Genomic DNA, 57,671 nt, shown 5'->3' on the forward strand with positions numbered 1-57,671 from the left:
CCCTACGGGAAGCAAGCTACAGAATGACACTTTTAACCCGTTTTTAGTATATATCTCTGCTGCCATCTAACAAACAGTAAAATTTCTGAATAGCTTCACGGACACTTGAGAGTATCATAGGCATCTGTAACTGAATATCCAAAATTCGAGACAAAAAATGTCAGCTAAAAACATCATTTTTGCAATTTTGTTACTGTTTATACCAATCTCTGTAACCGCTCACTTTCTGGAATGGGGAGACTTAATAGTTTTCATTACTGCTGGACTAGCAATTCTCCCCCTCGCAGCTTGGATGGGTACAGCCACAGAAGAAATTGCCGTGGTTGTGGGTCCCTCCTTGGGAGGGTTATTAAATGCCACCTTTGGTAACGCTACAGAACTGATTATTGCTTTAGTTGCCCTCAACGCTGGGCTAATAGATGTTGTTAAAGCTAGTATCACCGGTTCGATTATCAGTAATTTACTCTTAGTCATGGGTTTTTCCATGCTTTTGGGTGGACTACGCTACAAAGAACAAACATTCCAGTCGGTTGTTGCACGGGTAAATGCTTCATCAATGAATTTGGCAGTGATTGCCATTTTATTACCAACAGCGATGAACTACACCTCCATTGGTATTAGTGAAAGAACAGTACAGAATCTTTCCCTTGCAGTTGCTGTCGTCTTAATTCTGGTTTATGGCTTAACACTGCTATTTTCCATGAAAACCCATGCCTATCTATATGACGTGGGTGTAGCAGAGATACAAGGAGCAGAAACAGAAGTCAAAATAGAAGAAATCGCTGAAGAAAAACCCAATCTTTGGCTTTGGACTGGTGTATTGCTAGTATGTACTTTGCTAGTAGCCTTAGAGTCAGAATTGCTGGTTGATACTTTAGAAGTAGCCACATCCAAGTTAGGTTTGACATCACTATTTACAGGGGTGATTTTGCTACCCATTGTTGGTAACGCCGCAGAACACGCTACAGCCGTCACCGTAGCAATGAAAGATAAGATGGATCTTTCTCTATCTGTAGCTGTAGGATCTAGTATGCAGATTGCCCTATTCGTAGCCCCTGTTTTAGTAATTGCCGGACGGCTATTAGGTCAGCCGATGGATTTAGATTTCAATCCCTTTGAATTAGTTGCGGTGGCGGTATCGGTGTTAATTGCCAATAGCATTAGTTCTGATGGTAAGTCTAATTGGTTGGAAGGAACTTTACTTTTAGCTGCCTATACGGTTTTGGGTTTCGCTTTCTATTTTCATCCAGTTGTTGACTCTATGGGTTAGATCAATCCAGTGTCCAGAGCGATGTCTACTATTGCTTTGGACCAAACATAAAATAATTAATTATTAATTATTAATTCGGAATAACGCTACATTACTGAAGTGACGACTGAATATTACTGGAAATAATTTTTTTAGTAGGAGTCATAGTTTTACCTTATTGTTTGTCTACTCCTGGTTTATCCTTATAGGTGCAAGATATCAGATGAACTACGATGACTGAAATTGGCCTGCTAATGACGGGCGTTTTAAGTACAACTCAACCAAATTTGCCCCATTTGCCGGAGCAACGACCATTTCAGAGCGAAAATGGCGTGCAGAAGTCAAGCATTAGTCAATTATCTCAGTTAGCTTCTACTGCTCAAATTACACCGCCTGAATTTATAGAAATAGATAGCAGAGAGAAATCTAAAGTTTCAGCGATCGCTATCAAGCGGGATAAAATATTAAAGCAAATCCGACAAAAGCACCTGTCCTCAATATCTTTGAACTTAGCCGATGCCAAGGATCTCCCCACCAAAGAGCAGATATTAGCACGATATCAAGGATACAATAGACAACCTATGCCAACTTTACGTTTTGGTAGCTCAGGGATATCTGTAAGAATTATGCAGCGCTTATTAGTATCCAACGGCTATGGGATTCGAGTCGATGGTATATTTGGTCCCCTGACAGAAGCAGCCGTCAAAGCCTTTCAAAATCAGCGCAGTTTATTAGTAGATGGTATAGTCGGTCAAAGAACTTGGTGGGAGTTGTCAATTTAAGGACTGGGACGGGCAAGATACCTGTCCCACCAGAACTTAGCGATGTTTATGTTGTTCTAATAAGTGCTGCGCCCTGGGTTTGTAAATTAGATAGAATAAAGCCTCTAGATAGCGCAGTAAATCTTCACGATTTTCCTTAGAGCTAAAATTCCAGAAACCATAAATCCGAGCTAACGATAGCAGCTTGGTAGTGTGAATCTTCCAAGTATAGGTACTGTAAACGCGCTCTATAGCTTGCTGAGAAATTTCCGACCAATAATTAGGATTCTGATCACACTTAGCTACAAACTCTAGAATTTTAGTGGCTGTATCTTCTAAATTTGTAGGGTTAATATAAAAACCATTCACCTGATCCTGAATAATTTCCTGTGGTCCACCAAATTGGGTAGCGAATGTTGGTAATCCCGAAATCATTGCTTCCAAGATTGTCAAACCAAAAGCTTCAAATAAAGCTGGTTGTACAAATATTCCTTGATGTTGAGCAATAACGCGGTAAATTTCCCCAGAATCACTTTTGGTTAAACGCACACCTAACCAACGAATCTTGCCGTGGAGATTATATTCATCAATGATGCTATATAGTCTAATAATTTCATCTCGTTCTTCATTATCACCTGATTCTTCTACACGCAACTTACCAGCTACTAAAATTAAGTTGCAATGCTCCTGCAATTCTGGACTTTTACCAAAGCATTCTGCTAAACCAGTTAAATTTTTAATTCTGTCAAGACGTGCCATTGAAAATAGTGGCCGCTTGGTAGGATCGTCGAGTTTACCAAAGATTTGGGAAGGATCTTCCAGAGTAAAGAGAATGTCTTCCAACCGGAGACTATCACTTTCTACTCTATCTTGAGTTCTGGTATAGGGGAAGTAGTAATTCTCGTTAACTCCAGGTGGAACAACATTGAATTTAGGACTAAATAATTCCATGCCATTGACTACATGATATAAGTCTGGCATGGTGAAACATTTGTAAGATTCGTACTGTCCTACGCTATCAGTTGTACCGACAATTTCTTGATAGGTGCTGCTGACAACAAAATTAGCCGCGTTCATGGCAATTAAGTCAGCAGTGAATTGCAAGGAGAAATGATATTTATCATCCAAATCTTGCCAGTAGAGGTTACTAAACAGGTATTTAGATTTTTCCAAGGCATGGGCAATATTACATTGGGTGACTTTCATTCGTCGCGCTAGTAAAAATGCGACTAAGTTACCATCGGAGTAATTACCCACAATTAAGTCTGGTCTACCTTGCAATTCTGCTAGTAGTTCTGTTTCTGAGTCAATGGCAAAGGTTTCTAAATATGGCCAAAATTCAAACCGGGAAATCCAATTTTGAGTCATGTTGGGATTAAATTCCCGCAGGGGGACACGCAAAATCCAGGCGTTTTCTGAACCATGAACTTTTTCTAGTCTTTGGTTACACAGAGTCCCGTCGCTATTGGGAATTAAGCGGGTGAGAATAATTACTTTTGGTTGGACATTTAAGCCTTCTAGACCAGCTAACATGGCATCTTCTTGCAGCTGCTTTTCTAGACTTTTTGCTTGGTCAAGGACATAAACTACCTGTCCTCCAGTATCGGGACGGCCTAAAACTCCTTCTTGTCCAAACCAACCATGTGCAGAAACTAAAACAATTCTAAAGATAATCGGCAGACGAGAGATGAATCCTTCCAGAGTTTGAGGATCAGGAGAATCAATTAGTTCATCCAGAATGTTGAGAGTTTCCTGTACACGTCTGGCTGTGTTCCCCCAACCAGGTTCAAAACCGATCATTTGCAATTCAAATCGGAATTGCTCGTAGGGTTCATCTTTAGGACGATCGCTTACCAATCCGATGGCTTTCTTAACTTGCACAGAAAGTTGTTGTCGCGATTGAATGCGATCGTTGATTAACAACTGTACGCCGTTATAACAGTGCAAGCGTAAGAAATTAAATAGGCTTTCTAACCATTCTGTCGGATCTTGGAATATCTTGCTAGATAGATAGCGGTTGAGGAATTGTACCCCTTTACCAATGTTTTTCGGGTCGCGGATAGTTGGGGTGTAATCATAGAATGGACCAAAATCCAGTTCTAACATATCACCGTCTTGGGGATGAAATCTGTTGACGAAGCGATCGCGCAAGTCCAACAATTCCTGTACCGTCATGGAGATAATATCCAGTTCTTCTGTCAGCCGATAAACTTCCTGACTCGCAATCGTCGGCCGGATGATAAAACAGAAGCTTGAGTCTTCTTGAATAATTTCCTGTGTATAGTAAATTAGTTTACCTAAATTTGACGCAGTGCAGAACTTCTCAGATTTATTGTATTTAGAACAATACTCACTATAAACATTAATGATATCGTTCCTCAGCCAATACTTCTTTTCTTGCTGGCGTAATTCACTAATGAATGAACGTAAATCAACTTTTTCTTCACTGTCTAGTAATGTTTGGAGTAATTCAGACATGACAAATACAAAATAATATTTTTTTGCAAAGCAGATCAACACGCCTCAATATATTTTCTGAGCGTTGTAAGGTTTCGCAAATTAAAGAGAACGTGTTGGTATTGACCTAAATTAGGTATATCACAATATTTTGGTATCTAACGACAGGAGTACATTTTCTCTAACTTTTGATAGATGTATGGTAGCAATTTCAAATAATACGAATCAGATTCCTAACTCGCATGATTTCTAGATTTTAGTTGTGCTTAAGCAAATATTAACTTAATGATAAAACTCTCATAATTACCTTTTTCTTAAATCCCATAATACATCATGAGTCAGAATGCATAAGTAGGTCGGTATTAAAAATTGTCGTTATGACAAGGCAGGGGGTAGAAGGCAGGAGGGAAGAGGTTTTGAGGCAACTTTACGTTTCGTTATATACTTCTGTTTTTTTGCGCCTTTCTACTTAATTCAGGAATAAAACTACATAAAGTTTTATTTTTGTCAGAATCAGAATTTCCAGGATGAAGTCCGGGATTTTATCGCCAATTAACAGCCTCAACTAGATAACTAGCAACTTGGGTTAGAAATAACAGCTATAAAGTTTAACTTAAATAAATTAAAATTAATTTTTGATATTTTCTGCTAAATTTTTAATTTCTCTTAGTTACAATTCTCAGTATCAAGTCATTAACATCTGGTCGATAAATTATGGCTGACAATACACAAAATTTAACATCTTCTAGCCACAGTATAGGCAACATGATGATTATCACGTTCCTTGTTTTCTGTGGGCTAAGTTGTATCTTTCTTTTAGGAATTTTCTAAGGCTTAATGTGCGTTCAATAACAGCAAAAATGGAAGCTGATCAGAATTGTATCAGCTTCCATTTTCAAGTAATAAACCTATCTGTTGTAGAACATTTCAGATATTTAAGGGCGAACGACGGGACTTGAACCCGCGGAATGGTGGTACCACAAACCACTGCCTTAACCACTTGGCTACGCTCGCCATTCACTACTTGAGTATAGCACGCCTTCGGAAAAAGGGTCAATATTTTTTTGCCAGAAATTGAGTTGATTTGTTTGTAATCTTTAATAGTATAAAGACCACATCACAATCGAGAGTATATGAAAGTCTGGACTATTATTACATCTGTAGGAGCGGCAGGAATCGCCGTCTTGGGAGTGACGATGGCCAAGACAAATCCTCAACAGGCTGAATACGAAGAGTATGCAGTGCAACGGCTGACAACCTACTTAAAAACGGATGTTTGCAAAAAAACACCGAATTTTTTGCAAAATCTCATACAATTTAATTGCGATAAGTTAATTGAGTCAGTTAATCCACAAATGCGAGATATTATTGCCAGTACGACAAAACGGCAAAATTATATTGTTTTTAGTGTTTATAGTACTGAACTCAAGCTTGATAATTTATTACCTAACTATAAGTTTGAAACTGTAGGGGCGTTGGACAACTTTTATACTTATAAAGTCGAGCAGCGATGAAGTGACAGGGAACAGGTGAAGGAAGAGTTTTGCACAGTGAACAATGACTAATGATTTGTAATGAGTTTTTGTACTGCTTGTCTATATCCGCACAATCTAGATACTAATCGATTTTGTCTCAAATGTGGTAAGCGATTATTGCTAAAAGAACGCTATCGGGCGCTTTATCCTATTGGTAGCGGTGGATTTGGCAGAACATTTTTGGCTGTAGATGAACATTTGCCGTCAAAACCCAGGTGTGTAATCAAACAACTTTATTTTTCAGATACAAATAGAGCAACTTTTACAAAAGTTGTGGAATTATTTCATCAGGAAGCAGTACGTTTAGATGAATTGCAGCATTCCCAAATTCCCCAATTATTGGCACACTTTGAACAAGAAAGTCAGTTGTATTTGGTGCAGGAATTAATTGTGGGGCGTACTTTAGCTCAGGAATTGCAAGAACAAGGTGTATTTAGTGAAGCGCATATTTGGCAATTGCTGAAAGATTTATTACCTGTGCTGCAATTTATCCATGCTCGACGGGTTATTCATCGGGATATTAAACCAGCAAATATCATGCGGAGATATATTCCGATAGCTGGGAATGAATTTGAAGATCCTCCACCAATTACTAATGCGGCATTATTAAATAAAGGTTCTACCATGACTATTGGTGGACTGGAATCTTTGTCTCTTCAACAACAGCAAAGGAAAATCTTACCAGCTAATAAAATCAAGGCAGCAAATCGCACCGACAACTCTGCAACTGGAGATATGGTGTTAATTGACTTTGGGGTTGCCAAACAAATCACCGCTACAGCTTTGGTAAATACGGGGACAACAGTGGGTAGTGCCGAATATATGGCTCCTGAACAAATGCGGGGTAAAGCCTTGCCAGCAAGTGATCTTTACAGTTTGGGTGTGACTTGCATTTACTTATTAACTGGTGTTTCTCCCTTTGAGTTATTTGATGTGACAAGCGATCGCTGGATATGGCAAGATTATTTACCTAATGGCGATCGTATTTCCGACCGTTTGAGCGCAATTCTTGATAAACTCCTCCAAAATGCCCTTTCCCAACGTTATCAATCGGCTACAGAAGTTTTAGCTGCAATCAACGTAGAAGTAAAACTAGTTAAAAAACAGCTAGTTAATACTCTATATTCAGCCGCAGGAGTTGATTATAAACGTTTACGTGACTTACTAATGGCCAAGCAATGGCAACAAGCAGATGAAGAGACTTGGGTGGTAATGTGTAAATCTTTATCTAAGCGTGCTAGAAGCTATTTGTTTAAAAGTGATTTAGAAAACTTGCCTGATCAAGATTTACAGATAATTGACCAATTATGGACAAAATATAGTCAAGGCCATTTTGGTTTCACTGTGCAGATGCAAATTTATGAAGATTGTGGCAGAGATTATAGTCAGTTTTGTGGTGCTGTGGGTTGGAATTTAATTGAGTCTAACTCTCCTACCCATAATTTATTTTTTATGTCGTCAGCACCTAAAGGACGTTTACCTTCACATAATTGGGTTGGTGGTACTCAATTGTGGAAACACATGAATACTTTAGCTACAAAGCTTTTGGGTAATTGATAATTGGTATTAAGATTAACTATTGTCAGTTGGGCTAGGTTCTTACCGCCGTAACCGTTCACAGGGGGGGTAGAATATTTCATAAATGTCTACAGTGCTTGTTTTATAAAGATTAGGGCAATTTATGTGATACTTGAATTTTATCCAAAAATGCCCTAAACAACAATTTGAAACCCAACATAGTGGAACTATTAATTATACTGCAAACGGTTGAAAATTGGACTTATGTCATACTGTTCGCAAAGCATGGCGTTAGCCATACATAACGTAGTGCAGCGTTCGCGGAGCGTCTCGTAGAGAAGTATCTCGGAGATTCTTCACTTCGTTCAGAATGACACTTTTAACCCGTTTTTAGTATATTCTCACCTATAGGCGCAGAATGTGAAAATTTTTGTATCCTTAATTTGTGCCAGCCAGTCTATCTAAAAAAGATATATTCACAGCTAGATTAATAATACCTTCATTGGTGTTAACATCCTTAATTTCAGCATTATTCAAGGCTACAATGTAAGGCTGATTATTAATCCAACCAATAATCGGACCACCAGAAGAACCTCCGGTTGTGTCGCAATCATGAAACAGTATATCTCTCTCTTCCTTCACAATACTGCATCCCTCTTGAAAACCAGCAGTCCAACCAGCACCAGCACTTAAAAACTCATAACCTCTTTTACTGGAATTAGGATAATCACCAGAATAACCAACAAAAGAGAATTTTTTGGGATTATTAATCATCGTTGAAACTGGTAAATTTCTCCAGCCTAAATAACCATATTTTCTACCAATTGGTTTATTTAATCTGACTACTGCCCAATCTTGAGTTTGATTAGTGATTGTATCTGCTGTAAAATCAGTACCATAAATTACTCTTTCTGCAAAAGCAATATCTTCTCTATCAGCAACTTGACCGTTAATTACATTAGGTAAAAAAGCAATTTCTCTACTGAGTTGATGAGTTTTTGAATCAATCACACAATGGGCATTTGTTAACACTAAATTTTCAGCGATTAAAGCACCTGTACAATGATAATTTTTTGCGTCTGTGGTAGTTCCTTGAATCCGTCCAACAGCAGACCAAGGATATTCTCTACTTAACATTGGTTCACGGTTATCATCACCAATAATACCCCGATCTCCAGCATAAGGTTTTTTAGACTGTTTAACATTACCAGGTTTAAAAGGATTACCAGCAGAAGATAAATTTAATTTACCTGCATTTTCCAATTTTACAAAACTAGGGGCATTTGTTGGTTTATCTTTAGGTTTACTTTGTGCTTCTACAGATAAACCAGCAGCAGCTACAATTACCGCACTTGCTGTTAATAAAGCAAATAGTCTTTTAGACATGGTAAACACTCCTCATTCAAAATTATGTAATGTGTGGATTTTCTTAGTAATTTGTATGATGTGTTAGCGCAGGGTAACGCACCATTAATGAGAAAACGAATCTTTGACTTTTCAATTATAAAATGCCAAGGAATAAATCCTGGTGTAGTTACAATTTTTGTAACACATAATAATGATTGAGATTTGTAGGTTGGGTAGAACGCAGTGAAACCCAACAATTATTAATGTTAACAAGAAATGTTGGGTTGCGCTATCGCTTAACCCAACCTACAATTATTAATTATTAACTATTAATTATTTCTGCCATTCACCTTGAATAGTAAAAGCAGCCCAAAAACGCGGGTCTTGAGTTTTTTGTTGTTGCCATAATTTTAACTGGGCATTTCTTAAAGCCACAATGGGAGATTTACCTTCTTTCAATACTTGACCAGAAAATTCAGTCATTAATTCTGCTGTTGCGTCATCATTAACTTTCCATAAAGATACCACAACCTTAGCCGCACCTGCATACATGAAACCCCTGGTTAAACCTATTAAACCTTCTCCTTTAACTTCCCCAGCTAAACCTGTTTCACAAGCACTTAATACCACTAATTCCGCAGGTAAATCTAAGTTGAAAATATCATTCAATCTTAAAAATCCTTTTTTCGGGTTTCCTTGTTTATCGAACAATGATAAAACTATGCCAGATAAATCTGGGTTTTCCATGTCAATTAGTCCATGAGTGGCAAAAAGTACCATCTGATATTGATTTAATTTTTCTCTTATGACCCATTCATAATTAGCATCAAAATCAAAGGCTTGGATACTTTCATTATTGGGAACAAGTTTTAAAACTTCCTCTCCTTCTTTACGAGTTCCTGGTAGTCGAGATAATGAACCTCTATTAGCACTAGAACGGCTTAAAGCAGAACGTTCTAAATCTAAATCTGTGGATAAAGCAACTTCTGTTTTACCTGTGATCCGACTATCATTATTACTAAAAACTGGGTCAGCTAATACAGCTAATTTTTTCGGTGCAGTTTTGCGGTTTTTGAGTTTTTCCCGGTGGGTAGCTAAACTGGTGACGGATGGTAAGTTAATGATTTCATGATTGACTAATAAGGGTTGATATTTAGTTTTTTCGGTTAGGTCAGATAATGCAGCAAAGGGGATTTGATGTAAGATACCATCAGCCACAATTACTAACCGTTTTTTCCCTAATTTATCAGCCACAGGTTTAAGAATTATTTGACTGAGTTCATTAGCTGCCTTAGCTGTTTCTGCTACATCTTTGGCGGTTTCCTGGGGTGATGCACCAGCAATGACGGGTGCTTTTAATTTGCTAATTAATGTTTGGGCAATTTTGTTAATATCTGCTTCTTTGGGTAGTTGATAGGTGGTGAAACTGTTATGAGTGACTAACCATAAATAACTATTTTCTGCACCTAATGAATATTGTAATAGGACTGTATCGGGGTCTAGTTGTTGTTGAATTTGGGGTAATGTTAGAGGTTCGGGATATTTTAAGTCTGCATATTCTTTGTTAGTAGCGCGGAGTTGATTTTTTAGTTCCTTTTGTTGTTGGATGATATTTTGAATTTCTTGCTTAGTGGTTTGGATAATTTCTTCGGGAGGTTTTGGTTTACTCATCAGTTCTGAGAGGAGTTTTTCTTTACCATCTCTCAGGGACAGTAAGCGGGTTTCTTCTGCTAAGAGTTGGGGGTTAATGTCTTTACGGATGTTGATGTTAGCTTCGGTAAGAAGTTCAACTAAAACCCTAGCGCGGGAACGTTCACTAATGTGTAGTGCTTGTGCGTCGTAGCCTTTGTTGGGGTTTTGTTTGTGTAGCTGCATTAACAGGTCTATGTAGAATTTGTAGTAGTCCTGTTTGGTGGCGAAGTAGGATGTACGTAGTTCTGTGCTGGCTATTTTGGTGCGTAGTTCTTCGATGATGTTGATGGCAGCTTGAATGATGGTAAGGGCTTCTTGGAGGTTGTTTTGGCTGCGTTGTATTATGGCAGTATTGTATAGAGTGTTGGCTTCTCCATCCTTATTGCCCACTGCACGAAATAAGGGAAGTGCTTGGTTATATTTTTCCAGTGCTTTCTGTTTTTCTCCCAGGTAGTGGTAGACTAAGCCAATATTATTGAGAGTAGCAGCTTCACCACCCCTATCCCCTACTGCACGTATGAGGGGAAATGCTTGGTTATAGTATTCCAGTGCTTTCTGCTTTTCTCTCAGGTCGGAGTAGACTTTGCCAATATTATTGAGAGTAGTAGCTTCACCACCCCTATCCGACACTGCACGTCTGAGGGGAAGTGCTTGGTTATAGTATTCCAGTGCTTTCTCCTGTTCTCCCAGTTCGGAGTAGACACTGCCAATATTAGTGAGAGTAGTGGCTGCACCACCCCTATCCGACACTGCAAGATACAGGGGAAGTGCTTGGTTATATTTTTCCAGTGCTTTCTGTTTTTCTCCCAGGTCGGAGTAGACCAAGCCAATATTATTGAGAGTGCGGGCTTCACCACGCTTATCCGACACTGCACGTGCTATGGGAAGTGCTTGGTTATAGTATTCCAGTGCTTTCTGGTTTTCTCCCAGGGAGTTGTAGACAAAGCCAATATTATTGAGAGTAGTAGCTTCACCACCCTTATCCTCCACTGCACGTACTATGGGAAGTGCTTGGTTATAGTATTCCAGTGCTTTCTGGTTTTCTCCCAGGTCGGTGTAGACTTTGCCAATATTATTGAGAGTGCGGGCTTCACCACCCCTATCCTCCACTGCACGAAATAAGGGAAGTGCTTGGTTATAGTATTCTAGTGCTTTCTGTTTTTTTCCCAGGTCGGAGTAGACACTGCCAATATTATTGAGAGTAACGGCTTCACCACCCCTATCCCTCACTGCACGTAATAAGGGAAGTGCTTGGTTATAGTATGCCAGTGCTTTCTGCTTTTCTCCCAGGTCGGAGTAGACACGGCCAATACCAATGAGAGTAGCAGTTTCACCATCCCTTTCCCTCACTGCACGCATCAGGGGAAGTGCTTGTTCCCATTTATTAATTGCTTGTAATAAAGATTCCTTTGTACCCTGCTGATAAAGCTGTATTCCTTCTTGCAACAACCTTTCAGCCTTAGCACGTATAGCTTCCTGTTGCGTTCCTTGCTGTTGTGCTATCTGTAACCCTGTACCTCTGGGCATTGCTGCCACTGAGTCCACCAGTAACACCGCAGTTAGCAACATTGTTAACCCACAACGGCTAAATATCGGTAGCAAACCCCGGTCATTTCCCTGGTATTTCATGATTTTGCCTCTATTACTCCTCACTACTTGGATTGTACGAGGGGTAATTTATGATCTGGGGTGCTGTTGCGTTTTTTGTAACAATTTCAGTTAGAGAACTCCACAAAAAGAAATGCCCGATGTCATTCTGAACGAAACAAAGTGTAGTGTTCGCGTAGCGTTCTGAAGGAAAGAATCCTCCGAGATGCTTCGTTTCGCTTTGCTACACTCAGCATGACAACACAGGATCATTTATTTTGTGGCTTACTCTTAAGGGTGTAGGGTAGGTAAGCAACACTGTGATAAACCATGATCACATATTTGATGTATTATAGCGGTTATCGGTTATGTGAGATACTTTAAGCCTACTTAACTCAAGTTGATAGTACAGCATGGCGTAAGATCATGTTTGAAAAGTTTAGGGACGTATAATTTGTCATTCTGTTCGCGTTCACGTAGTGTGCCGTAGGCATAGCGTGGCGTTAGCCATGTGGAGTCTTACGCAACGAAGAATCTGGAGTTTAGCCCACATACTGAGATGCTTCGTTCCTCAGCATGACATGGAAGGAGACTTTTCAAACAACCTCTAAATAAACCAACCATTCTCAATCGCTAAAAAGCTGACTCCATATTATTTTTGACTTTTGACTTCCGCGAAGCGGTACTAGTTATCTAGTTGAGGCTGGTACTTCGACTTCGCTCAGTAACCAATGGGTAATTGGTCATTGGCGAGTAATTTTCTGTTTTAATCCTGTAAATCCTTTAATCCTGGATATCCTGATTCAGACATTTTCTCTAACTAGCAACTTACGTTATTTACACTTAAATTGAGCAATTCAGATATCAACGTTGATATTTTCGATCTGTTTAGCAGCTTTATCCCACAACTTGGCAGATTCTTCATCGTTCCAATGAGTTCTCAGATTTTCCGCTTTTTTGTGGCATATTCGTTCTAGCATCTCTAGAATTGCACCTAGTGTTAGTTGATCTACTAACCCTTCTAAAACATTCATGAATTCTTTCATATAAATATCCTATGCCATCTGCCTATCTTTTATTGTCTCACGGTAGTCGTGACCCGCGTCCAGAGATTGCTATGCGGCAACTAGCAAAGCTTTTAAGTCAGAAATTACCAAATGGTGAAAATTTGGTAGGTATAGCGACATTGGAACTAAATATCCAACCTTTACATCAACAGATTCAACAGTTTGCTGAAACTGCTTTGGCTTGGGGGTGTAAATGCTTAAAAATTCTCCCTTTATTTTTAGTACCGGGAGTTCATGTGATGACAGATATTCCCGCAGAAATCGCACTGGCGCAAAAAGCACTTGGTCAAGATATGATTATTGACCTGAAACCGTATTTAGGTAATCACCCAGATTTAGGAAAATTGTTAACTCAAGCGATCGCTACTATAAAAGTAGAGGCAGCGATTTTGTTGGCGCATGGTAGCCGTCGTGCTGGTTCTCAACAGCCTGTAGAAACTCTAGCCAAAAGTTTGGGTGCAGTAGCTGCTTATTGGTCTATAGCTCCTAGTTTAGAATCAAGGGTAAAAGAATTAGTCGCTGCTGGTTATCAGCAGATTGCCATTTATCCATATTTTTTATTCACCGGTGGGATAACAGATGCGATCGCTCGTGCAGTAGAAGAGTTAAAATTACAATTCCCTGGAGTCACCCTCAAATTGGCACAGCCTCTAGGAGTAAGTACAGAACTAGCTAATTTAATTTGGGATTTAGCAACAGAAGGGGAAAAAGTTTTTGGGTAAAGTTTATTTAATAGGTGCAGGTCCCGGAGATCCCGGACTCATGACCCTCAAAGGCAAAGGTCTGTTGGAATGTGCAGATGTAGTTATATATGATGCCTTAGTGAGTCCGGCAGTTCTGGCGATGATTAATCCCCAAGCAGAGCAAATTAACGCCGGGAAGCGGATGGGGAGACATTCACTGTTGCAAGAAGAAACCACCTATTTACTCATTGAAAAAGCTCAGGATCATGAGATTGTCGTGCGCTTGAAAGGTGGAGATCCCTTTATATTTGGGCGTGGTGGCGAAGAAATGGCAGAATTGCTAGAAGCGAAAATAGATGTGGAGGTTGTGCCAGGGATCACAGCCGGAATTGCGGCGGCGGCTTATGCTGGTATCCCGCTTACTCATCGTCTGTATAGTTCATCAGTGACATTTGTAACGGGTCACGAGTCTGCGGGTAAATATCGACCGAAAGTTAACTGGCAAGCGATCGCTCAAGGCTCAGAAACAATCGTCATTTATATGGGTATCCACAATCTACCTTATATCGTGGAACAACTTAGCATGGCTGGATTAAGTGCAGAGACTCCAATTGGTTTGGTACGATGGGGTACTCGTCCAGAACAAGAAGAATTAATTGGTCAGTTAGGGACAATCGTCGAGCAAGTAGAAGAGACTGGATTTAGCGCCCCAGCGATCGCAGTAATTGGATCGGTCGTGAAGATGCACAGTATACTGTCTGGGTGTCGTCCACAGTAGTCTCAATCGAGCAGATTTTACACCATGTGCTGAAAAATGATTCTGAGCAAATCACCTTGATTAACAGGCTTAGTCATACAACCAGAAGCTCTCACTAGCTTCGCTTTAGCTCTATCTACTAAGCTGGGTTTTTCTGTCACCATAATCACAGGTGTATTTCTAAAAGATGCCTGTTTCCGCAATAAAGCACAGATTTCATACCCATCTAAATTAGGCATTGTCGCATCCAGTAAAATCATATCTGGTTTGACACGGAAAATTTCTACTAAAGCTTTTAAAGAATCTGTAACACCCATTACAGAAAATATTTGTTCATCTAAAAAACCTCTAATAGCATTTAAAACTATCGGATTATCATCTACACAAAAAATAGTGTAATTCTTTTTGCCAGCAGGTCGTGGATAACTTGGCTTATATCTGTCCTCACTTACTAGTCTATTTCCAATAGGGGGTAACTTTACTTCAATTGTTGCACTCTGTTTCGGCTGATTGGGCTGATTGTACCGCCAAAACTGCTCTGGAGAGACTTTTACACCCGCTTCACACTTTTCGACTAATAAGCGCAAATTCAAATGACAAAACTTGGGTAAATCATCTAAAAAACTCTCAGGGATAAACTCATAACTCCCTTCTTCTATTTTCAGAAATGAGTCTAAAAACTCTAAAGACAATTGCTCAATCAGCATTGCTGCTTGTAAAGGGCTAAGATATTTCTCATTAACTAGCCAGCAAATAGCCAAATAATCTGGATTCGGTATGGTCTGATTTTCAACACCCTTTTCAAATATTGTCTGCAACTGCTCGTTAATCTCTCTAGGAAGAGTGGAATTATTTTGGCTTAACCGCTGCAAGTTTCTATATAGCGGCTCAAACATTTGCTCTGAATAGCAGGCATAAATCAGCTTACCCTCTTGTACATATATTGACCAAGCCCCTGAAGTGCTAAATACTTGTAGACAACCAGTAACAGACTTACTGGTGATTTTTTTCAAGAGGGATAGGGGCTGTAGCTTTTGGAAAAATCTGTATCTACTTATAGGAAGCGTTTTCATTAGCACGGCTTTAACATCAAATAAAAATTTGCAAATTAGAATTTGTGAATCACCCGTTGGGGATTCACACCGGTCTTTTTGGACGTACTGCCAGATCAAGATAGCGGTTTACATTGTGGTGAGTATAGCAAGCCTCTACTCTAAATACACAATACCCAACACCCCACACCCCGCTCCCAAATCTCAAAGGCTAAGTAAGAAACTCAGAAAAGAGTATGCCAAAAATCAGGCTGACTTTCTGTATTTTTCGCTAATCTGGCTCATCTGAGATTTGAAATCTCTTGCTTTCTCGCAGTTGTTGAAAATCGCACAGCATTTCTTGCTGATCTAGGGGAGAGAATTTTCTACAACATAAATAACTGCTACAGTTACATAGACACAAAAAATCTTGGCGGTTCTAGAGTTACGGTTTGAGGCTTTTTTGCAGCTAGGTTTGAGGAGGATGATCAATATCTAAAAAATAGCCATTTTTAGATAAATTGTAGATGCTGAGTAATTACTTACTAAATTCAGGTTACTATAGATTTGTCAGAGAAATAAAAAAGTATTTTAAACCTATTATAAAAAATTGAAGTTAATAGTGAAAACAAATATTTTCTGATGAATATATTTTACCAGTGAGTACTCGTGATGTGAGATTTTATCTACTTAGAATTTCTAGTAATATACCAATTTTAAAAATGATGGCAAAAAATGAAAACTCAAAATTTATGACGACCAAATATTTCACTATCTAAAATTTAAAATGAAATTAGACGTTATTACAGTTAATTACTACAGTAAAAAGTACGTAAGGATTAGGTATACAGAATATTTGATATAGCAGGTAACAGAAAAGAAAAATATTCTTCTTCCTCCTGACTCCTAAATTCTTACAAAAGTACTGTAAAAATTACACGTACTATTTTTTCAACAACTGATTCCGACTAATCCAGTGTTTGTTTTATTCTTTTCAGCTTTAATAAGGAAGTATCAGGATATTTATGGGTAATGTAATAATTTCACAATTACAAAATTCAGCTAGGGGAAGCATGAGGAGTATTTATCTTTTTCCTGCTGTCTCCTAAATTCTCACACCTAATTGTTTAAAATGAACAAATTGTGATCAATAATTTCTTGATGCTACAAGCCCCCGGATTTAACCGTGGGTCAATCCAAAATCCAAAATCCAAAATCCAAAATCGGATGACCGCCATTAATCTCCTAGTCGAAGAAAAAAGTGAACGCCTCGATCGCTATTTGTCTGAAGAATTACCAGATGTATCACGTTCCCGTGTTCAACAGTTAATTGAACAAGGTCATGTCCAACTCAATGATCAAGTCTGCACTTCCAAAAAGATTCATCTCAAAGCAGGCGATCGCATTTCCTTAGAAATTCCCGCAGTGCAACCTTTACAATTGGTCGCAGAAGATATCCCTTTAGACATTCTCTACGAAGACGACCAGTTAATAATTCTCAATAAACCCTCAGGTTTGGTAGTTCATCCTGCACCCGGTCATCCTGATGGGACTCTAGTAAATGCTTTATTAGCACACTGTCCTAATTTACCGGGAATCGGTGGTGTGCAACGTCCAGGAATTGTTCACAGATTGGATAAAGATACAACAGGTGCGATCGCGATCGCTAAAACAGATATCGCTTATCAAAGCCTACAAGCACAACTCCAAGCAAAAACTGCCAAGAGAGAGTATTTAGGCGTGATTTACGGTGTCCCAAAAACGGAAAATGGGATTATTGACCTACCCATTGGTCGCAATCCCCAAGACCGTAAAAAAATGGCAATCATCCCCATTGCAGAAGGGGGAAGATCAGCAATCACCCATTGGCAAGTCCGAGAACGCCTCGGTAACTACACGTTAATCCACTTCCAACTAGAAACAGGACGTACTCATCAAATTCGTGTCCACAGTGCCAAAATTGGTCATCCTATTGTCGGTGACTCAGTTTATGGTGCTGGTCGTTCCGTAGGGGTAAATTTGCCCGGTCAAGCATTACACGCTTGGCAACTTAAGTTACAACATCCCATCTCTGGAGTTGCCATTGAAGTAACAGCAGATATTCCCCATGCATTTACAACTTTGCTTCAAGTTTTGCGCCGTAGGTGACTAGGAAGAGGCAAGGGAGCCGGGTGCAGGGAGCAGAGGAGAAAGTTACCCCTGCTTCTTCTACCTCCTCATCCCCCTAGGGGGGAATTTTCTAGAGACTCATAAATAATTTTGAGAACATTTAAAAATGTAAATTTTACGTTCTGTAACAAAAACTACTAAAACCTGAAAAACTGTAAAAATCCCTCAAAGTTAGTTCTGGTATAGATTTTTGGAATTATTAAAATAATATTAACCGCTGAAAATTTTCTATATATTAACGATGTTTATGAAGTTATGTAACGAAAATATCCGACTTTTCTCAGTCAGACTCCTTGTATGTGAAGGATTTGGGGCTTTTCTTATTCCCTCAACTTATTTATTCATAATTTGTAACAAATAAAGGATCTATAGCATTGTATAAACATAAGCTGAAGGGGTTAAACAACAGACCAAAGTTAAACGATGCAACTAGTTCATTAGATTTGCGTGTTTCTCATAAAATTCACTCTGATTCTCATATTTATGGCTCATCATCATTGCCAAGGAAATGAGAACCCAAGTCGAGAGACAGTTTAATTGCAGTTCGTTGTCAGCCGTTTCTAAATTGATAAAACATCCGCAGTTTTAATCAAAACATCTCTCAACTAAGTAATTAGGAGATTTAGAGTCCATGACATTAGATGTATTTTCCAAGGTTGTTTCCCAAGCTGATGCTAGAGGCGAATTCCTAAGCACCGAACAACTAGATGCTTTAACCGCAGTTGTTAACGCAGGCAGCAAGCGTTTGGATACAGTTAACCGCATCACCAGCAACGCTAAAGATATTGTTACCAACGCAGCTCGTTCTTTGTTTGAAGACGAACCTAACTTGATCGCTCCTGGTGGTAACGCTTACACAAACCGTCGCATGGCTGCTTGCTTACGCGACATGGAAATCATCTTACGCTATGTTACCTATGCAGCATTGGCTGGTGACGCTAGTGTATTAGATGATCGTTGCTTGAACGGTTTGCGCGAAACCTACCAAGCTTTGGGTACTCCCGGTGCTTCTGTAGCTAAGGGTGTAGGCAAAATGAAAGATGCAGCAATCTCCATCGTTAACGATCCTAACGGTATCACCAAGGGTGATTGCAGCTCTTTAGTTTCTGAATTGGCTAGCTATTTTGATCGCGCTGCTGCGGCTGTTGCGTAATAACTTCAAATAGCCGATACGGCGAAAAGTTGGAGATTTTCTCCAAGTAAAAAAAAGCTAAGAAACAATCAAGGAGATAAGAAAACATGAAAACACCAATTACCGAAGCGATCGCAGCTGCTGATACCCAAGGACGTTTCCTGAGCAACACCGAATTACAAGCAGTTAACGGACGTTTTGTACGTGCCGTTGCTAGTATGGAAGCTGCTCGTGGTTTGACAGCTAACGCTCAAAAATTGGTTGATGGCGCAACCAGTGCCGTATACCAAAAATACCCTTACACCACCTCTACACCAGGCGCTCAATTTGCATCTGACAGCCGTGGTAAGTCCAAGTGCGCTCGTGACGTTGGTCACTACCTACGCATCATCACCTATAGCTTAGTTGCTGGTGGTACAGGTCCTTTGGATGAATTCTTGATTGCTGGTTTGAGTGAAATGCACGCTGCATTTGACTTGTCTCCTAGCTGGTACGTAGAAGCTCTCAAGTACATCAAAGGCAATCATGGCTTATCCGGCCAAGCTGCTAACGAAGCAAACACCTACATTGACTACGCAATCAACGCTCTAAGCTAGATAGCGTCATGCCCGGAGAGGGATGCAAATGCTGGATGGAATCGACCCTACGGGGTTAGCCAGTGGTTCATGGGCAAGTACTCAAGACCGCACTGGATCACCTAGCAGTTGGATCTCGCCCCGGGCATAGTTTTATGTAAGTATAAATAACAAGCTTTATTCAGCCAGCACTCGGTAAAAAAACCGTAGTGCAAATAAATAGGGGAAAAAAATGGCAATTACAACAGCAGCATCTAGGCTGGGAACAGAGCCTTTTAGTGAGGCACGTCGAGTTGAACTGCGCCCCAACGCCAGCCGAGAAGAAGTCGAATTGGTGATCCAAGCCGTTTATCGGCAAGTCTTAGGAAACGACTATATTTTGGCATCAGATCGCCTGATTGGTGCAGAATCACTGCTACGTGATCGCAATTTGACAGTGCGTGAGTTCGTGCGGAGCGTTGCCAAATCAGAACTCTACAAAGCAAAATTTTTCTATAACAGTTTTCAAACCCGGTTGATCGAACTCAACTACAAACATTTGTTGGGTCGCGCACCATACAATGAGTCTGAAGTAACTTACCACTTAGACTTATATATTAACCAAGGCTACGACGCTGAAATTGACTCCTACATTGACTCTCAGGAGTATCAAAACAGCTTCGGAGAGAGTGTCGTTCCCTATTATCGCGGGTTTGATTTTCAAGCTGGACAAAGTGCTGCCGGTTTTACTCGGATGTTCCGTTTATACCGTGGTTATGCCAACAGCGATACTGCTCAAGTTGAAGGAACTAAATCTCGGTTAGCGCGGGAATTGGCTAGTAATAAGTCTTCCTCAGTTGTTGGTCCATCTGGCAGCAACAATAACTGGAGTTTCCGTGTATCTGTGGATAACGCTCCTAAGCAAAATTTAGGTAATGCTGTAGGGCAATCAGATCGCACTTACCGAGTTGAAGTAGCAGGAATTCGTGGTTCAGGCTACCCCAGCGTGCGACGAAGCAGCACGGTATATATTGTACCTTACGAAAGACTGCTAGACAAAATGCAGCAAATTCACCGTCAAGGTGGCAAAATCGTCAGCGTCATATCAACGTAAGGTAGCTGTTAATCAGCACAACTCATCAAGAGGAGATTAGAAGTAATGTTCGGTCAAACCACACTTGGCGCTGGTAGCGTTTCTTCATCTGCAAGCCGAGTATTTCGTTACGAAGTTGTAGGCTTGCGCCAAAACCAAGAAACCGACAAGAATCAATTCAGTATTCGGCGTAGCGGTAGCGTATTTATCAACGTACCTTACAATCGCATGACTGAAGAAATGCAGCGGATTAGCCGTTTAGGTGGCAGAATCGTGAAGATTGAGCCGTTGACTTCATTAGAGGAAAACTAACGCCCTGGCAATGATAGAACCCAGTGCAGAAAAACATTCTGCCGAAAACGGGCCACAGCTAACACCAGAGCTAGCTATCGCTAATCTGCAATCATCAGATTTAAGTCTCCGCTATTATGCCGCTTGGTGGCTGGGTAAGTTTCGAGTCAGTCAGCCAGAAGCTGTAGACGCACTCATCGCAGCGTTGGAGGATGAAGCGGACAGAACAGAACTGGGAGGTTATCCCTTAAGACGGAATGCGGCTAGGGCGCTCGGTAAATTGGGCAATCCCAAAGCTATACCAGGCTTAATTAAATGCCTGGAATGTCCTGATTATTATGTTCGTGAAGCAGCAGCCCAATCTCTGGCAATGCTTGGCGCTCAAACAGCAGTACCAGCACTGATCAAACTCCTAGATGGGGGAGTTGCCCAGGCAGTGCAAGTGGTAGGGCTACCCCATCTGATTCAGCCCTATACAGCGGTATTAGAAGCCTTGGGAGCTATTGGTGCAACTGAGGCTGTTTCCCTAATTCAACCTTTCCTTAAACATCCAGTCCCACGAGTACAATGTTCCGCAGCTAGAGCAATGTACCAACTCACACAAGATTCTACTTATGGTGAGCAATTGGTGAAAATGTTGCAAGAAAGTGACCTGAAATTGCGTCGTGTAATTTTGGGGGATTTGGGAGCGATTGGCTATATGGCAGCTGCAGAAGCGATCGCCCAGGCTAAAGCAGAAAATAGCTTCAAACTCATAGCCCTCAAAGGATTGTTAGAGCATCAACTTCTAGAAAAGTTAGATTCTTTGACTGTTTCTCATGAGGCAGTCCGGGTAATGAACCTGATGGATTCACTCTTATAGTCATTAGTCATTAGTTATTAGTCATGATTTAAATGATTAACAACCAATGACTATTGACTATTAATCATTGATGGTTGAGCAATGACTGAGGAACTAATTCGTGCTGTCACTCTGGCCCAAACACCAGCCCAAATGGTGACGGCAGTCAAAAATCTGGCAGCAGCCAAAGATCCAGCCGCGATTTCCACCTTAATTGCCGTTTTCGGTTACAACAACCCAACAGCCGCAGTGGTGGCGGTAGCTGGACTAACCGAATTGGGAGAAATAGCAGTACCCCAATTACTCGATCAAATAGATGATTATAACTATGGCGCACGGGCTTATTCGATTCGCACATTAGCAGCGATCGCAGATCCCCGTGCAATAGACGTATTAATCACAGTTGCAGCTACAGACTTTTCCCCCAGTGTCCGCCGTGCAGCTGCTAAGGGACTTGGAAACCTACACTGGCATAAGTTAGATTTTCCTGAAAATCTCACCGCTATCAACCGTGCCTTAGATATACTGCTGTTCATTTCCCAAGACACAGATTGGTCAATTCGTTATGCTGCCGTTGTCGGTTTACAAGCTTTAGCAAAAATTGCCGAAGTGCGACAGTCCATCATGACTAGACTCCAAGAAATGCTGGCTACTGATGTTGAAAAGGCAGTTCGCGCCCGCGTACAGTTGGCTTATAGTCAATAAGTTGCTTTTTATAGCATAAAAAAAGGTAAAAGTAAAGATGTCAATACCACTGTTAGAATATTCACCCTCCTCCCAAAATCAGCGGGTAGATGGCTACGAAGTAGCCAACGAAGATACACCAACTATTTATCGCTTAAATACTGCTACCTCAGATGCAGACATTGATGCCATCATCTGGGCAGGATATCGGCAGATTTTTAGCGAACACCTAATTTTAGAAAGCTATCGCCAAAGCTTTTTAGAATCTCAACTGCGGAATCGGGCAATTAACGTCCGCGATTTTATCCGGGGTTTGGGTAAATCAGATGTGTATCGCACCCAAGTAGCAGATACAAACTCCAACTATCGCTTAGTGGATATCACCTTAAAGCGGTTTTTAGGAAGGGCGGCTTACAACAAAGACGAAGAAATTGCTTGGTCAATTGTTATTGCTACCAAAGGTTTACATGGCTTCATTGATGCCTTGTTAGACTCTAGCGAATACTTGGAAAATTTTGGTGATGACATCGTACCTTTCCAACGTCGCCGTTACGGTTCCAGACCTTTTAACCTGGTTAATCCCCGGTACAATGAATATTGGCGTGATACCCAAAATATCCGGGGACTAGCTGGTCGTTCCTTCTACAGCACCCGTACCTCAGGAACTCTAACCACAGAAGATATTCGGAAGGCAATTCCTGCTAACTTCTTCGCAATGGCAGGAAAAATTATCACCACTGAACGTAACTATCAGCGCATAATGGCCTCAGTTAGTTCTCAAATCACCACAATGGAGATTCCCAACACCACCCGCGAGATAGGTACAGAACAACCAACTGTTAAACCAGTTGCAGTTGCTTTGCCTTATCGTTACATACCTGGCAACCAGATGAATTAGAACTGACAACTCACAAATCGCAAAAATCCTGAAATATGGCAATACCTTTACTAGAATATAAACCCAGTTCTCAGAACCAGCGCGTTTCTGGTTACGAAGTTCCCAACGAAGACACCCCCAAAATTTACCGCATAGAAGACTCTGCTGCGGGTGGTGAAGTCGAAGAATTAATTTGGGCAGCTTATCGGCAGTTGTTCAGCGAACACGTGATTCTAAAATTCTACCGTCAGATTAATTTAGAATCTCAGGTGAAGAACAAAGCTATCACCGTGCGCGACTTTATCCGAGGTTTGGCTAAATCTGAAGCTTTCCAAAGTTTGGTAATTCAGACTAACTCCAACTACCGCTTAGTAGAACTGGGACTGAAGCGGTTGTTAGGTCGTGCGCCTTACAACAAAGATGAAGAAATCGCTTGGTCAATCAAAATTGCTACCGTCGGTTGGGGTGGTTTTGTTGATGCTTTGCTAGATTCTGAAGAGTATCAAAGCAGCTTTGGTGAAAATATAGTTCCCTACCAACGCCGACGCTATAAAGATAGACCGTTTAATTTAGTAACACCACGCTACGCTAACTACTGGCGTGACAAACTGGAAGATACACGGTATAAGCCCGGTAGTATTAGTGACTTCATGAAAATGGCTTCTTCCGTTAGCATCAGAACTGTCACCCATACACCAGTTAGCACAGCTAACATTAAAATTCCCGATACCACCAGGGAAACAGTACCCCAAGGTATTCCTGTTTCTATCAGTCCTAGTGCCAGTTTCCCTGTGCGCTAAATCTCTTAATTAGGTGTGTTACCTAATGCGGGAAAATAGTTAAAGCGTGAATGAGGAAGTTGAGTAATCAATCCTGTTTCCGTTTTCAAAGTCGAATTTATTAACAAGAGGAAAAACGCAGCATGGCACTGCCATTACTTGAATACAAACCAAGCAGTCAAAACCACCGGGTTAGCAGCTTCGGCGTTGCTGACACAAATGAAGATACTCCATATATCTATCGTTTAGAAGATGTTAGTTCTTACACTGACATTCAAAGCATCATTTGGGCAAGTTATCGCCAAGTTTTCAGCGAACATGAAATTCTCAAGTTTAACCGTCAAGGGACTCTAGAATCTCAACTGAAAAATGGCTCTCTCTCAGTACGGGATTTTATCCGGGGTTTAGCTCAATCTGAGGCTTTCTATCGTTTAGTTGTTTCTGTTAACAACAACTACCGTTTAGTAGACATTACCCTCAAGCGCTTGTTGGGTCGTTGTGCTTACAACAAAGAAGAAGAAATTGCTTGGTCTATTGTGATTGGCACCAAGGGTTTTAGCGGCTTTGTTGATGCTTTAGTAGACAGTGAAGAGTACAGCAACAGCTTTGGTGATAATACTGTACCTTACCAACGCAAGCGCGGAGTAGATCGTCCTTACAACTTGGTGACTCCTCGCTATGGTGTAGACTTCCAAGAAACAGCAGGTACAGTCAGAACCGACTGGCACTTTACTGTGGAGAAATACTACACTCGCAAGGCGAAAGAAAAGCGCATGGCAGAAGGCGATCCTCGCAAATTTGCAGATTTGGCTGCGTCAGTATCTGCTAAGGGTAACTACGCACAAAAGCTGTCTGCATTTGACATTGATTACTTGAATGCAGTTCCTTATCGTGGTAGACGCTAAGATTCATAGTCTGATTACGTGACATCTCCTACTAGGTCTGGTTTTTACATTAATATGACAACAGGTTTGCAGGTTTTCTGTTGACTAGGTGTGATGTTAAGTGAAAACTAGACCTTTTGAATGGTAATTGGTAATTAATTGGTAATTGGCAAGAGCAATGAATCAGCGACTTACTCAAGAGCAATTAAATCAAATAATTGCTGAAGTTCAAGGACTGCAATCACGTCGAGAAACAGAACTTGACCAACAGCAAGTTAGAGAAATTTTACAAGATTTGAATTTAGCACCAGAGTTATTAGATGAAGCTTTGATTCAATTACGTCGTCGTCAAGCTTTGGAAGTGCAGCAACGTCGAAATAAGTTGATTATTTTTGGGGTGGTTGCGGCTGTTATAGTAATTATCGCATCAACAATATTTTTTAATCAACAGCAAACTTCTTTATTAGCTAATGTGTCTGCACAACAAGACCGCATTACTTTAGCTGATAATACTAATCTGAAAACTATCTCTCGGCAAACTAATCCAGAAGTTTTTTATCGTGTGGCTTTGAAAGATGCACCTATAGGTAACAAGCTATCTCTTGCTTGTAATTGGATTAACCCTAGTGGTCAAATTGTTAAGCAGAATAAATATCAAACTCGTGAAGTTAAAACTTCTGTTTGGGATACTTATTGTCGTTATACGATTAATTCTGCCGCGCCTGTGGGTAATTGGCAAGTAGAAATGTTTCTCGAAGGTAGAAAAATTAGCGATGAAACATTTGTTGTTAAATAGTTATGTTTCCTGATCATTTTATTGGCTATTGGGGTGAAGAGAAACAAGATTTTTTCTCGCAGAGGCGCAGAGGCGCAGAGAGACGAGGTGAAGGGGAGAAGTTTATTTGGAATATTGTTTTTGTTGGGTGTGAGTCTGTACCTTCATTACCAAAAGATACTATTGCGGGTATTTCTGCGGCGGGGGTTTTTGATAATCTTGATGTTTGGGTAAGGTTAGAATCGAATAAGTTGGTTTTGGGTAGGGAACCTTTTGGAAAGGTTTCTTTATTTTGGACTCAGCAGGGAAGGGTGATTTGGTTTGCGTCTCAGTTGCAATTACTTTTAGAAGTTATGGAAAAACCGGAAGTTAGTATTTCTGGTTTATATGGTTATGGTTGTTTTTCTTATGTTCCTAATCCTTTGACACCTGTTAATGAAATCTTTGCTATATCTGCGGGTACTGAGGTAGTTTGGGAAGATGTGGGTTTTCCTCAATTTCGTAATATTTATCAATGGTGTGAATCAAAGGAAGATATTCAGGACGAAAATATTGCAGTTTCTCAATTACAAGTTTTATTGAAAAATTCGGCAGAAAAGCAAATTGCTGATTTAGAAGATGAACCTGTGGGGGTTTTTCTTTCTGGGGGTTTGGATTCTTCGGTTGTCGCGGCTTTGTTGGTAGAGGCTGGGGTGAAGGTTCGCGCTTACACTTTAGATTTTGGGAATGTAGGAATTCCTGAATATCCTTATGCGGAAAAAGTTGCAGAATTTCTGAATATTCCTTTAGTTAAGGTTGACGCAAGTCCAAAGAATATTAAAAATGCTCTTATTCCTACTGTTAAAGCGTTAGATTTACCTTTTGGTGACGGGGTGACTGTTCCTTTATATCTCCTTAATCAAGTTGCTAGTCAAGAAACTCAGGTAATTTTTAATGGTGAGGGTGGTGATCAATTATTTGCTGGTTGGACAAATAAACCTTTGATTGCTGCTGGTATTTATCAAGGGGAACATCCCAATAAAGGAGAAGGTTTTATTCAACAATATCTCCGCACTTTCCACCGTCTTTGGGGGTATGAAGAGAGGGTTTATCAGCCAGAGATATATGCACAGATTCAAGGTTTAAATGCTCAGGAATGGCTTTTGGATGCTCTGGATAGTCATTTTTGCCCTTCGTTGTTACATCGCCTCCGACGTGCCAGTTTGATGTTAAAAGGAGCGCAGAATATCCATCCTCGTGCGACTGCGTTGGGGTTTGCTCATGGGTTGGGAGTGCGATCGCTCTTTTGTGATTTAATTTTAGCAGAATGGACTTTTCAGCTATCTGGAGAACTCTCTCTAAACGGTGCTTGTGAGAAATATATCCTCAAACGTGCAGTGGAAAATTGGCTACCACCGGAAATCGTTTGGAGACAAAAGCGGGGTATGGGTGTTCCCTTAACCTCCTGGTGTTTAAATGATTTTTGGCATGATATCGGTAATTGGCTAAATCCAGGTATACTAAGTGCAGAAAATATTTTTGACCCTAATATTGCATCACAAATTGTTACAGGACAATTAGGAGGAGCAATTCAAGGACGACGTGTGGGTGAAAATCTTTGGTTACTGGTAATGTGGCAACTTTGGTGTGATCACGTTTTTGGGGGAAAATTAGTTGCAAAGTCTTGGAATCATCCATTTATTTTACCTAGTTGGTTATGGAAAAAGTACAAGCAATTCCAAATTTAGAACTCAAAGTTGCACGGGAGTTATTACAAGTTTATGGTTCTCCTTTGTATGTTTATAATGGCGATATTTTACGTCAAACTATTTCACATATTACTAAAGCTATTAATTATCCTCAAACGAAGTTTCATTTCGCTAGTGTCACAAATGGCAATATTGCATTATTGAAAATTTTTAAAGCTGCTGGTTGGGGACTTCATGCTAATACTCCAGGAGATATTTATTTGGGGTTAAATGCGGGTTTTTCTCCTAGTGATATTGTTTATAGTGGCAGTAATTTAAATCGGGAGGAAATGTCCCAGGTTTTAGATTGGGGTGTGACTACTCTTAATTTAGATAGTATTTCTCAATTGCGTTTGTTGTGTGAGGTTTTTTTGTCTCACGCAAAGGCGCAAAGACGCAAAGAAAAAAAGTTAAATATTGGTTTGCGTTTAAATGTTTCGGAAGATAGTCGGATTGGTGTGACTACAACCGATTTTTCTGAGGCGATTTCTATTACTAGTACTGTGGGTTTAAAAATTACAGGTTTACATTTTTATCGTGGTACAGGAACTAATGCGACAACTGCTTTTACTGATGTTATTGATAATGTTTTAGAAACTGCAAAAAAATTACCAGATTGGGAATATTTAGATTTTGGTGGTGGTTTTGGTTATCCATATCATCATCAAGGTGCAGCTTTTAATTGGGAACTTTTTGGTAATGAATTAAGTTGGAGAATTAGCAATTTAGGAAAAAATATTGATTTGATTATTGAACCTGGACGCGCTGCTATTGCTGGTTGTGCAACGATGTTAGCTAAGGTTGTATCTGTAAAATGGCAAGGGGAAAAACAAATTATTGGTGTTGATACTACTGTTGCAAATCTTTCTGTACCTTCTGTTCATGGAGGTTATCGGGAAATTGTTACTTGGAAAAATTCAATTTCTGAAAATTACATAACGGATATTTGTGGAAATACAACCTATTCACGAGATTATTTAGGAAAAAATTGTCAACTTCCCGCTTTAGAAATTGGGGATATTATCGCTATTTTAGATGTTGGTGCTTATGGTTATGCTATGTCTTCACATTTTTTACATCGTCCTAAACCAGCAGAGGTTTTATTAGAAAATGGTACACATCGCTTAATTAGAGAACGAGAAGATTACAGCATTTTACTGAATAATCAAATAGTCTAAATACCGCTTACTTTTTTTGCATCTTCACATGAAATAATTTATCTGAATCATACTTGTAATTGTAAAAAAATACTCTAAAACCATGAAATGTATTAATTGCGGAACTGATAATAACCTCAAAGACAGAACAGCAAATCAAGGAAGATGTAAACAATGTAATCATCCTTTTGCTTTTGAATCAACAAGCATGGGAAATGTGAAAATTACAGATTCTATGTTTGCGAAAATATTAGCTGATATTTCTGCTAATAACACTTTATATTTTACACCAAAACAATTTTTATATTTTTTAGATAATCGTATCCGTAAAAAAGGATTTAAAAGAAGTTCATTTATCCCCATGTATTTGTTTTTTAATATTTGGGTAACTGGCTTTGTTGGAGGAATAATGAGTGCTTTTTTACCAAAATCTTTTCTAGTTGCTAACTTACTCTATCAAGCCGGTACAATCTTTTATTTATTTAAAAATACTAAAGCTAGTAAATTAACTAATGCTAGTCGAAAAGCAAGTGCTAAATCATTACAATTCATCGGTGTACTAATTTTAGTGGTAGGAATATCGTCTAGTTTGTTTATATTTAATTCTTTTATTCTCTTTTCTATTGTCGTAATTTTAGGAATGTTGTCAATATTCTTAGGAACTAGACAATTAGGAAAAGTAGGAAATTTACCACAAGAATTTTTAGTTACTCAATCATATTTAGATATTTGCTTGAAAAGATGGCAACAAATTAATGGTACTCTTGATAGAGTTTTACCTGTACCACAAGAGAAAATTACACCTGTAGCTATTAACCCAGATGTTACAGCTTACAGTTTTGATAGGTTAGTTGTCTGTGATAGTGCGACTATTGCTCAATTATTAATCGCTAATAATTTCCATTTTGAAAATAATTGTGCAATTCTCAGCATTAATGGTTATCCCCAAAGCATTTTCAATACAACAATGGAAATGCTACGACGTAACCCAGAGTTACAAATTTTTGCACTCCATGATTGTAGTTTCACAGGTGTAAGTTTAGTGCATCTTCTCCGCACTAGTGAGAGTTGGTTTCTTAACAGTGATGTGAAAATTATTGATGTGGGATTATTCCCACGTCAGATTCTTGCTAACAAGCGAGGGATGTTTGTGCAGAATGCAGCTTCTTTAGGCAAAAAATCTCAAGAATTACCTATAGAAGTTCGTCAAAGTTTATCTGCTGAAGAATTACAATGGTTAGATGCTGGTAATTTTGTGGAATTGGAATCTTTTACTCCACAAATGTTAATTAAAGTTCTCAGAAGTGGTATTTCTGGAAGTTCTAATTTAGAAAGTGATGATAGTAGTTTGATTTTAATTGGTGATTCTGGGAATGATATTTATATGGTTGAAAGTTTTGGGTAACTAAAAATGCATACCGCTATACAGGGGATTCCAGGCTTCAGTAGAGTAACCCTGATTGGGCTGAGTCCGCACTTTAATCCTCTACTGGGGATAGAGGTTAAAGACTCATTCTAGATAAATATTATTGTACTAGAGAGCGATCGCATCCCTCACCACAGGCATCGCTCTTTACAAATTATTTAAATGCTTCTTGCAGTTGCTCTAGCGTCAGCGATTTAACCAAACTCAATGGTAGCGGTTGCTGACTAATAGTATTAACGTAATCTGCACTCAAGTAAGGCAGGTAATTTTGCTCTTCGGACACATAGGTTTGAAAGAAAGGAACACTTAAAGCTTGGACGTAGCTACGCGCCAATGCGGGACTTGAACCAATTACCTGTATAGGAACAGGCACAACTGTATTCGGTGATTCTGCGATAGTAGAAAAGTGTGTGCCACCATTAATCAACACTAAATACTTATTTGCTGTCGTTAACCAAGTAAATGGTATAATTTGTTCTGGTAAAGCCGGAGCAATTGTATCAGCATTGCCCGATACAATCATTAAGGGAATTTTAATTTGGCTGAGACTAGCTTTCCCCATAATACTGCTATTAATAGGATTAATTGCAATTACTGCTTTAACTCGTGAATCGAATAAATTATATTCTGTATTTGGTAAATTTATAGCCAAGCATTGAAGCAAAAGAGAAATATTTAATGTATTTTTTATATCTGGGCAATCTTTGTTTAATTGCTCAAAATTAATCTTTGCCCCTGCTAATGCTAAAGCTGTGTAGCCACCAAAAGATTGTCCGATAACTCCTATTTGTTGTAGATTTAAACGCCCTTGAAATGTTGGATTATTTTGAGATAAACGAGTTAGCTCATCTAACAAATACTTTACGTCTAATGGTCTATCAATAAACTCTCTTGGGCTAGTTACTGTCTGCGATTTTCCTGCTAATAAAGCTTGCAATTGTTCTGCATTGCTACCAGGATGTTCTGGAACAGCTACGACAAAGCCTGATTTGGCAAGATGTTCAGCTAGATAAACAAAACTGGTTCTATCAGAACCAAGTCCGTGAGAGATGACAATTATTGGACGCGGATTTGAGGCATTAGGTAGATAGATATCAGCGGGAAAAGTGCGGTTGCGAGATTGGTCATTAAGTATGATTTTTTGCTTTTGCCAAGTAAAACTTTCTGGTTTTTTGATATCCGCTAAAAGCTCAGGAGTTAGATTAGATGTGCTTGATTTTAGTTGAGATTGTTCATTAATAAATCCTACTGCATTTTGGGTTTGATTTATTAAATCCTGTAACGTAACTGCAATTTCTAAACTCCGATCTAAATTAATTGAAATTGACCTGGTGGGAAATTTGCGTAATACATTTAAAAGCGTAAAATTATTTGGTTCTGCCGCAGCTAAAATAAGCGCTGCTCTAATTGCATAGAATCCTGATAAATGAGATTCTGTTTGAATAACTTCTCCCAACTTTTCTAATAATCTCTCCCCAATTGAGGTATAAAGAAATTGCGAAACGTTCACTATATTCAAGGGAATACGAGTTAGTAAAACTTGCCGCAGTTGAATTAGTTGTTTTTTATCTGCATACTTAGTATATACAGCTAAATCATCATCAATTTTGCCTGTTGTGGCATATTTCTCAAGTGAATTAATCGGTATAGATTGCTCTAAAATGCCGACAGAAATGGTTAATTTTTCTGCACCTAAAACAGGATAAACCGTTAGTGCAGGTAATAAACCTATACCAAAAACCCCACAAACTAATTTAGTCCAAAAAATCCGTTTAGTTATGAGACAAGCCATTAAACTCCACCTTAACCGGATACTGTCGAGCCACTTTTTTGAAATCTTTCCCACGCCTGTTTAAGATGAGTTGGTGCGGGATTATTAGCATCATAGACCACAATCACATTGGTTAACTCCCTCCCCGCAGGTACTAAAATTTTACCATTTGCGGCTAAAGCCCTGGATGCACCCCCATCTAAATTCATCGCTTCATAACACCCTATTGCCTTCATTGCTTTGGCTTCTTGCTGCAAAGTGAGATTAACTTCAAAATTCACTAACAACAGCTTTCTACCATCTTTGGTAAATCCAATTGCTGTTCTTGCTCCATTACCTAAAACGTGGGGGTCTTTAAAACCTTCAATTGCTGGGTTCAGCCAAATTTGACCTTTTCGCAACAGTCTAGGACCACAGGTGATAGAAAACCAATGTTGATTCCATTCTGGTTTTCCGTCAACTCGTGCTGTCACCATTTCGGGTTTATTCCCAACACCCAAACCCAAGGTAGTACCAAAGTTTTCCCACTGACTGTATTTAACAAATTTTCCACCAGCCACCATATTACCCATAACTGTTTTTTGGGCATTTTTGGAGAAAAACGTACCATTAGCAACAACAGAAGCACGAGAACGGGCGACCATTTGACTAAATTGCTGATCACCGCTGGTTTGCTGCATGGTGTTAGCCAAAGCTGCATTATTTGCCAAACCAATGGTCATGAAAGTGTTAGGGTCTGTGAGGTCTACAATAGTTTGATAGAAAGGAATACCGTTGACTTTACTTTTCTTTACTTGTACAGTTTGGGCGGTGGCAGGTAATGTAAGTGTCAATCCTTGAGCTAAGGTAGCACCCCCCAGAAATAAAAAAGACCTGCGACCCATTTTAGAAATTGGCATAATAATTCGTAATTCGTAATTCGTAATTTGTAGTTTGTAGTTTGTAGTTTGTAGTTGATGATGACAGATTAGGTTTTGACCAATGACCAATGACCAATGACCAATGACCAATGACCAATGACCAATGACCAATGACTTTAAGTATATTATTTTTCATAAGCCCTATGGAGTTCTGAGTCAATTTACCCAGGAATCTCCTCAGCATATTACGCTGAAAGACTATATTGATGTTCCTGATGTTTATGCTGTGGGGCGTTTAGATTGGGATAGCGAAGGTTTGCTGTTGTTAACTAATGATGGGCAATTTCAGCATCGCCTCTCTAATCCACGTTTTGGACATCAACGTACTTACTGGGTACAAGTAGAACGCATTCCTGATGCTGAGGCTATCAATAAGTTATGTACAGGGGTAGAGATTCAAGATTATCGGACTCGGCCTGCCCAAGTTCAGCTATTTTTAGAAGAACCTGCGGTCAATGAGCGCAACCCTCCGATTAGATTTAGAAAAAATATTCCTACAGCTTGGCTAGAAATGAACCTAACAGAAGGAAAAAACCGTCAGGTGCGACGTATGACTGCTGCGGTAGGGTTTCCTACTTTACGATTGATCAGGGTGAGTATTGCCCAGCTACAATTAAATGGTCTACAACTAGGTGAATGGCGCGACCTCACACCCTCAGAAATACAGGACTTGAAAAAATTTCGGATTTAACACTTTGCAAAGCTACGATGGTAGTCCAGAATTATTCCTAAGAATATTCTGTTGGCTATTACAATTGATACTGCCACTAATATTCCCTGGTGAATCCACAGCCTTCAGGGTCAGCTAATTGTGGCACTTTGGATATTAGTGGCTAGAAGCATCTTAGAAGGAAAATCAAGGAATTTCCAATATGCTGATTTGCCCTCACTGTAAATTTGAAAACCCTAATGACAATAAGTTCTGTCAAAAATGTGGCACGTCCTTAATTCACAGAACTTGTCATAAATGTAGCGCAGATGTGCTTTTAGATCTGCAACACTGCCAAAACTGTGGTGCTGAATGCGGCACAATTTGGTGGGCAATTATTACCCAAGAAACACCTGTTGCGGTTTCAGAAGTTGAAGATGGGAAATTAACACAACATCAGGGAAATACAAGCTCTCAGCCACAATTTGCGGTAGGCTTATTTTTAGATAGGGGGCAACGTTATCAATTATTGGAACCGTTACCAAGTCCAGAGGTTATTGCTGCTAATACTGAGGTTAAAGTCAGGGTTTTAGATTGCCAACCCTATCAAATCTCACCTATTGAGGCAGTGCTAGATAATGAACCACAGGGGTTGATTGTACCTTCGGTGAGTGTCATTGGCATTCCTCCTTTGGCTCAAGCTTATGTGACATTACAACCGGATCTTCCACCGGGAATACCACTAATTCATGATGCTTGGCAGCAAGATAATATCCAGGTTGTTTTAATTGAGGACCGTTCCCATTGGCAGTTGTTACTAGATGCCTGGCAAGATCAGGAAACCCATCCGTTACAGATTTTACACTGGTGTTATCAGATGATTCAACTGTGGGGGATACTGGAACGGGTGAATTGTCGCCAAAGTTTGTTGGAGTTATCGAATCTACGACTAGATGAAGATCAAACGCTGGGATTACAAAGGTTGTATCTAGAAACACCTGGAGATCAGTTAGCAGATGGGGAAGAGCCTTTAACTATCAAGGCTTTGGGACGGATTTGGCACGCTATCTGTAGAGAGTCTCAACGTACTCAGCTTGGTTCGGTTGTGGAAATTTTGGAGGATTTAGAAGTCGGTAAGATTGAAACTTTAGAAGAATTGCGATCGCGTTTACAAGATATAGCTATAGAGCTAGAACCACCATCCCAAGATGATTTGAGTTCGACCGCAACCAATAATACTACTTCACCAACTATGTTGCAAGATAATTATCGGGAGGATATTGATAAAAACGAAGACGCACCAACCATGATCCTGTCCATGCAGTTAAAAAGTATAGAAAATACAGGACGTACTGATGTAGGTCGTCAACGCAATCACAACGAAGACTATTTTGGCATTGAAACCAGCCAGCAAAAACTGGAATTACCCAGAAGTCGCATTTTGCAAGCACGAGGTATGTATATTCTGTGTGATGGCATGGGGGGACACGCTAGTGGTGAAGTGGCTAGTGAGTTGGCAGTTAAGACTGTGCGACAATATCTTCGACAAAATTGGGTTTCTGAGGAACTACCAACAGCAGAAACTATCCAATCAGCGGTTTTTCTAGCTAATCAGACGATTTACAATCTCAATCAACAAGATGCCCGTTCTGGTGTTGGACGCATGGGTACTACCTTGGTTATGTTGTTAATGCAAAACACTAAGTTAGCAGTTGCTCATGTGGGAGACAGTCGGCTTTATCGTTTCACTCGTAAGCGAGGACTAGAACAACTCACTGTAGATCACGAAGTTGGTCAACGGGAAATTGCTAAAGGTGTAGAATCTACCATAGCTTATGCTCGTCCAGATGCCTACCAACTCACTCAAGCTTTGGGACCACGAGATACAAATTTTCTCCATCCTCATGTAGATTTTTTCGAGATTCGTGAAGATACGCTGCTACTGTTGGTTTCGGACGGTTTATCAGATAATGATTTATTAGAAAGTCATTGGCAGACTCACCTGGAACCGCTACTTAGTTCTGGCGTTAATCTGGAATTAGGTCTAAACGACTTAATTGATTTAGCCAACGAACAGAATGGCCATGACAACATTACAGGTATACTTATTCGGGTAAAAGTATGCCCTAATCAACAAAGTTTTCCATAAATTAACTCATTGGCAATTTCAGTTCCATAACCAGCGTGAATTTTCCATTGGAGAAAATTTGTGATTGTGAATTTCTTAACTTTTAGGTTGTATTGTGGTTACTCTGACCCTATTAGACACGCAAGATAAAATTCCACTCAAGCAGTGGTGCTTTGAGGGTTCCACCGTGATTCGCATTGGTCGAGCGGTGGATAATCACGTAGTTTTAAATGATAGCTTGGTTTCACGGTATCATCTCGAACTTAAGCAATTGAGTTCTGGTAGTAAGGGTGATGCTTGGCAGGTAATCAGTCAAGGCACAAATGGCACTTTTCTGAATGGTACTCTTGTAACTAAAAGTACACTGCCAGATGATTCTTTTCTGGAATTAGCACAGGGAGGTCCTCTACTCAAATTCCAACTTCAAGATACACCAGAACCAACTGCTTCACCTTGGCAGCCAATGCACAAGGAAACTCAAAACCCCAGTGCTGCTTGTACTCACGAAGGTAACTCTCCAGCTAATTTATTTTGTGTTCACTGCGGCCAACCGCTCTCAGTTAAACAGCAAATTCGCCATTATCAGGTTTTACGAACTCTGGGACAAGGAGGTATGGGTACTACTTTCTTAGCTTGGGATGCTACCGGTTTAAGTACGGGTCTACCGCAACTGTTGGTATTAAAGGAAATGAATGCTGATATGGCTAGAATTGCTAAAGCTCAGGAATTATTTGCACGGGAAGCTAATGCTCTAAAATGTCTTAATTATCCGGGAATTCCTAAGTATTACGATTTTTTTGTGGAAAATGGGAAAAAATACTTGGCTATGGAATTAATTCATGGACAAGATTTAGAAAAACGTATATATAATACTGGGCCTGTTACGCCCAATCAAGCGATCGCTTGGATGGTGCAAACTTGTGATATTTTAGAGTATCTTCATGGTCAAGAACCGCCACTAATTCACCGTGATATTAAACCTGCTAATTTGATGGTGCGGAGTGCTAACAATCGTGTGGTGGTGTTAGATTTTGGTGCTGTCAAGGAAACCGGAACCGCACCGGGGACAAGAATTGGTGCAGAAGGTTACTGCGCTCCTGAACAGGAACGAGGACAACCATTGACACAATCAGACTTATATGCTATTGGACCAACAATGATTTTTTTACTTACAGGGGAAAATCCTCTGAAGTTTTACCGTCAAAGGGGAAGGGCTTTTGGCTTTGATGTCAGAAGTGTTCCTACTATTACACCCCAACTCAGAGAAGTGATTGAGCGGGTTACGGAAAGTCTACCACGCGATCGCTATCAAAGTGCCAAAGAATTGGCTAAGGCATTAATTTCAGCTACCAGCTAGAAAAATCTGGTTAGCAGTTAAGTTCAATTCTGGGAAAGTAGGTGAAATTACGCGGTTATCACCTCTGAATGAGTTGATTTCATACTCATCCCCAACTAGAGAACAAACTGATATAGTAGGCTGTTTGGGGTCACTTACGAATTTAGAAGCACCAAAAGGCTGGTAATCTACTATCCAGTATTCCTTAATTCCCATTTCCTCATAATCACTATATTTTCTATAGTAATCAACCCGCCAATTTGTACTGACAACTTCTATGAGTAATGGGACTGAATCACTTTTAGTAACTGTTGATTCTTTCTCCCAGAGAGGTTCATTGAGCAAGCTTCTAGGATCTATCAACAAAACATCTGGGGAATAAGCTGATTCGCTTGTCGGTGGTTTAACTAATGCCTGTTTGGGGATAAAGTAGGGAAGATTGAGCCTGTCAAACTCCACTGTTAGTTTTCTAGACAAAAACCCAGTACTTCTTTCGTGTTTCCCCAATGGTGGATTCATCTCGACAACTTCCCCATCATGCAGTTCATAGAATTTATCTTCTGGTTTCCATTGAATAAATTCCTCAAAGCTTACTAGCTTGGTTTTCGGTAAGGTTTGAATCATGATTTACCGCCTTAGTCAAGATGCCTGTGTTGATGACTTACTGGTTGCAAGTATTCCAAGTCACTATAATGCCATATCATTACTGATTTAAATACTTAGATATAGCTCTTATAGTTTTTAGATATTTAGCGATTTAGTTGTCGTCCCAATTTTCCACAGCTAGTAGGTCAGCAATTGGATCTTGCACACTAAAGCCAAAGTCTTCCAATTCCTGTTTCCAATGCTGCCAGTCATTACCATATAGCAAGGCAATTTTCCAGATGCTATCGGTGGGCTTGATAATATTTGATTCTACGAGTGATTGCACGTTACGCTGCAATTTCACCATAGTGTGAATTACTTGCTGAGTCATAAACTCGATGTATTACTGATTTTATTTGGATGAATGCCTAAATTAAAACTACTTTCCGGTTGGCAAATGTTACTGGTGCGTAGGGCGCTTTATATTTGGCAAAGTATGTCTTAACCTTTTTAGTATACCATAACAAAATCTAGTCAATTACTAGTAAATTCGGTTTTGTACGGTAATTACGACCACAGAATACTAGTTGTACTGAACAGCCATGCCTACACTTTACCCCTCCAGGGAAGCAATCGACTGAGCTTACGCAGAAGTCTAAGCGCCATCAGAGAGAGTGCAGCTATCGCCATAGCCAATTTTCAAAATTTACTAGTCCTGAGAATTGCCATGATAGCGCAGTTTCAGAGAAATGGGAAAATTTTATTTTGGGGGCAAAACCCATAATTTACGGGCTGTTTCGCAGTTTTTTGACAGGTGATAATCTTTGCAAGTATTGAATTTGAGATGAATTTCAACTTTCAAATTTCAACACTATCTACACGATAGCAAACTTCTGGAGATTTCCCTGTGGTTCTTAATTCTTTATCTGCTTCGCTATGGATGATAGTTTTCGTGCGGTTATGGGTAATCTGATAGTTAGGAGAGAAAGATTGCGGTTAGTTAAGTATTTGCCGCAGTAAACTTTAACGAATGGCAATTTCCAGCGACGATTACTTGCTTAAGCGTAGTAAGCAGATTGAACGCAAGAAAAGAATTGTTACATATCTTGGACTGTTTTCATTTTGTGGTTCAATACTTTTTGGGGGTGTAACTACTATACAAAAGGCTTGGGAAAGTACCCCATCATCACCAGTACAATCGGTGGAAACTGAACTACAAAAACAGGTAAAAGGTTATGAGTTGGTTTTGCAGCGAGAACCAAATAATCAAGTAGCGCTAGAGAAATTATCTATAATCCGGTTACAGTCGGGGGATAAGCAAGGTGCGATCGCACTCATGGAAAAACTAGTCAAGCAGCATCCAGATAGGCAGGATTATCAGACTATTTTGGTGGATACAAAGAGAAAAATAGGGGAACAACAACCCAATAATAAAAAATAGACAAATTAGCAATTTTTTAGTCAGATTAAAAGATAAAAACTTCTCTAAGCAGTTTTGAGATAGGTGAATAAATGTTTAATGATAAATCTATTTTAATAACAGGTGGGACAGGATCGTTTGGCAAGCAATTTGTCAAGACAATTTTGAGTAAATATCAGCCTCGAAAAGTCATTATTTATTCACGAGATGAGCTAAAGCAGTATGAAATGGCACAGGAGTTTCACTCACCATCCATGCGCTATTTTATAGGAGATGTGCGAGATAGCGATCGCTTAAAGTTAGCTTTTCGAGGAGTTGATTATGTAGTTCATGCAGCAGCTTTAAAACAAATTCCTGCGGCTGAATACAACCCAATGGAATGTATTAAAACTAATATTAATGGCGCAAATAATGTTATCAACATTGCCCTAGAACAAGGAATAGACAAAGTAATTGCTCTTTCCACAGATAAAGCAGTTAATCCCATTAATCTTTACGGTGCCACAAAATTAGCTGCTGATAAACTTTTCGTAGCTGCCAATAATATTGCAGGGGATATGAAAACTCGTTTTTCTGTAGTGCGTTATGGAAATGTAGTAGGTTCAAGAGGTTCAGTTGTTCCTTTTTTCCAAAAACTGATTCAAGAAAAAGCCGCAGAAATTCCCATTACAGATCCCCGGATGACACGCTTTTGGATTACCCTCCAACAAGCAGTAGATTTGGTATTGAATAGCTTTACCAGAATGAAAGGAGGAGAAATTTTTGTTCCTAAAATTCCTTCGATGACAATGACTGATTTAGCAGAAGCTTTAGCACCAGGAATACCCACTAAAATTATTGGAATTAGACCAGGAGAAAAACTCCATGAAGCTATGTTTTCCAAAGAATCGTCACACTTAGCCTTAGAATTTGCAGATCATTATGTAATTAAACCTACTATTGAATATAGTCATACTGTTGATTATATTTTTAATGCTTTAGGTGAAAAAGGAGTCGCAGTTCCTGACGGTTTTGAATATAGTTCAGAAACAAATACGGAATGGCTGACAGGTTTTCAACTGCTAGATATTCTAAAATCATGAGTAACTATATTCCCTATGGTAGGCAGGATATAAATCAAGCAGATATTGATGCCGTAGTTAAAGTTTTGCGATCAGATTGGATAACTCAAGGACCAATTATAGAAAGGTTTGAAAAAGCAGTTGCTAACTATTGTGGTGCGAAATATGCGGTAGCTGTTTCCAGTGCCACAGCCGCATTACATATTGCTTGTTTAGCTGCTAATTTAGGTAAAGGAGATATACTTTGGACATCCCCAAATACTTTTGTCGCTTCTGCTAATTGTGGTTTATATTGTGGTGCAGAAGTTGATTTTGTAGATATTGATGCAAACACCTATAATTTGAGTATAGAAGAATTAGAAACTAAATTAGTTTCGGCTGCTAAAAAAGATGGTTTACCAAAAGTATTGATACCTGTACATTTTGCCGGACAATCTTGCGAAATGGATCAAATTTATGCCTTATCAAAACAGTATAATTTTAAAATTATTGAAGATGCTTCCCATGCTATTGGAGCAAAATATCAAGAAAAATCTGTTGGTTGTTGTGAATTTTCTGATATGACAGTTTTTAGCTTTCACCCAGTCAAAATTATTACCACTGGTGAAGGAGGAATGGTATTAACAAATCAAGAGGAATTATATCAAAGATTAATTAGATTGCGAAGTCATGGAATTACCAGAAATCCAGATTTTATGCAAGGTGAATCTCACGGTGCTTGGTATTATCAACAATTGGAATTAGGTTTTAATTACCGGATAACTGATATTCAAGCAGCATTAGGTGTTAGTCAAATGAATCGGTTAGATGAGTTTGTTGAACGTCGTCGGTTTTTAGCGAAAAGATATGATGAGTTATTGCAAAATTTACCCATAACATTACCTTGGCAACATCCAGATACAGAGTCTAGTTGGCATTTATATGTAATTCGCTTAAAACTTGATAAAATTACTAAAAGTCATAGACAGGTTTTTGAAGAATTGCATCAAGCTGGAATTGGAGTAAATTTACATTACATTCCTCTACATTTTCAGCCTTATTATCAACAATTAGGATTTAAAAAAGGAGATTTTATTAACTCAGAAAAATATTATCAAGAAGCTATTAGTATTCCTTTATATTATGGTTTAAGTCTAGAAAAACAAGATCAGGTAGTAACAGAATTACAAGAGATTTTGCTATGAAAACTGTGGCAATTATTCAAGCCCGAATGGGTTCTACTCGTTTACCTGGAAAGGTAATGAAAAAACTTTGTGATAAAACCGTGTTGTCTCATGTAATTTCCAGGGTTAAAGCTTGTTTATTAGTAGATGAAATTGTGGTTGCGACTACGACATCTTTGGCAGATAATGTCATTGTGGTAGAAGCAGAAAAATGTGATGTAAAGTGCTTTAGAGGCAGTGAAAAAAATGTTTTAGAACGTTATTATTTAGCTGCTAAAAAATATCAAGCAGACGTAATTGTGAGAGTGACTTCTGACTGTCCTTTATTTGATTCAGAAGTTTTAACAGGAATGTTGGAATATTTTATTAATGAAACAAAGGATGGTTTAGAAATAGACTACCTTAGTAACTGTCTCCGTCGCAGCTATCCTCGTGGTTTAGATGCAGAAGTTTTTACCTTTAATATTTTAGAAAAAGCCTTTCAAGAATCTCGCCAACCTTATCAAAGAGAACACGTTACACCTTATATTTATGAACATCCAGAAATCTTTAGTTTACATAATCAAAATAATAATGATGATTTATCTGATTATCGTTGGACTTTAGATACTGAAGATGATTGGAAATTGATAGAAGAAATATATAAGAATTTATATCGTGAAGGAGAAATTTTTACAACTGATGAGGTAGTAGATTTTTTAGAAGAGAATCCAGAACTCTTGTTAATAAATACGCATATAGAGCAAAAAATATTAAAAAATTAAGGATAAAATTATGAGAATAAAAACGGAACAAGAATTATTTTGGGAAGGAGATTTTGGCACAGGCTATACAGAGAGAAATATAATTGATTTGGAACAACGCCAACCTTTTTTTGCTAAAATTTTACAAAAGACTTATGGAATTAAAACTATTTGTGAGTTAGGTGCTAATCGAGGTCATAACTTACAAGCAATAGCAAATTTGAGTCACAATTTTGAGTTAACTGGAGTTGAGTTAAATCAGTCTGCTTTTATAGAATTAGAGAAAATTGCAATTATCCAATCTATACAATCATCAATTCAAGAATTGGAAGTTAATATAAAATTTGATTTAGTCTTTACTTGTGGAGTATTAATTCATATTAACCCAGATGATTTACCTTTGGTTTATCAAAAAATGTATGAATTATCATCTAGATATATTTTAATCAACGAATACTATAATCCTGTGCCTGTAGAAATTAATTACAGAGGACATGAAAGCAAATTATTTAAGCGTGATTTTGCTGGCGAGTTACTTGAACAGTATAGTGATAATATTAAAGTAATTGACTATGGTTTCCTTTGGAATAAAATAGACCCTGCGTGGGATAACACAACTTGGGTGTTAATGGAGAAAAAACTTGAATTATATGACACACTGTGAAGTTGCCATAATCGATTATGGTATGGGGAATTTGCGTTCAGTTGCTAATGCTTTTGCCTCTTTTGATTGTTCTATAAATGTTACTCAAAATCCAGAAGATTTATATCAAGCTAGTCACATAGTTTTACCTGGTGTTGGGGCTTTTGGTGATGGAATGGAAAATCTCGAAGTTCGTGGTTGGATAGAAGTTTTGGAACAAGAGATAAGAGAAAAAGGTAAGCCATTTCTAGGTATTTGTTTGGGTATGCAGTTATTAGCAACTATAGGAACTGAATATGGGTTACATCAAGGTTTAAACTGGATTCCAGGTAAAGTAAATCGTTTAGAAGTTCATGATGACTCTATTCGAGTTCCTCATATTGGTTGGAATGATGTTAATTTCGTCAAAAAAGATTGTCTCTATCAGAACTTGAGTGAGTCTCAAGTTTTTTATTTTGTACATAGTTATGTGTTTCATGTAGAAGATGAAGGTGTCATCAGCGGTTTGACTGCTTATGGCTCAGATTTTGTTGCTAGTCTTGAAAAAGACAATATATATGCAACTCAATTTCATCCTGAAAAAAGTCAAAATGCAGGAATAGAGGTTTTAAAAAACTTTGTTAAGTTAACGTAAAAAATAAAATGCTTAGAAAAAGACTTATTCCTATCTTATTATTAAAAAATGGCTTGCTAGTTCGTAGTGAATTATTTAAAATTCACCAAAATATTGGCAATCCAATTTATGAAGTAAAACGTTTTAATGAATGGAATGTTGATGAGTTAATTTATTTAGATATTAGTAAAGATGATCAATACGATTTACGACGAGATGATCATAAAGTTAAGGGTTTAACAGATTCTTTAGCAATATTAGATGAAGTTAGTAAAACTTGTTTTATGCCTTTAACATGGGGAGGAAGAATTCGCACAGTTGAAGATATGCGTCAAGTAATTAGTAGAGGTGCTGATAAAATTGCTATTAATACAGCAGCTGTAACCAATCCAGAATTAATTACCCAAGGAGCAAAGACATTTGGCAGTCAGGCGATTGTAGTTAGTATAGATGTATTAAGACATCCTCATGGAAAAACAGAAGTCTTTATTGAAGGTGGTAGTAAATCTACAGGACTAAAACCAGAAGATTGGGCGAAAGAAGCACAAAGACTAGGAGCAGGTGAAATTTTATTAAATAGTATTGACCGTGATGGTACTGGACAAGGTTATGATATTGAATTAATTAAAACTGTGACTTCTCAAGTCCAGATTCCTGTAATTGCTTGTGGTGGTGTCGGACGATATGAACATTATGCAGAAGGTATCAAAGCTGGTGCTTCTGCGGTAGCTGCTGCCAATATCTGGCATTTTAAGGAATTATCAGATAGAGGTGGAAAGCGAGCATTAGCAAAAGCTGGTATTGAAGTTCGTTTATTCAAAATTCAGAAATAAAAGTAAACTATGCCTGTTCAATATTGTACTAAATGTGTTTATCCTGCTATTAGTGCTACACCACTAAGTTTTGATGAAAATGGTGTTTGTTCTGGATGTGTTATTCATGATCAGAAAAAAAACATAAATTGGCAACAAAGATGGGAATGGCTAAAAGAACTAACTGAAGAATATCGTTCTGAGAGCAATTATGATATTGTTATTCCTGTCAGTGGAGGTAAAGATAGTTACTTTCAAACGCATATCGCAGTTAAAGAATTAGGGTTAAAGCCTCTTTTAGTGACTTATCACGGTAATAATTATCTTCCAGAAGGTGAGTATAATCTCTATAGAATGAGAGAGGTTTTTGATTGTGATCATATTATTGTTCGTCCCAATGTAGACACTCTCATTCAAATGAATCGTATTGGCTTTAAGTTGCAAGGCGATATGAATTGGCATGGACATTGCGGCATTTTTACAGTACCGATTCAAGTAGCAGTTCGTTACAAAGTGCCTTTAATTTTGTGGGGTGAACATGGTTTTATGGATTTGGGAGGAATGTATTCCTATAATGACCTTGTAGAGTTTACAGCTAAGTTTCGCTTAGAACACGCTTTGCGTGGATATGATTGGTATGATTTTACTGATGAAGGATTAGAAAAAAATGGTCGCTCAGAACTAAAAGAAGGCTTAACAAGTAAAGATTTATTATGGGCTAAATATCCTTCAGATGAAGAGATTGATGAAGTAGATGTCCGTGGTGTTTATCTCAGTAATTTTGTTAATTGGGATGCAAACGAACACTCAAAATTAGTTATGGATCTATATGGTTGGCAAGCTGCACAGCAACCTTTTGAACGTACTTATCGTCAAATTTCCAACTTAGATGATATGCATGAAAATGGCATTCATGATTACTTAAAATTCGTAAAATTTGGTTACGGACGTGGTTCTGATCATGCTTGCAAAGATATTAGAGGCGGTATAATGAGCCGAGAAGAAGGTATTGCAATGGTACGTAAATATGATCATGTCAAACCACGTCGAGATTTAGAACGTTGGCTGAAGTATGTCAATATGACAGAGATGGAATTTGACTACATTTGTGATTCATTCCGTGATTTTCGTGTGTGGCGAATTGAAAAGGGACAATGGGTAAAAGATAATATTTGGGGAGAATCTTCAGCTTATGGGCTAGTTCATCAGAGTTAATAACTAAATAAAGATTGGTTGAGCACTTAAATTTAATCACCCAAGGTAGATTTTTGAATATGCTTAATAAGAATCAACTAGAACAGTTTCATAAAGATGGATTTCTGCTTATTCCATCGGTATTAACACAAGAACAAGTTATAGAAATTAGAAATTCTCTGATTAACTTGTTTAACTCAGCAATCGAGTTTGAAGGAGATACTAATAATTTGCGATTTGATATTTGTAATCGATATTCTGAGTTTCGGTGGTTACTCATACACCCACCAATTGTTTCTGTCTTAAAATCTATTTTAGGAGAAAACTTTGTTTATTTGCCAGAGATGGCAGCACATACATCTTTTTATTCAACTTGGCATAAAGATACAACCTCACAAGAAGCTGCTGGACACCAGTTTCAATGGCAATCTGATTATTTAATGTTAGAAGTAGCTATCTATCTTCAAGATAATGATGAATATGGTGGTGGACTTGATGTGATTCCCGGTTCTCATCTATATCCTGATTTAACTACAAACAGGGAAGCTCATGAATTTTGGTCAAAGATTACACCACCACCCTACATTTATTCAATTCCGAGTAAAGTTGGTGATTTAATTTTATTTGATTTTAGGATTCACCATAAAGCCTCTTTACCCACCAATTGTTCTGTAGAATCAATACCAGATTCAAAGCGTAAATTTGCGCTGTTTTTTGCTTGTAGTGTAAATAATGATCATGTTTTTATCTATAAAAAATTTATTTACAGTCGCCCAAGCTATTATTATTTGCAAGACCATAAATATCAACAAGATTTTCTGAAATTAATTACTGATAATGGATTAATACTTGCTTAATTAATAAGGTTAACATTTATGTTTAAAGAAAATGACATTCGGCCTCAAGGGTTAATGCAAGGTCAATCTGAAAGATTGACTGTTGATATTAATCGCTTACTCAAATACAAAAATAATTTTATAGATGTCCCTTGTCCTGCTTGTAATTCAGTAGATAATTATAGAATTTATAAAAAATACGAGATTCAGTTTGTAAGTTGTCGAGACTGTGAAACAGTATATGCCAATCCCAGACCTAGACCAGAACATTTAGAGGAGTATTATCAATATTCGGAAAATTATGCTTACTGGAATAGATATATATTTCCAGCTTCTGAATCAGCAAGAAGAGAAAAAATTTTTAAGCCCAGAGTTGCAAAAGTTCTTGATATTTGTCAGATATTTAATGTCTCAACTAATACTATTTTGGAAGTAGGAGCAGGATTTGGTATTTTTTGTGAGGAGATTAAAAAAACAGGTGTTTTCCAAAGAGTAATCGGTGTAGAACCTACTCCTGATCTGGCGGAAACTTGTCGCAGTCGGGGTATAGAAGTGATTGAAAAACCCATAGAGCAAATTGATTTTAGTAATAACCAGATTGATGTAATCGTTAATTTTGAGGTTATAGAACATTTATTTTCTCCTCAAGGGTTTGTATTAAAATGTTATGAAGTGCTAGTTTCAGGAGGAATATTTATTTTAACTTGTCCGAATGTCAAGGGCTTTGATATAGTCACATTGGGCAATATTTCTAATGCTGTGGATAATGAACATATTAATTTATTTAATATTAACTCTTTAACAATTTTATTAGAGTCTTGTGGTTTTGAAGTGATTGAAAAACAAACTCCAGGAAAATTAGATGCTGAATTAGTACGCAATAAAATTATTGCTGGTGAATTTGATGTGAGTAATCAACCTTTTTTAAAACAGATTTTAATAGATGAATGGGATAGTAAAGGTGAAGCATTTCAATTTTTTTTATCGGCAAATTTACTTTCATCTAATATGATGCTAGTTGCTAGGAAGCCTTAAATGAATATATTAATTCGTGCAGATGCTTCAAGCAAAATTGGTACAGGTCACTTAATGCGATGCTTGGCTTTAGCACAAAAATGCCAAAAAAAAGAATGGCAAGTAATTTTTTATATCAATGATACGGCATCAGTTTTTGCTGATCGTTTAATCGGTCAATCCATAGAAGTTGTTTATCTCCGATCTTTGTCAGGAAGTGTTCAGGATGCTCAAGAAACATCTAATCTAGCCAAAGAGTTGAATTGTCAATGGGTTGTAGTAGATGGTTATAATTTTGGTGCTGATTATCAAAAAATAATTAAAGACAGGGGACTAAACCTTCTATCTATTGATGATTATGGTCACGCAAATCATTACTATGCTGATTTAGTTTTAAATCAAAATATTACTGCTAATGAAAAGTTTTACTATAATCGAGAACCTTATACTCAGTTGTTACTTGGTACAGATTATGCGCTGTTACGACGTGAGTTTTGGCAGTGGCAAGGATGGAAAAGAATAAATCCACCGATAGCAAAAAAAATACTTGTGACAATGGGAGGTGCTGACCCTGACAATGTTACTTTAAAGGTAATTACAGCTTTACAAAACTTAGAAGATAATGAACTAGAAACCGTAGTTATTGTAGGAGGAAGTAACCTCTATTATGAGCAACTGAAATTAGCCTCACAAAAATCGCAGTTTCCTATCCGGTTAGAAAAGAATGTGACAAATATGCCTGAGTTAGTGGCTTGGGCAGATTTAGCGGTTTCTGCTGGTGGTAGCACTTGCTGGGAATTAGCTTTTATGGGTTTACCCAGTTTAATTTTAATTTTGGCAGAAAACCAAAGAGCGATTGCTCAAAAATTAAATGAGTTAGGAATAGCTATCAATCTTGGATACTATCAGGATGTTAATATTACTGAGATATCATCAGCAATTGATCAATTAATCATATCTGCAAATCTACGAGCAGAAATGACTAAATTTAGCCAAAAATTAGTAGATGCTAAAGGCAGCCAACGGGTTTTAACTTATATAGAAAAGGATTTATTAAAAGTACGTAGTGTATGTAAAGAAGATTGTAAATTGTTATGGGAATGGGCAAATGATCCAGAAGTACGCGCAGCTTCTTTTGCTTCAGACCCCATTGCTTGGGAAGATCATGTTCAATGGTTTAATAGCAAACTGACATCTGAAAATTGTGTGTTCTATATTGTTACAAATTACCAAAATTTATCTATTGGGCAAGTTAGATATGATATAGAAAATAATCAAGCTATTATATCAATTAGTATTGATCATAATTTTCGTTATCAAGGTTATGGTAGTCACTTGCTGAAGATAGCACAAGAACGACTTTTTCAGGAACAAGATATAACTAGAATTCATGCCTATATTAAACCCAGCAATCAATCGTCGATTAAGACATTTACTAAGGCTGGTTTTCAGAGTATGGATATAACCACACAAAAAGGACATCCAGCAGTTCATTTAATATTAGATAGGTAGGAATCAATTTGAACAATTACCAGCCAGAAATTAATACTACCGGGATCAAGATTGGGAAAAATTATCCCCCATTTGTGGTTGCTGAAATGTCTGGTAATCACAACCAATCTCTGGAAAGAGCTTTAGAAATAATTGAAGCCGCTGCTAAAGCTGGAGTTAATGCTATTAAAATCCAAACTTACACAGCAGACACTATGACTTTGGACATAAATCAGGGTGAATTTTACATTAATAATCCTGATAGTTTATGGCATGGCAATTCACTATATCAGCTATATGAACAAGCTTACACACCTTGGGAATGGCACAAATCAATATTTGACAAATGCAAAGAGTTGGGACTCATTGGTTTTAGCACTCCATTTGATGTTACTGCTGTAGATTTTTTAGAATCTTTAGAAGTTCCTTGCTATAAAATCGCTTCTTTTGAAAATACTGATTTACCACTAATTCGTAAAGTTGCCAGCACTGGTAAACCCATGATTATTTCTACTGGAATGGCCACAGTAGCAGAACTAGATGAAACAGTTATAACTGCAAGAGAAGCCGGATGTCAGGACTTAATATTACTTAAATGTACCAGTACTTATCCCGCAACACCAGAAAATACTAACCTGCTCACAATTCCCCATTTACGTGACTTGTTCAATATCCAGGTAGGTTTATCAGATCATAGTATGGGAATTGGTGTAGCTATAGCTAGTGTGGCGCTAGGGGCTACATTCATTGAGAAACATTTTACATTGCGTCGGGCTGATGGTGGTGTTGATTCTGCTTTTTCAATGGAACCTGAAGAAATGCAACAATTGGTGATTGAAAGTGAAAGAGCGTGGCAAGCAATGGGTAATATACAATATGGAGCAACTGAAGCTGAGAAAGATTCTTTGACTTTTAGGCGATCGCTCTATGTGGCAAAAGATATGCAAGCAGGAGAAGTCTTTACATCAGAGAATCTTAAATCAGTTCGCCCTGGTCTTGGTTTACCTCCAAAATACTATGACATATTTCTTGGTAAAACAATTAAACAGAATCTGAAAAAAGGTACACCAGTAACTTGGGAATTATTTGACACATCATTCAAAAAATAATTATGTTAACATTACAAGAGACTTTATCCAGCCAAAATAATCTTTATCAAATCTGCTCTGAACGTCAATTTCCAATATATGAGATTTTTTCTGGAAATATCTTTTATGGACATGATTACATTTTAAAAAAATATGTGAATTTGCCCGCCACCTATGCTCTCAAAGCAGTAGTTCCACATGGTCCGTATCTTACAGATACTATATGGGAAGCAGAAATACATTCTCCCTTACCTGTAATTTTTGCTTATCCTCCCTATCATGAACAAACTTATATCCAATTAAACCAAAAGTATGCAGCCAATAAAGTTATTATTCCTTCTGCATCACCATTCTTATATCTGCTGGAATTGCTAAAACAACATCCACAGTCAAAGAGAAAAGGTACAATTTTTTTTCCTGCACATTCTACACATCATGTTACTGTACAATTCGACTGGGAAAGCATAGCAGAATATTTAAACAATTTAAGTGAAGAATATCAACCAGTTACAGTGTGTATGTACTGGAGAGACTTTGAGCTTGGGAGACATTTGCCTTTTCTAAGACGAGGCATGAAAATTGTCTCAGCAGGTCATATGTTTGATAAAGATTTTTTATTTCGCTTTTATCATCTTTGTTCCACACATATTTATGCAGCTAGTAATGATATAGGATCGAATTTATTTTTTTCTATTAAATCAGGTTGCTCATATTTTTATATTGATTTATCTAATTGTTTTTATAACGCTAAAAGTGATGATATCCTGAAACGAGATGTGAGTACGACACCAGTAGAAAGACTGGACGTTCTCAAGTCTTTATTCCAAAATCCACAAACTTACACAACATCCGAACAGATGCAGGTAGTAGATTACTATCTCGGTGCTAAGTATTTAAAATCACCAGAAGAGTTACATGAACAGGTTTTTTATGCAGAAGAGTTATTTAAAAAAAGCAGTAATAATAGACAGATTATTCAAGCCTCATATAATAGTCATAAACTATTACCTAAAATTTTAATTGATTGTATCTGTTTCCAATTCTCACCTAATGGGATTTCTCTGATTTGGAAATCTCTATTCCAAGAGTGGCTCAATAATGGCTTTGCCCAATATATTATCTTGATTGATAGGGGTGAAACAGCACCTAAGCTACCAGGAATTAGATATGTAAGTTTACCATATTATGATTATCATAATGCCGAACAAGATCAAGAACTTATTCAACAAGTCTGCGATACAGAAGAAATAGATGTATTCATATCAACTTACTATACAATACCGACAAAAACTACTTCTGTGTTCATAGCATACGATATGCTACCAGAACTCATGGAATGGGATTTAAATCATCCTATGTGGAAAGCAAAGCATCACGCAATTGAAAATTCAACAGCTTATCTTTCTTTTTCTCAAAATACTGCAAAAGATTTAGTTCGATTTTTTCCAGATATTTCTTTAAAAACAGTAACTATTGTTGCAATTGGTATTGATCATCAGAATTTCTCAGTTGCCACCCTAGATAAAATTAATACATTTCAGTCTAAATATAGTATTTCTAAACCTTACTTTCTTGTTGTTGCTGGTGATAGAGGTTATCAGAATAGTATTTTATTTTTCCAATCTTTCGCTCAACTAGCTAGTAAAAAGGGATTTGATGTTGTTTGTATCGGTAGTGATTCAACATTATCATCTGATCTAAGAACCTGTACATCAGGGAGTTTAGTCCATATCTTGCAACTTAATGAAGAAGAGTTAGCAACTGCTTATTCTGCTGCTATGGCGCTGGTTTATACATCAAATTATGAATCTTTTCGATTACCAGTACTAGAGGCGATGGCTTGTGGATGTCCTGTAATTACTAGCAACAATCCTGCAATTATAGAATTAACTGGAGAAGCTGCAATATATGTGAATGATAATGATGTAGATAGTATGATAAATGCACTTTGTGATGTGCAGAAGCCGAATATTCGTAGTTCACTCATCAGTGCAGGTTTAAAACAAGTTAAATGCTTTTTTCTCTCAGAAATGGCTAATGAAGTTAGTTCGGCTTTAATTGATGCTACTCTTTTACATTTAAATTTAAGAGAAATTAATTATATTATTTTTCCCGATTGGTCACAGGCAGAAGAGAGAATCTGTTTAGAATTACAACGAGTAATTAAAACCTTGGCGCTTCATCATGATAGCGAACGTATCACTCTTTTAATCAATACAAATAACATAGAGATTAATGATGCTAATATTTTAGTCTCTAGTATTTTGATGAATCTAATGATAGAAGAAGAATTAGATATTGAGAAACTAGAAATTTCAATGCTAGAGGATTTATCCAAAATTCAATGGCAAGCTTTATCGCCTTATATTTGTGCCAGAATTATTTTAGAAATTGAGAATAAAGTTGCAATAGCAAAATTTATAAGTGAAGTTATTACATTCTGTGAATTGAATAATATCTAAAATTTTAGATGTTGAAAGTATTATAGGGTAGGTACTAACTGCCAACCCTACAAATTATCATTTTAAAGTAAGATATTGAGACAGATTTACTTGCTTAAACAAAGCCTCTTCTAATTGATCTACTGTATGCTTGAGACTGAATTTAGATAATGCTCGCTGCTGTCCATTTTTAGTCATCATTTCCCATTCATTAGGATGATTAACTAAGTAATATAAATTATCAGCAAGGTCTAAAGGATTTTCTGACTCAAATATTAATCCTGATTTCCCATGCTCTACGGCTTCTGGTGAACCTCCTGTATTACTAGCAATAATTGTTAACCCAGCAGACATAGCTTCAATTAAACTAATACTAAAAGGTTCTTGAAAACGGGAAGGTAAAACTAAAACATTTTGGGTACGATACAACTGCTTGAGTTCTTGACGAGATAAAACCCCGGTAAACTTAACCTGCTCTTCTAAACCTTCAGATTTAACGAATTCTTTTAGCTCATCTACAAATTCAGGAATTAAAGTTCCTCCAGCAAAGGTAGCAGTAAATTCCATACCTTCTACTTGCAACAAAGTCAGAGCCTCTATTAGCACATCAGCCCCTTTATAAGGCATCAATAAACTGGCATAAACAATATGTAATTTATCTCTGGGTGGTAATTCAGCTTGATAAAATTCTTCTACAGGTGCGCCCAGATAAATAGTTTGAGCAGTTTGTGCCGGATACCCTTGTTGCTTTAACCCCTCTCGAATCCAATTACTACAGGTGACGAATTGATACAGTCTACTTTTAGGAGCTAACTCAGCAATATAACCAGGAGCAGAATTCATCAGAAAATGAACTATGGGGATGTCATCAGCCAGGATTTTTTCTAATAATTCTACTCTAAAAAAATCAATATTTCCTGCAAGGCAAATATCTGGTTGAAAAGTTTGTAACTCTGAGGCTAGAATTTCACGATTGATTAACGTCCGCACTGCAACTTGCTCAAAAGCAAATTCCTGTGGTCCTTGTTTTGTCCATGCTCCACACAGGTGAAAACAGCGTTTAATTTCAGGTTCAGGGTTGTTATAAGTAGAGTTAGAAGTATAGTCTTCAGTATTGCTAGTTAAAACTAGTACCTCATGACCACGACTATTTAATATCCGAGCAAAGTCGGCTATTTGACGCTCATAACCACCAATAACTTGAGGTGGATATAAATTACTAATAATTAGAATCTTTAACTTATCCAAACTTCTCTCCTTTAATTACTTAGTTTCAAATATATTTGATCCACAATAGAAGGTAAATGAGATACAAAATTTCAATCAAAACTCAAGTATTAGGCAGTTTTTGATCAGGACTTATAAATTCTCAAATCTTCTTTACAAATCACTTCTTTCTCTAATATTCGGTTGGAAGTTTTTGAGTTGTCTTACAGCACCCTTGGTAAATTCGATTTGATAGTTGAAGATAAAAGTCCTTACGACGTGCCTATTTGCTATCAAGATACTTTTGCCACATTTGCTGATAAGCATTTTCCATTTCACTAGCAAATTGCTTACTATTCCACAGAGGTGATGTTTGTCTTGACTGTCGTAAATTCCAAGTAATTTGTTGTCTTAATTTTTTATCTTTACCCAAACGTACACCCCATCCAATATACTCCTCATCACTCCAAGCAATACCTTCGGTAATACCCGCATTTACCATCATGCTGTAACTATTGCGAGCCGAAAATTGTTCTCCCACTTTTGTTACTAACGGTACACCTACCCACAGGGTTTCCATCGTGGTAGTTGCACCATTATAGGGATAGGTATCTAATACCACGTCTGCAATTTGCAAATTAGCACGATGGATTGCTGATGATGGGACTTTATTCAAAAAACGTAATCTTTCCTTACTTACTCCCTCCTCTTCGGCAATTTGTTCAAAGAACTGTCTCACTACTCCTACTTCTTTATTAATATCTTTAATTAAAAAATAACTATTGGGTACTTCTTTCAGAATTTTCATTTGTAACCGCACATTATCAGGGTTACGCTTATAACCTGCTTGAGCGCTAAAATAAATCACAGCATCATCAGGAATTTCTAAACCTTTCCTAGTTAAAGTCGGTACACCAATTTCAAAACCATCAACTGCTAAATAGGTATTTGGTAAACGCCAAATTTTCTCACTGTAATATTCTTGAGCATATTCTGGTAACACATAATTGTCTGCAATATAGTAATCTATGGTTGGTATTCCTGAAGCATCCCAACCTAACCATGTTACTTGAATTGGTGCTGGTTTCAATGCCATTGCTTCACAACTAATATCCGCAGTCATGCTATCTAAATCTACTAAAATATCAATTTCATCTTGATATATTTGTTCAGCAATTTCGATGCCATCTCTTCCCAGTTTTCTAACATGATCTGATTTTTGTTCATACCAATCTTGCAAGAAATCATGAATATGAGAACGATAAGTTACAAAATAAGTATAAATTTCAAATTCTTCGCGATTATGATGTTGATATAACCATCTTGCTAACCAACCTACAGAATGTTCTCTTAAGCAGTGGGACAGATAACCTATTTTCAGTTGTTTTTTTGGTGTTTTAATTCTTTTCTCATTAGATTGAGAATAACGATTAAACTGTTCTTGAGCATAAATTTGAATATTGTTTTGGCAAACTTGCAAAACTTGATTATGCAAGAATCTGTTTTCTCTAGGTGTATCACGAATATATGGTAAATAATATGTACAGTTTAATAAGCGATAAATTCTAGTTCTCTCTAAGTTTGGTTGTTCTTCAATTAGCTGATGTAAATAACTTTCATATTTATCAATTACTGGTAAAGCTTCATACCATCTTCCTCCAGAACGTAGAAAACCCTGTAATAATATTACGTAAGCATTAATAAAATCATTAGTCTTTTCAGCTAGATTACATATCTTTTTACTAATATCAATACCTTGATCAAAATCACCTAGCTCATAATGAAAAGCTGCTAAATGACTCAAAACTTCCGAAATAACTTCCGCGTCGGGATAATTGATATCTAAAGCTAATTCAGCATATTTAATAGCTAAATCAAATCTATGTCCTGTATAAGCTGCTTCCAAAGCAGTTAACATTACAGTATGAGTAAGTTGTAAATTATCTAGATAAGAAATACAAGCTTGAGGAAAATTTAAGATCCAAGGTTCATACCAGATTAATTTGAGAGTTTTTTGTAGGACAGTAAATAATAATTCTCTATCTATTTTTGCTAAGTCAGAATTTAAAATTTCAATAATTTCTAATTCTTGAAAATTCTCTTCTGTGAGATTTTCTAATTCTAGTGATAGTTTGATTAATTCTAAAATATTGTTAATATCTTCAGGAATAATTTCTCGAAGATGTTGACGAATAACCCAAGCAAATTTATATTCTTGTAATTCTTCCTGTCTTCGTGCTTCTGTTTTTAAAACTGTAACTAATTCATAAGTCCACTGTTCAATTTCTGCATCTTCTCCATCAAAAACTGCTAACATCCAACTCGTCTGTGCTTCTGCTTCTTTTCCTTGCAAAAGTAAGGATAATCCTAAATACCAGTAATATTCTTTAACTTCTGGTTGCTGATTAATTAATTCTTGATAAAGTGTTGAGGCTTGGAAATAGTCACCTGTGTAGAAATTTGTAAAAGCTTGTTTTTTTAAAGATTCAAAATTATTCATAACTACAACAATGAAAAGTAGTAAAAATAAAATAAAAAGTAGGTAAAAAGATGCCTACTTTTGCTTAGTAATATCAAATTGTCTGTAGTAATGGTTTCAAAAATTCAGTAAGTTTTAAATCCATTTCATACATCTGACTACTCAATTGCTTTGAAGCCATTGGCGGTAGCGCATACTGGTGCGGTTGTGTCAACTGCTGCTGTAACCGTTACACCGTTAGCAGCATAAGCACCTGCATCTTTCTTCTGACATAGAATTGCAGTTGTTGTTGTAGCACCACCAGATTGAATCAGGTCAGTAGCACCGATAAATGCTCTCAAGTTAGCGGCATTTTTTGGCTCTGCAACGTTAAGTGAGGCAACCAAAGCACCAGCAGCATCTAAAGCACCACCACCAATTTTCTCAAGTTTGTAAGTATAGTTAGTAGTACCAGTAGCAATACCTAAACCCATGAGAGTGATGTCAGTAGCAAAGGTTTGATTTTCTAAGTAATAGGTTTGTTGTCCACGGTTCATAGAACCAGCGTATTGTTTACCTTCAGATTCTCTGGCTTTGTTCGCTTGGTTCAAGAAGGAAGGTAGAGCTATCGCTGATAGAATACCAATAATGATGATTACAACTAACAGTTCAATTAAGGTGAAACCTTCGTTGTTATTTTTTTTGCCGAGGAGGTGTTGGATAAATTTAGCTTTCAGTTCAGTTTTCATAGTAGTTTTCCTTGGGGTGAAGTATTGTTTTTTCCCTTGTGCTAATAACTTACCCACATCTGATCAGTTTCATATCACCCTACGGAAAAACTTTTTTTACTAAATGGAATAAATAGACTAAAAAGCTTATTTATTAAGGCTTACGGCTATTTAGTGTTTGGTGAAAAATCTGGCATGACAAGACCAATCTGACTAAAATCTAGACTTTTCAGAAGATAATCGACTTAACATCTATAGGATTTTTGCACTTTCCGCTTCTACAGAGTTGCGAGAAGGCTTTGATGCTTGAGATCAGGAACTATAAAGCACTCACTAAGAAATAGAATCAGGATTGACGCTCTAACATAATGTAATCAAAATCCTCTAGAACCTGTAGCAGCTTTTGTAATAAATGAAAAACCTTGACTTTATCTGTAGGTTCTGCTGTCAGAGGATCAAGAGGTCTCAACTTTTGCCAATGCTCCACTAGGGACATCATAGGTAAGGGTTTGTCAAACACAGGTAGCAAGCAAAGAGCTATTGAGCTATCTATATAAACAAATTCCTCTGTTAAAGCTAGATATTTACGGATAGGAAAGGTTTTGCCCTTGCTTATACAATCGATAACGGTTGTTTTGAATGTAGAGGTTTTTAATTGTGGATGCAGATGTACTATTACATTTTCCCAGTTAGAATCAGTCCATTCGGGAATCGGTACAACAGTATGTGCTGCTTGAGGATTACCACACCAAAAATCCAGTAATCTATGAATAGGATGGAGAAGTTCAAATAAATGTAAACTATCTTCTATAGATATTTCCGGTAAGCTCATTCCTAGAAAAGCAGGTAAATTATCTGGTTCTTTGAATAGGTTCATCAAGTCCCATTGTCGCCAGTTCGTCATCTTGATAAACTCTAAATCAGCCATATTCAAAGCTAAAAAAATATCATTAATTATGTAACCCTTATCCCCTTGGAATAAGTAGTTCATAAGAATAGTTTCTTTTTTTTCCTCCCCTTCATAGCCCGCAGTCCAAGTTGTAGCTTTGAGATTGATATTATCCTTTAAAGCCTTCATGGTATCAGTGACGATTTCTATTTCTAAATCTTCTGGATTTCCATCCATCAAACCCATCAGAGTAAAGACTTTCTGAGCGCGAAAAATATTTACTCTCTGAAGTGAACTATGTAGGTTGCTACGAATAATACCATCTGGCTTTAATACAACTTTCATTGCTTGCAACGCCACAGCTATATCAGGGAAAAGATAGAGAACTTCATCACAATTAATATAATCA

The 57,671-nt window shown here is 37.8% G+C and carries 49 protein-coding genes and 1 tRNA gene (1 of these 50 running past the window's edge); 36 read left to right on the forward strand and 14 right to left on the reverse strand.

Going from position 1 to position 57,671, the window contains the following annotated elements:
* Positions 1-157: 157 nt before the first annotated feature.
* Positions 158-1,270: a calcium/proton exchanger gene (gene cax / locus VB713_RS02445; protein WP_323309997.1), complete on the forward strand. Its 1,113-nt coding sequence runs from the start codon at positions 158-160 to the stop codon at positions 1,268-1,270.
* 212 nt (positions 1,271-1,482) lie between these two features.
* Positions 1,483-2,031 carry a peptidoglycan-binding domain-containing protein gene (locus tag VB713_RS02450; protein ID WP_323309998.1) on the forward strand — a complete coding sequence of 183 codons (549 nt, stop codon included), beginning with the start codon at positions 1,483-1,485 and terminating at the stop codon, positions 2,029-2,031.
* A gap of 36 nt (positions 2,032-2,067) precedes the next feature.
* Here the strand turns inward: VB713_RS02450 and VB713_RS02455 are convergent, their stop codons facing one another.
* Both VB713_RS02455 and VB713_RS02460 read right to left on the reverse strand, forming a co-directional pair.
* Positions 2,068-4,488, reverse strand: coding sequence for a sucrose synthase (locus VB713_RS02455; RefSeq protein ID WP_323309999.1), 2,421 nt, complete (start codon positions 4,486-4,488; stop codon positions 2,068-2,070).
* A gap of 919 nt (positions 4,489-5,407) precedes the next feature.
* Positions 5,408-5,481, reverse strand: a tRNA-His gene (locus VB713_RS02460).
* Positions 5,482-5,600: 119 nt separating this feature from the next.
* Between VB713_RS02460 and VB713_RS02465 the strand changes: the two genes are divergently transcribed.
* Together VB713_RS02465 and VB713_RS02470 are read left to right on the forward strand one after the other, a co-directional pair.
* On the forward strand, positions 5,601-5,981 hold the full coding sequence (locus VB713_RS02465) for a DUF4359 domain-containing protein (RefSeq protein WP_323310000.1): 381 nt from the start codon (positions 5,601-5,603) through the stop codon (positions 5,979-5,981).
* 60 nt (positions 5,982-6,041) lie between these two features.
* Positions 6,042-7,559, forward strand: a complete 1,518-nt coding sequence (locus tag VB713_RS02470) for a serine/threonine-protein kinase (RefSeq protein WP_323310001.1) — start codon at positions 6,042-6,044, stop codon at positions 7,557-7,559.
* A 399-nt stretch (positions 7,560-7,958) separates the two neighbouring features.
* Here VB713_RS02470 and VB713_RS02475 read toward each other — a convergent pair whose 3' ends face one another.
* From VB713_RS02475 to VB713_RS02485, 3 genes are all read right to left on the reverse strand, one after another.
* Positions 7,959-8,906, reverse strand: coding sequence for a trypsin-like serine peptidase (locus tag VB713_RS02475; RefSeq protein ID WP_323310002.1), 948 nt, complete (start codon positions 8,904-8,906; stop codon positions 7,959-7,961).
* 294 nt (positions 8,907-9,200) lie between these two features.
* Positions 9,201-12,188: a CHAT domain-containing tetratricopeptide repeat protein gene (locus VB713_RS02480; protein ID WP_323310003.1), complete on the reverse strand. Its 2,988-nt coding sequence runs from the start codon at positions 12,186-12,188 to the stop codon at positions 9,201-9,203.
* Between the two features lie 815 nt (positions 12,189-13,003).
* The gene (locus VB713_RS02485) at positions 13,004-13,192 is read right to left on the reverse strand and encodes a hypothetical protein (protein ID WP_323310004.1); all 189 of its coding nucleotides are present in this window, start codon (positions 13,190-13,192) and stop codon (positions 13,004-13,006) included.
* A gap of 11 nt (positions 13,193-13,203) precedes the next feature.
* On the opposite strand from VB713_RS02485, the gene VB713_RS02490 reads away from it, so the two are divergent.
* On the forward strand, positions 13,204-13,935 hold the full coding sequence (locus VB713_RS02490; RefSeq protein WP_323310005.1) for a sirohydrochlorin chelatase: 732 nt from the start codon (positions 13,204-13,206) through the stop codon (positions 13,933-13,935).
* Positions 13,928-14,674, forward strand: a complete 747-nt coding sequence (gene cobA / locus VB713_RS02495; RefSeq protein WP_323310006.1) for a uroporphyrinogen-III C-methyltransferase — start codon at positions 13,928-13,930, stop codon at positions 14,672-14,674. Before VB713_RS02490 ends, cobA begins: the two co-directional genes overlap by 8 nt.
* 17 nt (positions 14,675-14,691) lie before the next feature.
* On the opposite strand, the gene VB713_RS02500 is transcribed toward cobA, so the two are convergent.
* Positions 14,692-15,726 (reverse strand): response regulator, encoded by a 1,035-nt coding sequence (locus tag VB713_RS02500; protein WP_323310007.1) that lies wholly within the window; start codon positions 15,724-15,726, stop codon positions 14,692-14,694.
* A gap of 1,185 nt (positions 15,727-16,911) precedes the next feature.
* Between VB713_RS02500 and VB713_RS02505 the strand changes: the two genes are divergently transcribed.
* The 14 genes from VB713_RS02505 (at position 16,912) to VB713_RS02570 (ending at position 30,052) form a co-directional block, all read left to right on the forward strand.
* The gene (locus tag VB713_RS02505; RefSeq protein ID WP_323310008.1) at positions 16,912-17,832 is read left to right on the forward strand and encodes an RluA family pseudouridine synthase; all 921 of its coding nucleotides are present in this window, start codon (positions 16,912-16,914) and stop codon (positions 17,830-17,832) included.
* Between the two features lie 652 nt (positions 17,833-18,484).
* Positions 18,485-19,006 (forward strand): phycocyanin subunit beta, encoded by a 522-nt coding sequence (locus VB713_RS02510; protein ID WP_015214032.1) that lies wholly within the window; start codon positions 18,485-18,487, stop codon positions 19,004-19,006.
* Positions 19,007-19,092: 86 nt separating this feature from the next.
* Positions 19,093-19,581 carry a phycocyanin subunit alpha gene (cpcA, locus tag VB713_RS02515; RefSeq protein ID WP_323310009.1) on the forward strand — a complete coding sequence of 163 codons (489 nt, stop codon included), beginning with the start codon at positions 19,093-19,095 and terminating at the stop codon, positions 19,579-19,581.
* 211 nt (positions 19,582-19,792) lie between these two features.
* Positions 19,793-20,653, forward strand: coding sequence for a phycobilisome linker polypeptide (locus VB713_RS02520; protein WP_323310010.1), 861 nt, complete (start codon positions 19,793-19,795; stop codon positions 20,651-20,653).
* A 45-nt stretch (positions 20,654-20,698) separates the two neighbouring features.
* A complete protein-coding gene (locus VB713_RS02525) occupies positions 20,699-20,944 on the forward strand; it encodes a phycobilisome linker polypeptide (RefSeq protein ID WP_323310011.1) in 246 nt (81 codons plus the stop codon).
* 10 nt (positions 20,945-20,954) lie between these two features.
* Entirely contained in the window at positions 20,955-21,785 is an 831-nt protein-coding gene (locus VB713_RS02530) for a HEAT repeat domain-containing protein (protein ID WP_323310012.1), read from the forward strand.
* Positions 21,786-21,866: 81 nt separating this feature from the next.
* The gene (locus tag VB713_RS02535) at positions 21,867-22,469 is read left to right on the forward strand and encodes a HEAT repeat domain-containing protein (RefSeq protein ID WP_323310013.1); all 603 of its coding nucleotides are present in this window, start codon (positions 21,867-21,869) and stop codon (positions 22,467-22,469) included.
* A 37-nt stretch (positions 22,470-22,506) separates the two neighbouring features.
* Positions 22,507-23,346: a phycobilisome rod-core linker polypeptide gene (locus VB713_RS02540; RefSeq protein WP_323310014.1), complete on the forward strand. Its 840-nt coding sequence runs from the start codon at positions 22,507-22,509 to the stop codon at positions 23,344-23,346.
* 35 nt (positions 23,347-23,381) lie between these two features.
* Positions 23,382-24,125, forward strand: coding sequence for a phycobilisome rod-core linker polypeptide (locus tag VB713_RS02545; RefSeq protein WP_323310015.1), 744 nt, complete (start codon positions 23,382-23,384; stop codon positions 24,123-24,125).
* A gap of 122 nt (positions 24,126-24,247) precedes the next feature.
* Positions 24,248-25,009: a phycobilisome rod-core linker polypeptide gene (locus tag VB713_RS02550; RefSeq protein ID WP_323310016.1), complete on the forward strand. Its 762-nt coding sequence runs from the start codon at positions 24,248-24,250 to the stop codon at positions 25,007-25,009.
* A 157-nt stretch (positions 25,010-25,166) separates the two neighbouring features.
* Positions 25,167-25,784: a DUF3859 domain-containing protein gene (locus tag VB713_RS02555; protein ID WP_323310017.1), complete on the forward strand. Its 618-nt coding sequence runs from the start codon at positions 25,167-25,169 to the stop codon at positions 25,782-25,784.
* Positions 25,785-25,786: 2 nt separating this feature from the next.
* Entirely contained in the window at positions 25,787-27,490 is a 1,704-nt protein-coding gene (locus tag VB713_RS02560; protein WP_323310018.1) for an asparagine synthetase B family protein, read from the forward strand.
* Positions 27,460-28,668, forward strand: coding sequence for a decarboxylase (locus tag VB713_RS02565; protein ID WP_323310019.1), 1,209 nt, complete (start codon positions 27,460-27,462; stop codon positions 28,666-28,668). Before VB713_RS02560 ends, VB713_RS02565 begins: the two co-directional genes overlap by 31 nt.
* Before the next feature lie 82 nt (positions 28,669-28,750).
* Complete coding sequence (locus tag VB713_RS02570; protein ID WP_323310020.1) at positions 28,751-30,052, forward strand: hypothetical protein; 1,302 nt, start codon at positions 28,751-28,753, stop codon at positions 30,050-30,052.
* Between the two features lie 175 nt (positions 30,053-30,227).
* Here the strand turns inward: VB713_RS02570 and VB713_RS02575 are convergent, their stop codons facing one another.
* Both VB713_RS02575 and VB713_RS02580 read right to left on the reverse strand, forming a co-directional pair.
* On the reverse strand, positions 30,228-31,865 hold the full coding sequence (locus tag VB713_RS02575; RefSeq protein ID WP_323310021.1) for an alpha/beta hydrolase: 1,638 nt from the start codon (positions 31,863-31,865) through the stop codon (positions 30,228-30,230).
* 11 nt (positions 31,866-31,876) lie between these two features.
* Positions 31,877-32,743 (reverse strand): phosphodiester glycosidase family protein, encoded by an 867-nt coding sequence (locus tag VB713_RS02580; protein ID WP_323310022.1) that lies wholly within the window; start codon positions 32,741-32,743, stop codon positions 31,877-31,879.
* 124 nt (positions 32,744-32,867) lie between these two features.
* On the opposite strand from VB713_RS02580, the gene VB713_RS02585 reads away from it, so the two are divergent.
* The 3 genes from VB713_RS02585 to VB713_RS02595 all read left to right on the forward strand — a co-directional run bounded on the left by VB713_RS02585 (position 32,868) and on the right by VB713_RS02595 (position 36,898).
* A complete protein-coding gene (locus tag VB713_RS02585; protein ID WP_323310023.1) occupies positions 32,868-33,455 on the forward strand; it encodes an rRNA large subunit pseudouridine synthase E in 588 nt (195 codons plus the stop codon).
* Positions 33,456-33,636: 181 nt separating this feature from the next.
* The gene (locus VB713_RS02590; protein WP_323310024.1) at positions 33,637-35,562 is read left to right on the forward strand and encodes a serine/threonine phosphatase; all 1,926 of its coding nucleotides are present in this window, start codon (positions 33,637-33,639) and stop codon (positions 35,560-35,562) included.
* Positions 35,563-35,656: 94 nt separating this feature from the next.
* Entirely contained in the window at positions 35,657-36,898 is a 1,242-nt protein-coding gene (locus VB713_RS02595) for an FHA domain-containing serine/threonine-protein kinase (protein ID WP_323310025.1), read from the forward strand.
* Here VB713_RS02595 and VB713_RS02600 read toward each other — a convergent pair.
* Together VB713_RS02600 and VB713_RS02605 are read right to left on the reverse strand one after the other, a co-directional pair.
* A complete protein-coding gene (locus VB713_RS02600; RefSeq protein WP_323310026.1) occupies positions 36,884-37,501 on the reverse strand; it encodes a Uma2 family endonuclease in 618 nt (205 codons plus the stop codon). The genes VB713_RS02595 and VB713_RS02600 overlap by 15 nt on opposite strands.
* Before the next feature lie 133 nt (positions 37,502-37,634).
* Complete coding sequence (locus tag VB713_RS02605) at positions 37,635-37,853, reverse strand: DUF4327 family protein (RefSeq protein ID WP_015213596.1); 219 nt, start codon at positions 37,851-37,853, stop codon at positions 37,635-37,637.
* A 639-nt stretch (positions 37,854-38,492) separates the two neighbouring features.
* Between VB713_RS02605 and VB713_RS02610 the strand changes: the two genes are divergently transcribed.
* The 13 genes from VB713_RS02610 to VB713_RS02670 all read left to right on the forward strand — a co-directional run bounded on the left by VB713_RS02610 (position 38,493) and on the right by VB713_RS02670 (position 52,002).
* Entirely contained in the window at positions 38,493-38,903 is a 411-nt protein-coding gene (locus tag VB713_RS02610; protein WP_323310027.1) for a tetratricopeptide repeat protein, read from the forward strand.
* Between the two features lie 71 nt (positions 38,904-38,974).
* Complete coding sequence (gene pseB, locus VB713_RS02615; protein ID WP_323310028.1) at positions 38,975-39,964, forward strand: UDP-N-acetylglucosamine 4,6-dehydratase (inverting); 990 nt, start codon at positions 38,975-38,977, stop codon at positions 39,962-39,964.
* A complete protein-coding gene (pseC, locus tag VB713_RS02620) occupies positions 39,961-41,127 on the forward strand; it encodes a UDP-4-amino-4,6-dideoxy-N-acetyl-beta-L-altrosamine transaminase (protein WP_323310029.1) in 1,167 nt (388 codons plus the stop codon). Before pseB ends, pseC begins: the two co-directional genes overlap by 4 nt.
* Positions 41,124-41,870, forward strand: coding sequence for a glycosyltransferase family protein (locus VB713_RS02625; RefSeq protein WP_323310030.1), 747 nt, complete (start codon positions 41,124-41,126; stop codon positions 41,868-41,870). Before pseC ends, VB713_RS02625 begins: the two co-directional genes overlap by 4 nt.
* A gap of 10 nt (positions 41,871-41,880) precedes the next feature.
* Entirely contained in the window at positions 41,881-42,513 is a 633-nt protein-coding gene (locus VB713_RS02630) for a pseudaminic acid biosynthesis-associated methylase (protein ID WP_323310031.1), read from the forward strand.
* Complete coding sequence (gene hisH, locus VB713_RS02635) at positions 42,500-43,126, forward strand: imidazole glycerol phosphate synthase subunit HisH (protein ID WP_323310032.1); 627 nt, start codon at positions 42,500-42,502, stop codon at positions 43,124-43,126. The genes VB713_RS02630 and hisH overlap by 14 nt, the downstream gene beginning before the upstream one ends.
* An 8-nt stretch (positions 43,127-43,134) precedes the next feature.
* Positions 43,135-43,938 (forward strand): imidazole glycerol phosphate synthase cyclase subunit, encoded by an 804-nt coding sequence (locus tag VB713_RS02640; protein ID WP_323310033.1) that lies wholly within the window; start codon positions 43,135-43,137, stop codon positions 43,936-43,938.
* 9 nt (positions 43,939-43,947) lie between these two features.
* The gene (locus tag VB713_RS02645; RefSeq protein ID WP_323310034.1) at positions 43,948-45,132 is read left to right on the forward strand and encodes an N-acetyl sugar amidotransferase; all 1,185 of its coding nucleotides are present in this window, start codon (positions 43,948-43,950) and stop codon (positions 45,130-45,132) included.
* Positions 45,133-45,191: 59 nt separating this feature from the next.
* The gene (locus VB713_RS02650; RefSeq protein ID WP_323310035.1) at positions 45,192-45,968 is read left to right on the forward strand and encodes a phytanoyl-CoA dioxygenase family protein; all 777 of its coding nucleotides are present in this window, start codon (positions 45,192-45,194) and stop codon (positions 45,966-45,968) included.
* Between the two features lie 18 nt (positions 45,969-45,986).
* Positions 45,987-46,982, forward strand: coding sequence for a class I SAM-dependent methyltransferase (locus VB713_RS02655; protein ID WP_323310036.1), 996 nt, complete (start codon positions 45,987-45,989; stop codon positions 46,980-46,982).
* Complete coding sequence (pseG, locus tag VB713_RS02660; protein WP_323310037.1) at positions 46,983-48,473, forward strand: UDP-2,4-diacetamido-2,4,6-trideoxy-beta-L-altropyranose hydrolase; 1,491 nt, start codon at positions 46,983-46,985, stop codon at positions 48,471-48,473.
* 8 nt (positions 48,474-48,481) lie between these two features.
* Positions 48,482-49,561, forward strand: a complete 1,080-nt coding sequence (gene pseI / locus VB713_RS02665) for a pseudaminic acid synthase (RefSeq protein ID WP_323310038.1) — start codon at positions 48,482-48,484, stop codon at positions 49,559-49,561.
* Between the two features lie 2 nt (positions 49,562-49,563).
* Positions 49,564-52,002 (forward strand): glycosyltransferase family 1 protein, encoded by a 2,439-nt coding sequence (locus VB713_RS02670; protein ID WP_323310039.1) that lies wholly within the window; start codon positions 49,564-49,566, stop codon positions 52,000-52,002.
* A gap of 57 nt (positions 52,003-52,059) precedes the next feature.
* Here the strand turns inward: VB713_RS02670 and VB713_RS02675 are convergent, their stop codons facing one another.
* The 4 genes from VB713_RS02675 to VB713_RS02690 form a co-directional block, all read right to left on the reverse strand.
* Positions 52,060-53,229 (reverse strand): glycosyltransferase family 4 protein, encoded by a 1,170-nt coding sequence (locus tag VB713_RS02675; RefSeq protein ID WP_323310040.1) that lies wholly within the window; start codon positions 53,227-53,229, stop codon positions 52,060-52,062.
* 241 nt (positions 53,230-53,470) lie between these two features.
* Positions 53,471-55,687 carry an O-linked N-acetylglucosamine transferase, SPINDLY family protein gene (locus tag VB713_RS02680; protein ID WP_323310041.1) on the reverse strand — a complete coding sequence of 739 codons (2,217 nt, stop codon included), beginning with the start codon at positions 55,685-55,687 and terminating at the stop codon, positions 53,471-53,473.
* Between the two features lie 137 nt (positions 55,688-55,824).
* Positions 55,825-56,394, reverse strand: a complete 570-nt coding sequence (locus VB713_RS02685) for a type IV pilin-like G/H family protein (RefSeq protein ID WP_323310042.1) — start codon at positions 56,392-56,394, stop codon at positions 55,825-55,827.
* A gap of 325 nt (positions 56,395-56,719) precedes the next feature.
* Positions 56,720-57,671 carry the 3' portion of a class I SAM-dependent methyltransferase gene (locus VB713_RS02690; protein WP_323310043.1) on the reverse strand. 377 nt of this gene lie beyond the right edge of the window, so the window shows 952 of its 1,329 coding nt (coding positions 378-1,329); its start codon lies beyond the right edge, outside the window; its stop codon occupies positions 56,720-56,722.

It is taken from the genome of Anabaena cylindrica UHCC 0172 (genome assembly GCF_034931625.1).
Taxonomy (GTDB): domain Bacteria; phylum Cyanobacteriota; class Cyanobacteriia; order Cyanobacteriales; family Nostocaceae; genus Anabaena; species Anabaena cylindrica_A.

Bases quoted from the DNA above. Each gene is read 5' to 3' on its own strand.
- cax (WP_323309997.1), top strand. From the start codon at position 158: ATGTCAGCTAAAAACATCATTTTTGCAATTTTGTTACTGTTTATACCA.
- VB713_RS02450 (WP_323309998.1), top strand. From the start codon at position 1,483: ATGACTGAAATTGGCCTGCTAATGACGGGCGTTTTAAGTACAACTCAA.
- VB713_RS02455 (WP_323309999.1), bottom strand. From the start codon at position 4,488: ATGTCTGAATTACTCCAAACATTACTAGACAGTGAAGAAAAAGTTGAT.
- VB713_RS02465 (WP_323310000.1), top strand. From the start codon at position 5,601: ATGAAAGTCTGGACTATTATTACATCTGTAGGAGCGGCAGGAATCGCC.
- VB713_RS02470 (WP_323310001.1), top strand. From the start codon at position 6,042: ATGAGTTTTTGTACTGCTTGTCTATATCCGCACAATCTAGATACTAAT.
- VB713_RS02475 (WP_323310002.1), bottom strand. From the start codon at position 8,906: ATGTCTAAAAGACTATTTGCTTTATTAACAGCAAGTGCGGTAATTGTA.
- VB713_RS02480 (WP_323310003.1), bottom strand. From the start codon at position 12,188: ATGAAATACCAGGGAAATGACCGGGGTTTGCTACCGATATTTAGCCGT.
- VB713_RS02485 (WP_323310004.1), bottom strand. From the start codon at position 13,192: ATGAAAGAATTCATGAATGTTTTAGAAGGGTTAGTAGATCAACTAACA.
- VB713_RS02490 (WP_323310005.1), top strand. From the start codon at position 13,204: ATGCCATCTGCCTATCTTTTATTGTCTCACGGTAGTCGTGACCCGCGT.
- VB713_RS02500 (WP_323310007.1), bottom strand. From the start codon at position 15,726: ATGAAAACGCTTCCTATAAGTAGATACAGATTTTTCCAAAAGCTACAG.
- VB713_RS02505 (WP_323310008.1), top strand. From the start codon at position 16,912: ATGACCGCCATTAATCTCCTAGTCGAAGAAAAAAGTGAACGCCTCGAT.
- VB713_RS02510 (WP_015214032.1), top strand. From the start codon at position 18,485: ATGACATTAGATGTATTTTCCAAGGTTGTTTCCCAAGCTGATGCTAGA.
- cpcA (WP_323310009.1), top strand. From the start codon at position 19,093: ATGAAAACACCAATTACCGAAGCGATCGCAGCTGCTGATACCCAAGGA.
- VB713_RS02520 (WP_323310010.1), top strand. From the start codon at position 19,793: ATGGCAATTACAACAGCAGCATCTAGGCTGGGAACAGAGCCTTTTAGT.
- VB713_RS02525 (WP_323310011.1), top strand. From the start codon at position 20,699: ATGTTCGGTCAAACCACACTTGGCGCTGGTAGCGTTTCTTCATCTGCA.
- VB713_RS02530 (WP_323310012.1), top strand. From the start codon at position 20,955: ATGATAGAACCCAGTGCAGAAAAACATTCTGCCGAAAACGGGCCACAG.
- VB713_RS02535 (WP_323310013.1), top strand. From the start codon at position 21,867: ATGACTGAGGAACTAATTCGTGCTGTCACTCTGGCCCAAACACCAGCC.
- VB713_RS02540 (WP_323310014.1), top strand. From the start codon at position 22,507: ATGTCAATACCACTGTTAGAATATTCACCCTCCTCCCAAAATCAGCGG.
- VB713_RS02545 (WP_323310015.1), top strand. From the start codon at position 23,382: ATGGCAATACCTTTACTAGAATATAAACCCAGTTCTCAGAACCAGCGC.
- VB713_RS02550 (WP_323310016.1), top strand. From the start codon at position 24,248: ATGGCACTGCCATTACTTGAATACAAACCAAGCAGTCAAAACCACCGG.
- VB713_RS02555 (WP_323310017.1), top strand. From the start codon at position 25,167: ATGAATCAGCGACTTACTCAAGAGCAATTAAATCAAATAATTGCTGAA.
- VB713_RS02560 (WP_323310018.1), top strand. From the start codon at position 25,787: ATGTTTCCTGATCATTTTATTGGCTATTGGGGTGAAGAGAAACAAGAT.
- VB713_RS02565 (WP_323310019.1), top strand. From the start codon at position 27,460: ATGGAAAAAGTACAAGCAATTCCAAATTTAGAACTCAAAGTTGCACGG.
- VB713_RS02570 (WP_323310020.1), top strand. From the start codon at position 28,751: ATGAAATGTATTAATTGCGGAACTGATAATAACCTCAAAGACAGAACA.
- VB713_RS02575 (WP_323310021.1), bottom strand. From the start codon at position 31,865: ATGGCTTGTCTCATAACTAAACGGATTTTTTGGACTAAATTAGTTTGT.
- VB713_RS02580 (WP_323310022.1), bottom strand. From the start codon at position 32,743: ATGCCAATTTCTAAAATGGGTCGCAGGTCTTTTTTATTTCTGGGGGGT.
- VB713_RS02585 (WP_323310023.1), top strand. From the start codon at position 32,868: ATGACCAATGACTTTAAGTATATTATTTTTCATAAGCCCTATGGAGTT.
- VB713_RS02590 (WP_323310024.1), top strand. From the start codon at position 33,637: ATGCTGATTTGCCCTCACTGTAAATTTGAAAACCCTAATGACAATAAG.
- VB713_RS02600 (WP_323310026.1), bottom strand. From the start codon at position 37,501: ATGATTCAAACCTTACCGAAAACCAAGCTAGTAAGCTTTGAGGAATTT.
- VB713_RS02605 (WP_015213596.1), bottom strand. From the start codon at position 37,853: ATGACTCAGCAAGTAATTCACACTATGGTGAAATTGCAGCGTAACGTG.
- VB713_RS02610 (WP_323310027.1), top strand. From the start codon at position 38,493: ATGGCAATTTCCAGCGACGATTACTTGCTTAAGCGTAGTAAGCAGATT.
- pseB (WP_323310028.1), top strand. From the start codon at position 38,975: ATGTTTAATGATAAATCTATTTTAATAACAGGTGGGACAGGATCGTTT.
- pseC (WP_323310029.1), top strand. From the start codon at position 39,961: ATGAGTAACTATATTCCCTATGGTAGGCAGGATATAAATCAAGCAGAT.
- VB713_RS02625 (WP_323310030.1), top strand. From the start codon at position 41,124: ATGAAAACTGTGGCAATTATTCAAGCCCGAATGGGTTCTACTCGTTTA.
- VB713_RS02630 (WP_323310031.1), top strand. From the start codon at position 41,881: ATGAGAATAAAAACGGAACAAGAATTATTTTGGGAAGGAGATTTTGGC.
- hisH (WP_323310032.1), top strand. From the start codon at position 42,500: ATGACACACTGTGAAGTTGCCATAATCGATTATGGTATGGGGAATTTG.
- VB713_RS02640 (WP_323310033.1), top strand. From the start codon at position 43,135: ATGCTTAGAAAAAGACTTATTCCTATCTTATTATTAAAAAATGGCTTG.
- VB713_RS02645 (WP_323310034.1), top strand. From the start codon at position 43,948: ATGCCTGTTCAATATTGTACTAAATGTGTTTATCCTGCTATTAGTGCT.
- VB713_RS02650 (WP_323310035.1), top strand. From the start codon at position 45,192: ATGCTTAATAAGAATCAACTAGAACAGTTTCATAAAGATGGATTTCTG.
- VB713_RS02655 (WP_323310036.1), top strand. From the start codon at position 45,987: ATGTTTAAAGAAAATGACATTCGGCCTCAAGGGTTAATGCAAGGTCAA.
- pseG (WP_323310037.1), top strand. From the start codon at position 46,983: ATGAATATATTAATTCGTGCAGATGCTTCAAGCAAAATTGGTACAGGT.
- VB713_RS02670 (WP_323310039.1), top strand. From the start codon at position 49,564: ATGTTAACATTACAAGAGACTTTATCCAGCCAAAATAATCTTTATCAA.
- VB713_RS02680 (WP_323310041.1), bottom strand. From the start codon at position 55,687: ATGAATAATTTTGAATCTTTAAAAAAACAAGCTTTTACAAATTTCTAC.
- VB713_RS02685 (WP_323310042.1), bottom strand. From the start codon at position 56,394: ATGAAAACTGAACTGAAAGCTAAATTTATCCAACACCTCCTCGGCAAA.